The sequence below is a fragment of the Kitasatospora sp. NPDC087271 genome, assembly GCF_044744605.1.
Taxonomy (GTDB): domain Bacteria; phylum Actinomycetota; class Actinomycetes; order Streptomycetales; family Streptomycetaceae; genus Kitasatospora.
Genome location: NZ_JBIUYQ010000024.1, coordinates 1 through 57,671, shown reverse-complemented (window position 1 = coordinate 57,671; position 57,671 = coordinate 1). Strand labels below are relative to the sequence as shown.

Sequence of the window (57,671 nt, the reverse complement as noted above, 5' to 3'; positions counted from 1 at the left end):
AACAGTTCCGCGCTGCCCCTGCTCAACCAGGAGGCGATCGCCGCGCAGAGCGCCGGGATCGACGTGGTCAGCGGCGCGACCTTCACCAGCGACGGCTACGTCCGCTCCCTGCAGAGCGCGCTCGACCGCGCCGGGCGGTGAGGCACGGTGCTCCGCCACGCCGAACCCGTCATGGGCACCGTCTTCTCGATCGCCGTCCGCGATCCCGGCCCGGACACGCCCGCCGCGCTCCGCCGGATCGCCGACCGGCTGCACCGGATCGACGCGGTGTTCTCGCCCTACCGGCCGGACAGCGACATCAGCCGCCTCGACCGGGGCGAACTCGCCCTCGCCGACTGCGATCCGCAGGTCCGCGCCGTCCTGGCCGCCTGCCGCGAGGTCGCCGCGCAGACCGACGGCTTCTTCACCGAGCGGCCCGGCGGCCGGCTCGACCCGAGCGGCTGGGTCAAGGGGTGGGCGGTCGAGGAGGCGGCCGGGCTGCTGCGCGCCGCCGGGGCCCGGCAGTACTGCGTCAGCGGCGGCGGGGACATGCAGACCGCCGGCGGGCCGTGGCGGATCGGGGTCGCCCACCCGCTGCGGCCGGACGCGCTGGCCGCCGTCCTGGGCGGCGACGACCTCGCGGTGGCCACCTCCGGCACCGCCGAGCGCGGCGCGCACATCCTCGATCCGCACACCGGCCGGCCGGCGCTCGGCCTCGCCTCGCTGACCCTGGTCGGCGCCCCCGGCACCGGGATCGCCCGCACCGACGCCTGGGCCACCGCCGCCTTCGCGATGGGCCCCGACCGCGCGCTCGTCTGGGCCGCCCGGCAGCCCGGCGTCGAGGCCCTCGCCGTCCTGCCCGACGGGACCAAGCGCTGGACGCCCGGCCTGCCCCGGCACCTCCCGCCCACCGGCCCCGCCGACTGGCGGCCGGCCGCCCCGGCGGCCCGAGCAGGGCCGTTTGCGCGCCAACTGGCTTTCGAACGCTGATAGTTCACTCCATCAGGTGAAGAACTCGATCATGACTCATCCGCCCCGACCCGGGTGGCCGATAGTGGGGAGACCGATCGGACGCACACCATCCGGTCCCACCGGAACGCGTGGACCCGCGGACACGCGTGAACCCACGGAAAGAGGTAGCGACACATGCCCACCGAGGCCACCCGGCGGATCGACCTCGTCTTCTCCCTGTTCGACGCCAACCGCAACGGCGTCGTCGAGGTCGACGACTTCAACCTGATGACGGCCCGCGTGGTCGCGGCCGCCGCCGATTCGGACGACGCCGCGAAGGCCGCGATCCGCGCCGCCTTCCGGCGCTACTGGACCACCCTGGTCAGCGAGTTGGACACCGACGGCGACGGCGTGATCAGCCGCGAGGAGTTCGGCGGCTTCGTCCTCTCGCCCGAGCGCTTCGGCCCCACCGCCGGCGAGTTCGCCGACGCCCTGGCCGCGCTCGGCGACCCGGACGGCGACGGCCTGATCGAGCGCCCGCTGTTCGTGGCGCTGATGTCCGCGATCGGCTTCGAGCACGCCAACATCCACGCCCTCTTCGACGCCTTCGGCCCCACCCCCGAGGACCGCATCACGGTGGCCGTCTGGGCCGCCGGGATCCGCGACTACTACGCCCCGGACAAGGCCGGCATCCCCGGCGACCTGCTGGTGGGCCAACCGGCCGCCTGATCTCCCCGGGGAGCGCCCGCCCCGGATCGGCTGAGCGACGGCGCCGCCGCCCCGCACCTGCCCGGCGGCGCCGTCCCGCGCTTCGCGCACCGGGCCCACGGCCGCCCGCGCCACCACCCACGACCGGTCCGCCGGGCAGGTCCTGTCCGGCCGCTCCTGCCGGACAGGACCTGGTCGCGGCTTCCCGAAGTCCGAACACCAGGAGGGATCATGGCCACCGCCGCCCGCCCCCGTGCCGGCGTCGACGAGGGCGTCGGACCGACCGCCCTGATGGTCGCCGCCGCCCGCGCGATCGAGACCCACCGCCCCGACGCCCTCGCCCGGGACGCCCACGCCGAGCACTTCGTACGCGCCGCCCGGTCTTCCGCGCACTGGCCGGTGCACCCCCGGGACGTCCCGGGCGGCGAGGCCGATCCGCTCTGGGGGCGGCTCGGCCGCTACCTCGCCCTGCGGACGAGGGCGCTGGACGACCAGCTGCTGTGGTCCGCCCACCTGGGCGTCCGCCAGGTCGTCCTGCTCGGCGCCGGCCTCGACACCCGGGCCTTCCGGCTCGACTGGCCCGCCGACCTCGCCGTCTTCGAGGTCGACCGGCCCGAGGTCCTCGCGTTCAAGCAGCGCGTCCTCGACCGGGTCGACGCCCGGCCGGCGGCGCGCCGCGTACCGGTGGCCGCCGACCTGCGCGGCGACTGGGCCGACGCCCTCACCGCGGCCGGCTTCCAGCCCGCCGAGCCGACCGCCTGGCTCGCCGAGAGCCTGCTGCCCTACCTGCCCGCCGCCGCCGAACAGCGACTCGCGGCCGCCGTCGACCGACTCGGCGCCGCAGGAAGCACCTTGGCGTACGAGGCCAAGCTCGGACCGGAGTCCGCGGCGGTCCGCGACAACCCCGTCTACACGACCGCTCGCGAGCGGCTCGGGGTCGACCTGCTCGCCCTGTTCGACGCCGGGCCCCGCCCCGACACCACCGCCGATCTCACCGCGCGCGGCTGGTCCACCACCGTCCACACCCCGTTCGACTTCACCCGCCACTACGGCCGCGGCCCCCGGCCCGAACCCCACGACGCCTTCGCCGCCAACCGCTGGGTCTTCGCCACCCGGTGACGCCCCCGCTCCGGGCTGCCCCGGCCGGCTCCGGCCCGCCCGGTGTTCGGTTCTGCGCACAGGCCGCCGCCGCACGGGCCCGACGTGATCCAACGGACACGCCCTAGACTTCGGCCATGCTCAAAGCCGACCGTACCGCCCGGATCCTCACCCACATCACCGAGGCGGGCAGCGCCGATGTGCACGAGCTGGCCGGCCTCCTCCAGGTGTCACCGGCCACCGTCCGCCGGGACCTCCAGGAACTGCACGACCAGGGCCTGCTGCACCGCACCCGTGGCGGGGCGGTCACCGGTGCCGTCAACCTCGAACTGCCGCTGCGCCACAAGCACGGGACGCGGCAGGCGGAGAAGCGGCGGATCGCGCTGGCGGCCGACCGGCTGGTACCGGACGGCGCCGTGGTGGGCCTGACGGGCGGCACGACGACGAGCGAGCTGGCCCGGGTGCTGGCCGAACGCGGCGGGATCACCATCGTGACCAACGCGGTCAACATCGCGGCGGACCTCATCGTCCGGCCGGAGGTCCGCCTGGTGGTGGTCGGCGGCCTGGCCCGGACCACGAGTTACGAGCTGGTGGGGCCGGCCGCCGACCGGATGCTCGCCCAGTACCACCTGGACCTCGCGTTCATCGGGGTGGACGGCCTGACCGCGCAGGACGGCTGCACGACGCACGACGAGATGGAGGCCCAGACCGACCGCGCGTTCCTGCACGCCAGCGCGCGGTCGGTGGTCCTGGCGGACAGCACCAAGATCGGCCGGGTGACCTTCGCCAAGATCTGCCCGCTCGCCGAGGTGCACGACCTCGTCACCGACGACGAGGCCACCGCGGCGCAGGAGAAGGCGATCGCCGCCTGCGGGGTGCGGGTCGCGCGCGTCTGACCTGTTCACGCGGGGTGCCCGGCCGGCGAGAACCGGCCGGGCTCTCTGTCGCACCGTCAGTTGTCATGCAACGGTCCGATAACGACATCCGGGCGACACCTCGACCCCGCCGGTCCGCCTCGTGAATACTGCCCGACGCCACGCTCTTTCGAATCTGCTCAGAACCAGCGCTCTTCAAGCAACTAGGATCAAGCGGCGTACGAAGGCGGTAACTGCGGTGAACACACGTGTACGTACCCTCTGGGCGGTCTGTGCCGTCGGCGCGCTCGCCCTCACAGCGTGCGGCGGCAGCAGTGGCGGCGGGTCCTCCCCGAACGGCGCCGTGACGCTCAAACTCGTCGCCGCCGACTACGGCGAGAAGGAGTCCAACAGCTCCAAGGCCTACTGGAACGGCGTCGCCACCGCGTTCACCGCGGCCAATCCCGGCATCAGGGTCGACGTCCAGGTGATGAACTGGAACGACATCGACAAGCAGGTCAAGACGATGATCCAGAGCGGCAACGTCCCCGACGTCCTGCAGACCGGGGGCTACGCCGACAAGGTCGCCGACGACCTCCTCTACAAGGCCGAGGACGTCCTGTCCGCCGACACCCGGGCCGACCTGATCCCGAGCTTCGCCGAGGCCGGCCGGGTCGACGGCGTGCAGTACGGCATCCCGTTCGTCTCCTCCGCCCGCGCCCTCTTCTACAACAAGGCCGTCTTCCAGCAGGCCGGCATCACCCAGCCGCCCGCCACCTGGGACGAGGTGCGCAAGGACGCCGAACTGATCAAGGCCAAGGCGCCCGGGGTCACCCCGTACGCGCTGCCGCTCGGCCCGGAGGAGGCCCAGGGCGAGAGCATGATCTGGGAGCTCGGCAACGGCGGCGGCCCGACCGCCAAGGACGGCACGTACGCCATCGACAGCCAGGCCGACGTCGACACCTTCCGCTGGCTCAAGGCCAACCTCGTCGACCCCGGCCTGACCTACGCCAACCCGGCCACCACCGACCGCAAGACCGCCTTCGCCGACTTCGCCGCGGGCAAGGCCGCCATGGCCAACGGCCACCCCTCGCTGATCCAGATGGCCAAGGACGGCAAGGTCGACTACGGCGTCGCGCCCATCCCCGGCAGGACCGGCCCGCTCGCCTCCACCCTCGGCGTCGCGGACTGGACGATGGCCTTCAAGAAGAACGGCCACCGCGACCAGATCAGGAAGTTCCTCGACTTCGCGTACTCCAAGGACAACACGCTCGCCTTCGACGAGACATACAACCTGATGCCGGTCACCCAGAGCACCCTGCGCGAGATGACCGCCAGCGGCAAGCACAAGGACCTCGAACCGTTCTTCGCCCTCCTGCCGAACGCCGTCTTCTACCCGCTCGGCAACACCACCTGGGACGCGGTCTCGGCCGAGCTCAAGAAGAGCATCGGCACCGCCGTCGCCGGGGACCCGGCCAAGGTGCTCGGCGACCTGCAGAAGAAGGCCCGGGACGCCGTCGCGAACAAGTAGGGCACGCCCGCCCCGGCCCGCGCCCCGTCCGAAAGGCACCGCCGTGTCCCTCGACTCCCCCACCCCCCAAGCCTCCGGGCCCGGGCGGCCCGCCCGGACGGGCTCCGGCCCCGGCCGGCTCGGACCGCTGCCGTGGATCGCCCCGGCCGTCCTGCTGATCCTGGCCGTCGTCCTGTGGCCCGTCTACGAGATGGTCCGCACCTCGTTCCTGCGCATCAGCACCAGCGGATTCGTCCGCGGCTCCGCCGGGCTGGACAAGTACCGCAAGCTCTTCGGCGAGGCCGACCTCGGCCGGGTGCTGCTCTCGACGGTCGTCTGGACGGTGGCCGTCGTCGGCCTGACGATGGCGCTCTCGCTCGGCCTGGCCCAGCTGTTCAACCAGCGCTTCCCCGGGCGCCGGTTCGCGCGCTGGGCCCTGATCGCCCCCTGGGCGGCGTCCGTCCTGATGACCGCCATCGGCTTCCGGTGGATGCTCGACCGGACGGCCGGCGTGCTCAACACCGCGCTGACCGACCTCGGCCTGGTCGACGGTCCCCGGGACTGGCTCGGCGACCCGTCGACCGCCTGGCCCTGGATGGTCCTCGTCGCCGTCTTCGTCTCGCTGCCGTTCACCACCTACACCCTGCTCGCCGGCCTGCAGACCGTCCCCGGCGAGCTGTACGAGGCGGCCCGGGTGGACGGCGCCTCCCCGTGGCAGGCCTACCGGAGGATCACCCTGCCGCTGCTGCGCCCGGCCTTCCTGGTCGGCCTCGTGATCAACCTGATCAACGTCTTCAACTCCTTCCCCGTCATCTGGGGCATGACCCAGGGCGGCCCGGGCAGCGCCACGGCCACCAGCACGGTGTTCATGTACCAGCTGAAGAACACCGACATCGGCGAGTCCGCGGCCATGTCGGTGGTCAACTTCGCCCTGGTGGTGCTGATGGTGCTGGTCTTCCTCAAGGTCGGCCGCTGGAACGGGGAGGAGCGTTGACGGCCCGCCCGCCCGCGCGCCGGCCACGCCCGCCCGCGCGCCGGATCCGCCCGCGCGCCCTGGTCATGGCGGCGGCGGCCTGGCTGCTGGCGGCGGTCTTCCTGCTCCCGTACCTGGAGATGGCCGTCACCGCGCTGCGCCCCGCCGACGAGCTGCGCGACGCGGGCTACCTGCCGCGCCACCCCGCCTGGTCCAACTTCGTCGACGTCTGGCGCGAGTCGACGCTCGGCGCCAACCTCAAGGTCACCCTGCTGGTCGCCGGCGGCTCCACCGTGCTGGCGCTGCTGGTCGCGCTGCCCGCCGCGTACTGCACCGCGCGGTTCAGGTACCGGGGCCGCAAGCTCTTCCTGCTGCTCGTCCTGGTCACCCAGATGTTCCAGCCGACCTCGCTGCTGGTGGGCCTCTACCGCGAGTTCTACCAGTTGGACATGCTCAACTCGGTCTGGACGCTGATCCTCTGCAACGCCGCCTTCAACCTGGCCTTCGCCGTCTGGATCCTCACCGCCTACATCGGCTCGATCCCGGTCGAGTTGGAGGAGGCCGCGCTGCTCGACGGCCTCGGCCGGCTCGGGGCGCTGCGCCGGGTGGTGCTGCCGCTGGCCATGCCCGGCGTGGTCACCGCGGTGATCTTCACCTTCATCTCCGCCTGGAACGAGTTCGTGATGGGCCTGACCCTGTCGACGGCCCCGGAGAGCCAGCCGCTGACCGTCGGCATCAACGGCTTCATCGGCAACTACACCGTGGAGTGGAACTACCTGTTCGCCGGATCGGTGGTCGCGATCGTGCCGGTCGTGGTGCTGTTCGCCGTCATCGAGCGCCACGTGGTCTCCGGGCTGACCGCCGGATCGGTCAAGTAGCCCCGGCCGTCCGGGGTGTCGGGAACGGTGACCCCGCCATTGACATGGACCGGCCACAACTGTGAATGTTGCTTGTATTCCCCCATGTTCAAGCAGCTTCGCGCAGTAAGTGAACATCTCTTGCTCATCCGACGGGAGAACACACCGTGCGCTTGGTACGACCTCGCCTCCGCCGGGCCGCCCTCACCGTGGCCCTCACCAGCATCGCCGCCGTGGCCGGGCCCGCCCTGCCGGCCCGCGCCGCCACCCCCGGCTCCGCCGTCCTCGACGGCAGCCACCAGAGCACCACCTGGCAGAGCCCCACGTACGCCAAGGGCACCCTCGGCGGCGCCGCCTCCTGCCCGTCCGCCGCCCAGGACCCGGACGGTACGGTCTGCGGCCGCTTCGACCTGACCGTCGACGCGCCCGCCGGCTACTGGGACGACAACCCCGAGGGTGGCGTCCCGCTCTCGATCCAGTGGCAGAACCCCACCGACGACTTCGACCTCTACGTCTACGACGCCAACGGCAAGGAGGTCGCCGAGAGCGCGGGCACCGCCAACCCCGAGGCGACCGTCATCCCGAAGGCCTCGGGCACGTACCACGTCCTGGTCGTCCCCTACGACGTGCACGGCGGCTCCTTCACCGGCCGCGCCTACCTGCCGCAGACCGCCGACGCGGGAGACCTCACCTCCTTCTCCGGCGGCCAGGGCAGCTACGACATCGCCGCCGGCACCCTCAAGGCCAAGGTCGACTTCCTCGCCGACGACCAGTTGCGGCTGCGCGCCGCCCCGGACGGCGTGCTCACCGACCCGGCCGGCAGCACGATCATCCGCAAGCAGCCCGAACTCCAGCGCGGCACCTCGTCGTTCGACGCCGGCGACTACTACGGCATCCGCTCCAAGGACCAGGTGCTGCGGGTCTACAAGCACCCCCTGAGGTTCGGCCTGTACAAGGCCGACAACCGCACCGCCATCTGGCAGGAGGACGCCCCGCTGCGCTGGTCCACCAGCGGGCTGCGGCAGAGCCTGGTCCGCGGCGCCGACGAGCAGTTCTTCGGCGGCGGCGAGCAGAACGGCTCCTTCTCCCACCGGGACAAGACCGTCCACGTCGCCAACAGCACCAACTGGAACGAGGGCGGCTACAACAACTCGCAGCCGTTCTACATCTCCACCGCCGGCTACGGCGTCTTCCGCAACACCTTCGCCCCGGGCAGCTACGACTTCGGCTCGCCCGTGCGCACCGGACAGCAGGAACGGCGCCTGGACGCCTACTACTTCACCGGTGACGTCAAGTCGGTGATCGGCAAGTACACCACCCTGGTCGGCAAGCCCTTCATGCCGCCCGTCTACGGCCTGGAGCCCGGCGACTCCGACTGCTACCTGCACAACGCCAACCGCGGCGAACGCCACACCACCGACGCGCTCAAGGTCGCCGACGGCTACGTGCGGAACCAGATGCCGCTCGGCTGGATGCTCGTCAACGACGGCTACGGCTGCAGCTACGAGAACCTCGCCCAGACCGGCGAGGGCCTGCGCAAGGACCACGCCCAGCTCGGGCTCTGGACCCAGAACGGCCTGCCCGACCAGGCCGCCGAGGTCAAGGCCGGCGCCCTGGTGCGCAAGCTCGACGTCGCCTGGGTCGGCAACGGCTACGACTTCGCGCTGAACGCCTGCGACCAGGCCAAGGCCGGCATCGAGGACGGCAGCGACGCCCGCGGCTTCGTCTGGCTGCCCGTCTCCTGGGCCGGCGCCCAGCGCTGCGGCGTCCTGTGGAGCGGCGACCAGAGCCTGTCCTGGGACTACATCCGCTGGCAGATCCCCACCTACGCCGGCGCCACCATGTCCGGCATCGCCTACAACACCGGCGACGTCGGCTCCATCTACCGCCGCGACCCGAAGATGTACACCCGCGACCTCCAGTGGAAGTCCTTCCTCCCGGCCATCATGACCATGGACGGCTGGGCCAGGGACATGGCCGGCAAGGAGCAGCGCGACCAGCAGCCCTGGCTGGACGGCGAGCCCTACACCTCGATCAACCGCAAGTACCTCCAGCTGAAGGAGCGGCTGCTGCCGTACATGTACACGCTGTCGGCGGAGGCCACCAGGACGGGCGTCGGCGCGGTGCGTCCGCTCGCCCTGGAGTACCCGGACGACCCGGCGGCCCTCGGCCCGAACGCCAAGTACGAGTTCCTGGCCGGGCCGGACTTCCTCGTCGCACCGGTCTACTCGGACACCTCGGTGCGCGACGGCATCTACCTGCCCAAGGGCACCTGGACCGACTACTGGACCGGGCGCACCTACCAGGGCCCCACCACGGTCAACGGCTACTCCGCGCCGCTGGACACCCTGCCGCTGTTCGTCAAGGGCGGCTCGATCGTGCCGATGTGGCCCGAGGGCACGCTGTCCTGGGAGAACCGGGACCGCACCCGGCTCGACTACGACCTCTACCCGCAGGGCGACTCCTCCTACACCCTGTACGAGGACGACGGCGTCACCCGCGGCTTCGCCGCCGGCGCCTCGGCCACCCAGCGGGTGGACGTCCGCGCCCACGGGCCGGTCACCGTCGTCAAGGTCGGTGCCAGCATGGGGAGTTACACCGGCAAGCCGGCCGAGCGGGGGTACCGCTTCACCGTGCACGGCAAGCCCGCCCCGCGCCTGGTCGTCACGCAGGGCGGACCGCTGCCCCGGCTGGACTCCGCGGCGGCGCTCGACTCGGCCGCCTCGGGCTGGTACTACGACGCCGCGACCGGGGTCACCCAGGTCAGGACGCCCGCCGTCGCCACCGACCACGGCTTCTCCGTCGAACTGATCCACGGCGGCCACTGACCGGCCGGACGCCGCAGGGCCCCCTCGCGAACCGCCGCGAGGGGGCCCTGCGGCGTTCCGGGGCCGCTGTGTCCGGGGCATTCCCCGGCCCGCCCCCGTCCCGTAGCGTGGCGGGGGTGAACGCGAACCCGTCCACCCCCGCCCGGTACGACGCCGTGATCGTCGGCGGCGGCCACAACGGGCTGGTGGCCGCCGCCTACCTCGCCCGGGCCGGACACCGGGTCCTGCTGCTCGAACGGCTGCCCCGGGTCGGCGGGGCCGCCGTCTCCACCCGGGCGTTCCCCGGCGTGGACGCCCGGCTGTCGCGCTACTCCTACCTGGTCAGCCTGCTGCCGCGCAAGATCGTCCAGGAGCTGGGCCTGCGGCTCGACCTGCGGCGCCGCCGGATCGCCTCGTACACGCCCACCGTCCGGGACGGGAAGCCCACCGGCCTGCTGGTGGACGCCGCCGACCCCGGCCGGACCGGGGAGGCGTTCCGGGCGCTCACCGGAACCGACCGGGAGTGGGAGGCCTGGCAGCGCTTCTACGGCATGACCGGACAGGTCGCCCGACGGGTCTTCCCGACCCTCACCGAGCCGCTGCCCGCACGCGCCGAACTGCGCCGGCGGATCGCCGACGACGCCGCCTGGACCGCCCTGTTCGAACGGCCGCTGGGCGAGACGATCGAACGGACCTTCAGCGACGACCTGGTCCGCGGGATCGCCCTGACGGACGCACTGATCGGTACCTTCACCCACGCCCACGACCCCTCGCTCCGGCAGAACCGCTGCTTCCTCTACCACGTGATCGGCAACGGGACGGGCGACTGGGACGTCCCGGTCGGCGGCATGGGCGCGGTGACGGACGCGCTGGCCGAGGCGGCCCTGGCCGCCGGCGCGGAGATCCGCACCGGGTGCGAGGTCACCGCCATCGCCACCGACGGCCACGGCGACGCCGAGGTGACGTACCGCCACCGGGGCGGCGAGGCCACGGCGGCGGGCCGCCGGGTGCTGGTCAACGCCGCCCCGGCCACCCTGGCCCGCCTCCTCGGCGAGGAGCCCGGGCCCGCGCCCGAGGGCGCCCAGCTGAAGGTCAACCTGGTGCTGCGCCGGCTGCCGCGGCTCCGGGACACCGGCGCGGACCCCCGGGAGGCCTTCGCGGGCACCTTCCACATCGCCGAGGGCTACCGGCAGTTGGAGACCGCCTACGCCGAGGCGGCGGCCGGCCGGATGCCCTCCGCGCCCCCGTCGGAGATCTACTGCCACACCCTCACCGACCCCACCATCCTGGGCCCCGAAGCCGTCCGCCAGGGCCTCCAGACGCTGACCCTGTTCGGCCTGCACATGCCCGCCCGGCTGTTCACCGACCCGGCCGCCAAGGAGCGCGCCCTGGCGGCCAGTCTGGCCCAACTGGACGAGGTGCTGGCCGAACCGATCGCCGACTGCCTCGCGCCGGACGCCACCGGCCGGCCCTGCGTGGAGGCCAGGACCCCGCCCGACCTGGAACGGGAGATCGGCCTGCCCGGCGGCCACATCTTCCACCGGGACCTCTCCTTCCCGTTCGCGACCGGGCCCGTGGACGGCCCCGCCGCCCGCTGGGGCGTGGCGACGGCCCACCCGAACGTCCTGCTGTGCGGCGCGGGCGCCGTCCGCGGCGGCGGAGTCAGCGGCATCCCCGGCCACAACGCCGCCCGGGCCGCCCTCGAAGCCCTCTCCGGTTAGCCCCGGTCGGCGTCGGTCAGCCTCGGTCGGCGTCGGCCCCGGTCAGCTCCGGTCGGCGTCGGCCCCGGCGATGGCCTCGGCGATGGCCTCGGCGGTGGTCTTCAGGTCGTGCAGCCACCCGTCGAGGCCCTGGCGCAGGATCGCGGTCGCGGTGGGAACGTCCGCGTCGACCTGGGGCCCGGTGTGGGTCTCCTCGGTGCTCACCCGGACGCCGCCCTCGACCTCGGTGAAGTTCCACACGTGGACGCCGTCGATGTGCAGCCCTTCGGCGACGGCGGGGCCCGTCCAGCGGATGCAGGACTCCCGCTTGAGCTGCTGGACGGTCGAGGTGATGTCCAGGCTGGTGGCGGTGGTCGCGGGGTTGGGCGGGAGCGGGGTCGTCCACCGGAACGCCGAACCCGGGCGCAGGCGGCCGTGGTCGAGGCGCTCCGCGCTCGCGACGGGGCCCTGCCAGGACGGCCAGCGCTCCACGTCGGTCTGCAGCTTCCAGATGGTGTGCAGCGGCGCGTGGACCACCGTCTCGGCCCGGTAGCGGACCTGGGCCCGGGGATCGACGCCCTGGCCGCGGCAGGTCAGGGACGGACCGGGGCGCGAGGTGGCGGCCCCGGCGGGCGCGGCCGCGGTGCCGAGGAGGCTGACGACGAGCGGGACGGCGAACAGGGCGGCGCGGACGCCGGTGCTGCGGGTGCCGGACATGGGATTCCCCTTGATCGAGTGTCAGTTGGTGGGCGGGCGTTGCCTGTCGGGCCGCGGGCGAGGCTGCGGCAGCCCCACACGCGGTAGACGCTTGCGCGTTCGTTAGAAGTTATAACGCGAATTCCCGTAAGAGGTCAACAGCTTTCGTGACACCCTCTAACCAGAGGTCGGGTGGCGGGCGGCCGAGCGCCCCAAACTCTCCTTATGGGACGGAACGTGTCGAACCCGGGACCCTACGTGACCTTCGCCCCTGCCCCAGGTCGACGCACCACCGCGCCCCCGGGCCATAAGTCCTGCTTGGCGAGGGGCCTATGAACCGTCGTTGGACGCGGCGGCGCGATCGGCTCGATGTTGGCCGCATGACGTCTCCCGCTGCGTCCGACGCGGCCGCCGTGAACCACAGCAGGCCCCCGCACGAGATCGCCGTGGTGGGCGCAGGCGCCGCCGGCACCCTCACGGCGCTGCGCCTGCTCCACCACGCGGCCGCCGGGAGACCCGCACCGGCCCGGATCTGGCTCATCGACCCCGGGCCCGCAGGCCCGGGGCTGGCGTTCGGCACCGACGCGCCGCACCACCTGCTGAACGTCCCGGCCGGCCGGATGAGCGCCCACCGGGACGACCCCGGCCACTTCGTGCGCTGGCTCGGCGACCGCGGCGGCGAGCACGACTTCGTCCCCCGGCGCCTCTTCGGCCGCTACCTCGCCGAGAGCCTGGCAGCGGCTGCCTCCGGCCCTGGCACCCCCGACCTGGTCCGAGTGCCCGACCGCGTCGTCGCCCTCACCCACCGGCCCCGAGCGACCACCCCGCCGCTGCGCCTGTGGCTGCACGACGGGCCACCGCTCGACGTCGACGCGGCGGTGCTGGCCCTGGGCAACTTCGCACCCGGCCAGGCCTGGGCACCGCCGGCGCTGCGCGACTCCGGGCGGTTCCTGGCCGACCCCTGGGCACCCGGCGCCCTGGCGGCCGTCCCCGAGGACCGCGACGTCCTGCTCGTCGGCACCGGCCTGACCATGGTCGACATGGCGCTCAGCCTGCAACGCCCCGGACGCGTCGTCCACGCCCTGTCCCGGAACGGACTGGTCCCCCGACCGCACGCCGCCACCCCGCTCACCACCCCGGCCGCACCGGCCGTCCCGCAGCTCGACGCCCGTGCGGGGCTGCCCGCGCTGCGCCGGGCCGTGCTGTGCCAGATCGCCCGCTGCCGCCGCGTCCACGGCGACTGGCGGGCCGGGGTCGACAGCCTCCGCCCCCTCACCAGCGCCCTGTGGCTGCAGCTCTCACCCGCCGACCAGGCCCGGCTGCTGGCCCGGGACCTCCGGCTCTGGGAGACCCACCGCCACCGGATCCCGCCGGTCAGCGCCAGGGCCCTGCGCACCGCCGTCGACGCGGGCCTGGTCAGCATCGGCCGGGGCACCGTGGCCGACGCCAAGACCACCGCGGACGGCCCCGGCGAGGTCGGCGAGGTCATCGACGTCCGGCTGGACGACGGCCGCGCGCTGCGGGTGGGGGCGGTGCTGAACTGCACCGGCTCCGAGGCCGAACTCACCCGGGTCGACGACCCGCTGATCACCGACCTGCTCACCACCGGCCTCGGCTCCCCCGCCCCCGTCGGCGGCGGCTTCGACACCGCCGCCGACGGCCGGCTCCTCCCCGCGGCCGGCCGGGCTCCGGCGCCGCTGTGGACGCTGGGCTCGCTGCGGCGCGGCAACCTGCTGGAGACGACCGCCATCCCGGAGATCCGCTGCCAGGCCGACGACCTCGCCCTGCTGCTGGGCCGCAGCGCGGCGGGAACGCCGAACGGGCCGGGAGCGCCGAACGGAGCGGTACCGGCCCGCTGAGCGGGCGTGCACGTCAGCGGCCCGCGGCGCGACCGGACGCGCCGCGGGCCGGGTCGCACCCGGCCGGGCCCGGTCAGGCCTGGCCGGTCGTCGAGAGCGCCACCACCTTCGTCACCGAGCCGTCGTCCCCGAGGACGTCGCGCAGGTGCCGGAAGCCCAGCCGTCGACACATCGCCAGGCTCGGGGCGTTCTCCGCACCCACCATGCCGTAGACCTCCTTGAGCCCCAACTCGTCGGCGGCGTACCGGATCAGTCCGCGGACCACCTCGGTGCCCAGGCCCCGGCCCCAGAACTCCGGGGCGAGGGCGGCGACCAGCTCGTGGCCGTCGACGTTCCCGGTCTTCTTCACCTCGGCGTGGCCCGCGTACCTCCCGTCCAGCCACAGGCCCCACACGTCGAAGATCCGCTGCGGGTACACGTCGGTCAGGATCGCGCGGAACAGCGCGCGGATCTGCGGCTCGGGCACCAGGTCCTGGCCCATCCAGCTGCACACGTCAGCGTTGCGGAGGAGGGAGACGAAGGCGTCCTCGTCCTCGGCCCGGTAGGGGATGAACTCCAGGTGTTCGGTGCGCAGCGAAGGGGTCACGGTCAGCTCCTCGGGGTTGTCGTGGGACGGGCGTGCTGCGGCCGGTCAGGATCCGGCGCTCTCCATGCGCTCGCGCAGGCTCCGCGGCCGCATGTCGGTCCACACCTCGTCGACGTAGGCGGTGCACTCCGCCTCGGTGCCCTCCTGGCCGACGGGCTGCCAGCCGGCGGGCACGTCGAGGTCGACCGGCCAGAGGGAGTACTGCTCCTCGTCGTTGCGCAGCACCTGGTAGCGGGTGTTCTCGTCCATGTCGTGCTCCTTCGTCGTTGTCGGGTTTCCAGCGGTGGTCTTGCGGCGGTGGTCTGACAGCAGGGGGTTCAGCGGCGGGTGGTCGTCGGTGGGTGGGCGGCCGTCACCGTCCTCCCCTGGCGTGCCGGGCGATGTGCCGCAGCGCCACGGCGAACTCCTCGGCCGCCCGGCGCACGGTCGCCGTGTCGTGGAGGGCGGGGCGGTGGTGCCAGGTGAAGGCGAGGCGCCCGTGCTGCGCCGCGCCCACCACCTCCACCGGGTGCGAGCCGCCGTCGCGGGGGTCGTGGTCCTGCCCGAAGGAGCCGTGCTCGGCGCGGACCAGGCCGTCGCCGGCGGTCTCGGGCCGTGCGTCCCACTGGCCGAGGTAGTTGAAGACCACCTGGCCGTGCGCGCCGGCGGCGAGGCGCTCGCGGACCTCGGGCGGGCCGAAGGTGCGCAGGGCGCCGAAGCCCAGCCCGTTGCCCGGCACGGCGCGCAGCTGGCGGCGGACCGACTTCACCAGGGCGCGCCAGTCGCGGTCCGGACCGAGGTCATCGGGGTCGGGGACGTGGAAGGTGACCGGGTACATGGTGGTGAACCAGCCGACCGTACGGGACAGGTCCACGCCCTCCACGACGTCCTCCCGGCCGTGCCCCTCCAGGTCCAGCCGGATCCGCTCGTGGCCGGTCCAGCGGGCCAGTGCCAGGGCGAGGGCGGTCAGCAGCACGTCGTTGACGCGGGTGCGGTAGGCCGCCGGGGCCGCGCGCAGCAGTGCCTCGGTGTCCTCCTCGTCCAGTTCGACGGTGACCGTCGCGGTCTCGGCGGCACCGGGTTCGACGGTCCCGGGCTCGGCCGCACCGGGGTCAGCGGCACCCGGGTCAGCGGCACCGGGGTCAGCGGGACCGGGCACGGCGGGTCGGCCGGGCAGGGCCTCGGCGGCGCTCACCGCCTCGTCCCAGTAGGGCAGTTCGTGGTCCAGGCCGCCGTCGGCGACATGGGCCGCGAGCCGGAGCGCCCAGTCCCGGTAGGAGGTGCCGCGCTCCCCCAGCGTGATCGCCGTGCCCAGGGCGGCCTGCCGGTAGGCGCTCTCCAGGTCGTCGCGCAGCAGGCGCCAGGAGACGGCGTCGACGACCAGGTGGTGGGCGACCAGCAGCAGGAGCGCCGGGCGGTCCGGGGCGCCGGTGAACAGGGCCGCCCGCAGCAGCGGGCCCCGGGCCAGGTCGAAGCCGACGTGCAGTTCGTCGGCCGCCTTGGCCATGGCCGCGTCGGCGACCTCGGCGCTCTGCCCGGTCAGGTCGTACCGGACGAGGACGTCCTCGGCGGGGGCCGGCGGCGGGTTGAACTGGTGCCAGCCCGTCTCGTCGTGGGTGAAACGCAGCCGCAGGGCGTCGTGGTGTTCGAGCAGGGCGTCCAGCGCGGCCCGCAGTGCCCGCGGGTCGGGGTCGGCGCCGAGTTCGAGCAGGGTCGACTGGTTGAAGTGGTGGTGGGCGGCGCGCGGGGTGGCCAGGAACCACTCCTGGATGGGGGTGAGCGGTACGTCCCCGGTGACCGGACCGTCGTCCTCGCGGTCGGGGGCGGTGCGCACCACGGTGGCCAGTTCGGCCACCGTCTGGTGGGTGAAGAGCTCCCGGGTGGCGAGGTACAGGCCGTCCCGGCGCAGCCTGGACACCACCTGCATGCTGAGGATGGAGTCGCCGCCGAGCAGGAAGAAGTTGTCGTCGGCGCCGACCTCCTCGATGCCCAGGACGTCGGCCCAGATCCGGGCGATCCGGCGTTCGGTGTCGGTGCCCGGCTCCCGGCGCGGACCGGCCGCGGCCTGCGCGGGCCCGGGTTCGGGCAGGGCCCGCCGGTCGAGCTTGCCGTTCGGGGTGAGCGGCAGCCGTTCCAGCGGGACGAACACCGACGGGACGAGGTGCGGCGGCAGCAACCCGGCCAGGTGGGCGCGCAGTTCGGCGGCGGGCAGGCCCGCAGTGGCCCCATCGTCGTCGCCCTCCGGTGCGGCACCGCCCGCTCCGGCCCCGAGCGCCGGGACGACGTAGGCGACCAGCCGGCCGGCCCCGGAGCCCGCACCGCTCCCGGGGGCGTCGGCGCGCACGGTGACGACGGCGTCGCGCACCAGGGGGCTGCGGCGCAGCGCGCTCTCGATCTCGCCCGGTTCGATCCGGAAGCCGCGCAGCTTGATCTGGTCGTCGACGCGGCCGGCGAAGCGCAGTTCGCCGTCGGCGTCCCGGTGGGCGAGGTCGCCGGTGCGGTACATCCGCTCGCCCGGTGCGCCGAAGGGGTCGGCGAGGAACCGCCCGGCCGTCAGTCCCGGGCGGCCGAGGTAGCCGCGGGCGAGGCCGGGGCCGGCCAGCCAGAGCTCTCCGGTCACGCCGGGCGGCACCGGCCGCAGGGCGGCGTCCAGGACGTAGCTGCGGGCGGCGCCGCCGGGGCGGCCGATCGCCGGTGCGCCGGTGCCCGGCGACAGCGGGCCGGTCCAGGTGGCGACCACGGTGGCCTCGGTGGGGCCGTAGGAGTTGATCATCCGACGGCCGGGGGCCCAGGTGTCGACCAGATCGGCCGGGCAGGCCTCCGCCCCGACGACCAGGGTGCGCAGGGCGGGCAGGGTCGCGGCCGTCGCCGGGTCCACGGTGGCCAGGGCCGCCGGGGGGATCAGGGCGTGGGTGATGCGCCGTTCGGCCAGGACCTCGGCCAGCCGCTCGCCGACGAGCGGCCCTTCCTCCCCCGTGACCAGGGTGGCCCCGCTGAGCAGGGAGACGCACAGTTCCAGGACGGAGGCGTCGAAGCTGGGCGAGGCGAACTGGAGCACCCTGGCCCCGGGGCCGGCGGTGTACTGCTCGGCGGCGGCCGCCGCGAAGGCGGCGAGTCCGGCGTGAGTCACCAGGACGCCCTTGGGCGTGCCGGTCGATCCGGAGGTGTAGATGACGTAGGCCGGGTGTCCGGGGGTGAGCGGGGTGGCGCGGTCGGCGTCGGTGGGCGCGGTCTCGCGGTCGGTGGCGCGGTCGGCGTCGGTGGGCGGGGTCTGTGGCCCGTCGGCGGACCACACCTCGGCCGGGTCGTCGAGCACCAGGTGGGCACCCGCGTCGCGCACCATGAACTCCCGCCTGGGCGCCGGGTAGTCCGGGTCCACCGGGAGGAAGGCGCCGCCGGCCTTGGCGACGGCGAGCTGGGCCACCACCGCCGCCGCCGAGCGGGGCAGGGCGAGGGCGACCAGCCGCTCCGGCCCCACGCCGCGCCGGATGAGCCGGTGGGCCAGCCGGTTGGCCGCCCGCTCCACCTCGGCGTAGCTCAGCTCGCGGCCGCCGTCGAGCAGCGCCACCGCGTCGGGGGTGCGGGCGGCCCGGCGCTCGAAGAGTTCGGCCAGGGTCGCCTCGGGGACGGGGCGGAAGGTGCCGCGCGCCCGGTCCAGTTCGGCGGCCAGCTGGTCGCCACCGGCGAGCGGCAGCGCGCCGATGGCGCGATCCGGGTCCTCGGCGACGGCGGTGAGCAGGGTGGCGAGCTGCCCGGCCATCCGCTCGGCCGTGGCCGGGTCGAACAGGTCGGTGTTGTAGGTGATCAGGCCGTGCAGCGCGCCGGAGTCGGCCTCCGCGAACTCCAGCGCGAGGTCGAAGGCCGCCTGCGTGGTGTCGGTCTCGACGTCGGTCACGTGCAGGCCCGGGAGGTCGAGGTCGGCGGCCGGGGTGTTCTGGAGGACGACCAGGGCCTGGAAGAGCGGGCTGCGGCTGGTGTCGCGCACCGGCTGCACCTCGTCGACCACGCGCTCGAACGGCACGTCCTGGTGGGCGAAGGCGTCCCGGACGGTCTGCCGGACCGCACCGAGGAAGTCGCCGAAGGGCTGCGCGGGTTCCACCCGCGAGCGCAGCACCAGGGTGTTGACGAAGAAGCCGACGAGACCCTGGGTCTCCGCCTGCTCGCGGCCTGAGGTGACGGTGCCGACGGCGATGTCCTGGTCGCCGCCGAGCCGGGCGAGGTAGGCCTGCGCGGCGGCGACCAGGGTGGTGAACAGGGTGGCGCCGCGCTCCCGGCCGACCCGGGCCAGTCGGCGGGCCGTGTCGGCGGGCAGCTCCAGGCGGGCGGTGGCCCCGTTGGTGGTGCGCACGGCGGGCCGGGGCCGGTCGGTGGGCAGGCGCAGCGTCGAGACGTCGGCCAACTGCTCCTTCCAGTAGGCGAGTTGGTCGGGCCCGGCGGCGCCGACCGTGCGCTGCCAGTGCGCGTAGTCGGCGTACTGCACCGGCAGCGGCGCCAACCGGCTCTCCCCGGAGCCGAGTTCGGCGCGGTAGAGGTGGGCCAGATCGGTGAGCAGGACGGCGGTCGACCAGCCGTCGGTGACGATGTGGTGCAGGGTCAGGGCCAGCACGTGGTCGCCCTCGGCCAGCCGCACCAGGGCGGTGCGCAGCAGCGGTCCGCGGCGCAGGTCGAAGGGGCGGGCCCGCTCGGCGGCGAGCAGGCCGCGCAGGGCCTCCGCCCGCGGCTGCGCCGGCCGGCCGGACAGGTCGTGCAGCGGCAGCGGCACGTCCTGCGGCGGGTGGACGAGCTGGACGCCGTGGCCGTCGACGCTGTCGAAGGTGGTGCGCAGCGACTCGTGCCGGGCCGCGAGGGCGCGCAGGGCCGCGCCGAGGGCGTCGGTGTCCAGGGCGCCGCGCAGGCGCAGCGCGAGCGCGGTGACGTACTCGGCGCCGCCGGGCGCGAACTCCTCCAGGAACCACAGGCGTTGCTGGGCGTAGGACATCGGCGCGGCGCCGTCGCGGGCGACCGGGAGGACGGGCGGGCGCCCCGGGCCGCCCGGGCGGCCCTGCTCCTCGGTGAGCAGGCGGGCCAGGCCGGCCGGTGTGGGGTGGTCGAAGACGGCGCGGGGGGTGAGGTCGGCGCCGAAGGCCTCGGCGAGGCGGGCGGCGAGCCGGATGCTGAGGATGGAGTCGCCGCCCAGCTCGAAGAAGCCGTCCTCCACGCCGGGCGGCCGGATGCCCAGGACGTCCCCGAAGACCTCGGCGGTGCGGCGTTCGGCCTCGGTGCGCGGCTCGATCCGCGCGCGGCGTCCGCTCCCGTGCTCCTCGTCCGGCGCCGGGAGGGCCGCCCGGTCGACCTTGCCGTTGCGGCTCAGCGGGAGGGCGGCGAGCGGGACGAAGGCGGCGGGGACGAGGTAGTCGGGCAGCGCGCGGGCGGCGAAGGCCCGCAGTTCCCCGGGTTCGGCGCCCGCCGGGCCGACCACGTAGGCCACCAGGCACCGGGCGCCGGGCCGGTCCTCGCGGGTGACCACGGCGACGTCGGTGACCTGGGGGTGGCGGGCGAGTGCGGCCTCCACCTCGCCGGGTTCGACCCGGAAGCCCCGGATCTTCACCTGGTCGTCCGCGCGGCCCAGGAACTCGACGGTGCCGTCCGGGCGTCGCCTCGCCAGGTCGCCGGTGCGGTACATCCGGGCGCCGGGCGGGCCGGAGGGGTCGGCGAGGAAGCGGGCCGCGGTCTCGCCGGGCCGGCCCAGGTAGCCGCGGGCCACGCCGTCGCCGGCGACGTACAGTTCGCCCGCGCAGCCCGGCGGGACGGGCCGCAGGCGCCGGTCGAGGACGTGGACGCGGCGGTCGTCCAGGGGGTGGCCGATCGGCAGGGTGTCGGGCACCGCCGCCGCCTCCGCGACGGCGAAGGCGGTGGCGAAGGTCGTGGTCTCGGTGGGCCCGTAGCCGTCCACCACGGTCAGCCCGGGGCAGGCCGCCAGGACGCGGCGCACCGCGGCGGCGGGCACCACGTCCCCGCCGGTCCACAGCGTGCGCAGGCCCGCGAAGCAGTCCGGCGCGTCCTGGGCGAGCAGCCGGAAGAGCCCGGCGGTGAGCCACAGCGCCGTCGGCCCGTCCGGTCCGGCGAGCCGCCGCAGCAGGGCGGCGTCCACCGGCCCGTCGGGGGCGACGAGCACGCAGCCGCCGCCCAGCAGCGGCGCCCAGACCTCGAAGGTGGCGGCGTCGAAGGCGACCGGCGAGTGCAGCAGCACCCGTGCGCAGCGGCCGTCGGCGAAGCGGCTGTCGGTGGCGAGCGAGGCCACGTCGCGGTGCCGTACCGCCACCGCCTTGGGCACCCCGGTGGAGCCCGAGGTGAACATCACGTACGCCAGCCGGTCGGGGTCGGCGGGCGGCAGGGCCCCCGCCACCGGCCCGGCCGCGCCGGTGCGCGCGGCGGCGACCTGCTCGGCGGTGAGCCGCAGGGCGGCGCCGACCTGGTCGAGCAGGGCGCGGCGGCGCTCCTCGGGGGCCCGGAGGTCGACGGGCAGGTAGGCACCGCCCGCCTTGAGGACGGCCAGCTGGGCGGCGACGAGTTCGGCGGAGCGGTCCATCAGCAGCGCCACCCGGTCTTCGGGGGCCAGGCCGTCGGCCAGCAGCCGGGCCGCCAGGCGGTCGGACCAGTCGTCGAGTTGGCGGTAGGTCAGCTCGCGGTCGCCGTCGCGCACGGCGGGCGCGCCGGGGGTGCGCCGGACCTGCTCGGCGAAGACCTGGAGCGGGCTGCGCGGCGCCACCGGGCGGGCGGTTCCGTGCCAGGAGGCCAGCTGCTCCCGGTCGGCGGGGGTGAGCCGGTCCAGCTCGGCGAGGTCGCCGTCGAGGCCGTCGGCGAGGGCGGTGAGCAGCAGGACCAGGCGGTCGGCCGCGCCGTGGGCAGTCCGGTGGTCGAAGAGCGCGGGGTCGTAGGCCAGGTCGAAGCCGAGCCGCTCGGCCAGGTGGGCGCGCAGGCACCAGGGGAAGGTGGTGGCGTCGTCGGCGCGCACCTCGACCACCCGCACCCCGGTCCGGTCGGCGGCCGACTCGTCGACGGGGTAGTTCTCGAAGACCGCCATGCTGTCGAACAGCGGCTCCCCGGCGGGCAGGTCGCTCAGGGCCTGGACGCGTGGTAGTGCCAGGTGGTCGAAGCGGCGGCCGTCGCTCTGGCGTTCCTGGAGCTCCCGCAGCCAGGGCAGTACGCCGCCCGAGGGAATCGGGACCCTGGTCGGCACGGTGTTGATGAACAGGCCGATCATCGACTCGACGCCGGGCAGTTCGGCCGGGCGCCCGGACACGGTGGTGCCGAAGACCACGTCGTCGCCGCCGCTGTAGCGGGCCAGCAGCAGCGCCCAGGCGCCCTCCACCACGGTGTTGACGGTCAGTCCGGCGGCCGCGGCGTTCTCGCGCAGCCGCCGGGAGAGCGTCTCGTCCAGTTCGCGGTGGGCCGCGGCGCTGGAGCGGGCGCGGTGGGCCCGGGTCGGCGGGCGGTCGTACGGCAGCGGGGTCCGGCCGGTGAACCCGGCCAGCAGGCCGCGCCAGTGGGCCTCGGCCGCTTCCTCGTCCCGCTCGTGCAGCCAGCCCAGGAAGTCCGCGAACGGCCGCCGGACCGGCCGGGGCGCCTGCGGGCCGCCGGTCAGCGCGGCGTACTCCTCGCACACCTCGGTGAGCAGTTGTCCGGTGCTCCAGCCGTCCAGGATCAGGTGGTGGGTGGACCACAGCAGCAGGACCTCGTCACCGGGCAGCGCGGCCAGGGTCAGCCGGGTGAGCGGCGCGGTGGCGAGGTCCATCCCGGCGGCGCGCTCCTCGGCGAGCAGCCGCTCCGTCCGGTCGGCGCGCTGCCCGGCCGTCAGGTCGCGCCAGTCGAGCCGGCGGACGGGCAGCGCGGCATGCCGCGCGACCACCTGGACGGGGTGCGGCAGGCCCCGCCAGTGAACGCTGGAACGCAGTGCCGGGGTGCGGTCGGCGACCTGCTGCCAGGCCTCGGCGAAGGCCCGCGGGTCGGCCACGCCGGCCAGGCGCACCGCGATCCGGTCCACGTAGGCGCCGTCGGCGTCGACGAGCCCGTGGAAGAGCATGCCGGACTGCAGCGGCGTCAGCGGCAGCACGTCGTCGGTCTCGCGCCCGTCGCCGACGAGCCGGTCCAGCCGGTCCTGGTCGAGGCCGGCGAGCGGGAAGTCCGACGGGGTGCGGCCGCCGGCGTCCGGGCGGGCGCAGTGCGCGGCCAGCTCGTGCAGCGCGGCGCCCATCTCCTCGGCGAGCCCGCGGACGGTGGCCTCGTCGTAGACGGCGGCGGGGTAGGTCCACGCCAGTTCGAGGCGGCCGTCCTGGACCGCGCCGATGATGTCCAGCAGGTAGGGGCGGGGCTCGTCGGGGTCGGTGTCGCGACCGGCCGGGGGCAGCGCGCCGCGGACCAGGCCGTCGGCGCCGCCGCGGGTGTCCCACTGACCGTGGTAGTTGAAGCCGATCTGCGGCGCCGCCGAGCCGGTCAGCGGGCCGTCCGGCCGCAGGTGGCGCAGCGCGCCGTGGCTGAGTCCGCGCAGCGGGACGGCGCGCAGCTGCTCCTTGACCGAGCGCAGGGTGTCGTGCCATCCGGCGTCGGGGTCGACGCGCAGGGCGAGCGGGAACTCGGCGGTGAACCAGCCCACCGTCCGGGAGAGGTCCAGGTCCTCGAACAGGTCCTCGCGGCCGTGCCCCTCCACTCCGACCAGCACGGTGTCCCGGCCGCACCAACGGGCCAGGGTGCGGCCCAGGGCGCTGAGCAGGACGTCGTTGACCTGGGTGCGGTAGACCTCGGGGACGCGGCGCAGCAGCGCCTCGGTGGTCCGCTCGTCCAGCGTCACCTGCACGGTGGCGGCGGTGGCGTGGGTGTTGGAGGCGCCGGTGTCAGGGGCGGGGCGGCCGGCGGGCAGGTCGGCCGGGGCCGCGCCGGTGCGCGTCCAGTGGCCGAGGTCGCCGTCCAGGGCGCCGGCGCGGGTGTGCCGCTCCAGCCGGGTGGCCCAGCGGCCGTAGGACGTGCCGGTCGGCGGCAGGGCGACGGGGGCTCCGGCGCGGGCCGTGCGGTACGCCGCTTCGAGGTCGGCCAGCAGGATGCGCCAGGAGACGCCGTCCACGGCCAGGTGGTGCACGGTGAGGACGAGTTGGCCCGGCTGCCGGGGGCCGGGGTCGAAGAACAGGGCCCGCAGCAACCGGCCGTCGACGGGGTCGAGGGAGCGCTGGGCCTCGTCGGTGGCGCGCTGGACCTGCGCCTCCGCGTCATGGCCGGTGAGGTCCGGGTGGCTGACGTCGTGCCGGGTGAAGAGGCCGTCCGCCCCCTGGGGAAGCACCTCCTGGCGCCAGCCGGCCTCGGTGCGGTGGAAGCGGGTGCGCAGGGCCGGGTGGTGCTCCACCAGGGCCAGCACCGCCCGGCGCAGGGCCGCCGGATCGGTGCCGGGGGCCAGTTCCAGGCGCTGGGTCATGGTGAAGCGCAGGGCGTCGCCGGGGCGGCGGCCGTCGAGGTACCAGTGCTGGATCGGGGTGAGCGGCGCCTCGCCGGGCTCGGCTTCGCCGCCTTCCTGGCGATCGGTCAGATCTCCTGCGCACAGGGCGAGTTCGGCGATGTTCTGGTGCCGGAAGACGTCCTTGGTGGTGAGGGAGAGCCCGGCGGCGCGGGCGCGGGAGACGATCTGGATGCTGAGGATGGAGTCGCCGCCGAGCGCGAAGAAGTTGTCCCGGGTGCCGACGCGCTCCACGCCCAGCACCTCGGCCCAGATCGCGGCGAGCCGTTCCTCGGCACCGGGCCGCGGTGCGACGTACGGGGTAGTGCGGTCGGGCTGGGCGGGCGGCGCGGGCAGCGCGCGCCGGTCGGTCTTGCCGCCGGTGGTCCGCGGTATTCGGGCCAGCGGGACGAACGCGGCGGGCACCAGGTGGTCGGGCAGCGTCCGCCGCAGCCAGGTCCGCAGTTCCTCGGCGGTCGGCACGCGGCGGCCGGCGGGCACCGGGTAGCCGACGAGCACCGTACGGCCGGCGTGCTCGCGCGCGGCGACCGCGCAGTCGGCGACGTCCGGGTGGGCGAGCAGGGCGGCCTCCACCTCCCCGGGCTCGATCCGGAACCCGCGGACCTTGACCTGTTCGTCGGCCCGGCCCCGGAACTCCAGTTGCCCGTTCGCGTCCCAGCGGGCCAGGTCGCCGGTGCGGTACATCCGGGCCCCGGGCGGGCCGTAGGGGTCGGCGAGGAAGCGGGCGGCCGTCAGCCCGGGCCGGTTCAGGTAGCCGCGGGCCACCTGCTCCCCCGCCAGGTACAGCTCCCCCGGCATGCCGGGCGGCACCGGCCGCAGGGCGCCGTCGAGCAGGTAGGCGCCCAGGTTGCGGCCGGGGCGGCCGATGACGGGGCGCTCGGGGTGGTCCGCGCACCGGGCGTAGGCGGCGTCGACGGTGCACTCGGTGGGCCCGTACATGTTGTAGGCGGTGACGCCGAGGTCCGCGTGCGCCGCGCACAGCTCCCGCCAGACGGCGGCGGGGACGGCCTCGCCGCCGACCAGCAGCAGGCGCGGGTGGTGCGGGCCGGGGGCGAGCAGTCCGGCGGCGGTGAGTTCGCGCAGGAAGGAGGGGGTGACGTTGACCAGGTCCAGGCGGCGGTCGACGACCTGGGCGCAGAACGCCTGCGGGTCCAGCCGGACGTCCTCGTCGATCAGGTGGAGCTCCTGGCCCAGTGCGAGCAGCAGCGGGCCCTCCCAGCTGGTGTCGAAGGAGAAGGAGGCGCTGAGCGCGGCCCGCAGCCGCCCTCCGTCGGCGGTGTGCGGCGCGACCAGGCCCTCCTGGTGGTCCCGGCAGAGGTTGACCAGCTGGCGGTGTTCGACGACGACGCCCTTGGGGCGGCCGGTCGAGCCGGAGGTGTGGACGAGGTAGGCGGCGTGCTGCGGCAGCAGGGGGGCGGTCCGCTCGGCGTCGGTCAGGTCGTGGGCGGGCAGCGCGTCCCACGGCACCTCGCGCAGGGCCTGCCCGGTCAGCACCACCCGGGGCCGGGTGTCGTCGAGGAGGAGGGCGGCCCGGTCCTCGGGCAGGTCCGGGTCGACGAAGAGCAGGGCGGCGCCCGCCTTGAGCACCGCGAACAGCGCCACCAGCAGGTCCGAGGTGCGCGGCAGCCGGACCGCGACCACCTGCTCCGGGCCGGCGCCGCGGGCGGCGAGGTGGCGGGCGAGCCGGTTGGCCCGCGCGTTGAGGGCGGCGAAGTCGAGGGTGGCGTCCCGGGCGACCAGGGCGGTGGCGTCCGGGGTGCGGGCGGCCTGCGCCTCGAACAGGGCGGGGAAGGTGGTGTCCGGCGCGGGCAGCGGCGTGCCCCGCCCCTGCCGCAGCACCCGGCGCCGCTCGTCGGCCGTCATCAGCGGCAGCGCCCCGACGGCCGTCTCCGGCGCCTCGGCCACGGCCTCCAGCAGGGTGCCCAGCCAGCCGGCCAGGTGCTCGGCGGTCCGCGCGTCGAACAGCCCGGTGTTGTACTCCAGATAGCCGGTCAGGCCGCCGTCGCGCTCGACGAAGTCGAAGGAGAGGTCGAAGGTGGCGCCGTGGACGGGCGGGGTGACCGGCTCCACCGTCAGGCCCGGCAGGTTCGGCACCTCGGCGCCGAGGTTGTGCAGGGCCACCATGACCTGGAAGAGCGGCGTGCGGCTGGTGTCGCGCTCCGGCTGGAGGGCGTCCACCAGCCGCTCGAAGGGCACCTCCTGGTGGGCGAGCGCTTCCAGGACGGTGCCGTGGGCGGCGGCCAGCAGTTCGCCGAACGGCAGCTCCGGCCGGACGGCGCCGCGCAGCACCAGGGTGTTGACGAACATGCCGACCACGTCGTGGAGTTCGCCCTGCTCGCGGCCCGAGGTGACGGTGCCGACCGCGATGTCCTGCTGCCCGGACCAGCGGGCGAGCAGGACCTGGCAGGCCGCCAGGAGGGTGGTGTAGAGGGTGCCGTCGACCTCCCGGCCCCGTTCGCGCAACCGCGCGGTCAGCCCGGCGGGCAGGGTGAAGGCGACCAGCGCGCCGTCCCGGGTGCGTACGGCCGGGCGCGGCCGGTCGGTGGGCAGCTCCAGCGGGGTCAGGCCGTCCAGGGCCCGGCGCCAGTGGGCGAGGTCCGCCTCGGCGAGGTCGGTGCGCGCGCGCTGCCAGGACGCGTAGTCGGTGTAGCGCACGGGCAGCGCGGGCAGCCGTGGCGGGCGCCCCTCGCGGGCCGCCGCGTACAGCTCGCCCAGGTCGCGGCCCAGGACGCCCATCGACCAGCCGTCGGTGGCGATGTGGTGCACGGCCAGCGCGAGCACGTGCTCGTCCGCGGCCGTCCGGACCAGCCGGGCCCGCAGCAGGGGCCCGGCGGCCAGGTCGAACGGGGTGGCGGCGATCCGCTCCAGCAGCGCGTCCAGGGCCGCCGGGGGCGACCCGGCGAGGTCCTCGCACGGCAGCTCGACCGGCTGCGGCGGGCGCACCACCTGCCGGGCGCGGCCGTCCCGCTCGGCGAAGGTGGTCCGCAGCGCCTCGTGCCGGGCGACCAGGGCGTCCAGGGCGGTGCCCAGCGCGACCGGGTCGAGCGCTCCGCGCAGGCGCAGCACGGACAGCGAGGTGTACTCGGTGCTGCCCGGCTCGAACCGGTCGAGGAACCAGAGCCGCTGCTGGGCGTACGACAGCGGTGGCTCGGCCGCCGGGTCCGCGGCCGGGATGACCCGGGCCGACGGGCCGTCCGCCGCGCCCGGCTCGCCCGGCTCGCCGAGCGAGCCGAGGGCTTCGGCCAGGTCCGCCAGCACCGGGTGGCTGAACAGCAGCCGGGGCGAGAGGTCCGCCGCCCCGAAGGCCGCGCGCAGCCGGGCGGTGACCCGGACGGCGAGGATGGAGTCGCCGCCCAGGGCGAAGAAGTCGTCCTCGGCGCCGATCTCCCCGGTGTCCAGGACCTCCGTCCAGGCCGCGGCGACCAGCCGCTCGGCGCGGGTGCGGGGTGCGGTGCGCTGCCGGCCGGCGGCGAAGCCCTCCGGGCCGGGCGCGGGCAGCGCGCGCCGGTCGAGCTTGCCGTTGGGGGTGAGCGGCAGGACAGCCAGGGGGACGTACGCGGCGGGCACCAGGTAGGCGGGCAGCAGCCGTTCGAGGTGGGCGCGCAGGTCGGCGGCGGCCGGGGGGTGGGCCGCGCCGGGGCCGGCGACGACGTGGGCGACCAGCCGGCGGGTGCCGGAGGCGTCCTGGTACACGCCCACGGTGGCGGCGCCCACACCCGGGTGGGTCTGGAGGGCGGCCTCGATCTCGCCGGGTTCGATCCGGTAGCCGCGGATCTTGACCTGCTGGTCGGCGCGGCCCAGGTAGCGAAGGGTGCCGTCGGCCTGTCGGCGCGCCCGGTCGCCGGTGCGGTACATCCGGGTGCCCGGGGCCCCGAACGGGTCGGCGAGGAAGCGGGTGGCGGTCAGGCCGGGCCGGTCGAGGTAGCCGCGGGCCAGACCCTCCCCCGCCACGTACAGCTCGCCCACGGCGCCCGGGGGCACCGGGGCCAGGTCGGTGTCGAGGACGTACAGCCGCAGGTCCGGGAGGCCGGTGCCGATCGGTGCGGGGCCGCCGGCCGCCGCGGTCGTGCGGTCCAGCGGGGCGTGGGTGACGTGCACGGTCGTCTCGGTGATGCCGTACATGTTCACCAGGCGCGGCGCGTCCTGCGGGTGGCGGTCGTACCAGTCGGCGAGGCGGCCGGCGTCCAGCGCCTCGCCGCCGAAGACCACCGTGCGCAGCGCCAGCCGGCGGGAGAGCTCGGGGTGTTCGGCGTCGGCGCGGGCCAGCGGGTGGAAGGCGGACGGGGTCTGGTTGAGGACGGTGACGCCTTCGTCGGCGAGCAGCCGCAGGAAGTCCTCCGGGGAGCGGGCGGTGTCCTCGGGCACGACGACGAGCCGGCCGCCGTGCAGCAGCGGGCCCCACAGCTCCCAGACCGAGAAGTCGAAGGTGTAGGAGTGGAACAGCGTCCAGACGTCCTCGGCGCCGAAGCCGAACACGTCCTCGGTCTGCTCGAACAGCCGCACCACGTTGGCGTGCGGCACCACGACACCCTTGGGGCGGCCGGTGGAGCCGGAGGTGAAGATGGCGTAGGCGGGGCTGTCGGGCAGCGGGCGGTGCCCGGCGGCGAGCGGGGCGGCCGGGCCCCGGGCCAGGTCGGCGCGCAGCTGCGGGTCCGCCAGGGAGAGGACGGGCACCCCGTGCTCGAAGCTCTCGGGCGGCGCGCCGGGCACGTGGGTCACCAGGGCCACCGGGGCGGCGTCGCCCAGCAGTTGGGCGCGGCGTTCGGCCGGCAGGCCCGGGTCGAGCGGCAGGTAGGCCGCGCCGGTCTTGAGGACGGCGAGGACGGCCACGACCAGGTCGGCCGTGCGGGGCAGCGCGAGGGCCACGAACCGCTCGGGCCCGGCGCCGAGCCCGGCCAGCCGGTGGGCGAGCCGGTCGGCCCGCGCGTCCAGGGCGGCGTAGTCGAGGTGCTCGTCGCCGCAGGTGACGGCCTCGGCGTGCGGGGTGCGGGCGGCCTGCGCCTCGAAGAGGTCGACCAGGGTCCGGTCGGGGCGGCCCCGCACGGTGCCGTCCCACTCGGTCAGCAGCCGCCGCTCCTGCGCGGTCGTCCACTCCAGGGCGCGCAGCGGCCGGTCCAGTCCGGCGGCCAGTCCGGTGAGCAGCAGGCAGAGCCGCTCGGCGAGGGCGCGGACCGTCGCGGCGTCGAACAGCTCCGGGTCGTAGGCGAGGTCGAAGCCGAAGTGCCCGCCCTGGTAGGCGCGCAGGACGAGCGGGTAGTTGGTGGCGTCCCGGGAGGTGACCTCCACCAGGCGCACCCCGCTGCCGGCCGTGCGGGCGTCGTCGAAGGGGTAGTTCTCGAAGGCGACGATGCTGTCGAACAGCGTGCCGCCGGACGGCACGCCGCTGAAGGCGGTGAGTTCGGCGAGGGAGACCGCGGCGTGGCGCCGGGCCTCGGCCTGGGCCTCCTGGAGGTCGCGCAGCCAGTCGGCGGCGGTGCGGTCGCCGTCGACCAGGACCCTGGTGGGCAGGGTGTTGATGAACATGCCGATCATCGACTCGACGCCGGGCAGTTCGTCGGGGCGTCCGGAGACGGTCGTCCCGAACAGCACGTCCGGCTCGCCGCTGTACCGGGAGAGCAGCAGGGCCCAGGCGCCCTGCACCACGGTGCCGAGGGTGAGCCCGGCCTGCCGGGCGGTGCGGGCCAGCCGCTCGGAGGCCTCCGGCGACAGGCCGGCGGTGTGCGCGAGCGCCGAGCGGGCCCGGTGGGCCTCGCGCCGGACGCGGTCGGCGGGCAGCGGGGTGGCGGTGGCGAAGCCGTCCAGGACGCCCCGCCAGTGCGCGCGGGCGGCCGCGGTGTCCTGCCCGGCCAGCCAGTGCACGTAGTCGGCGAAGGGCCGGCGCACCGCCGGTGTCGGCACGCCCCCGGTGGTGAGGGCCGCGTACTCCTCGAACACGTCGGTGAGCACCTGGGCCAGGCTCCAGCCGTCCAGGATCAGGTGGTGGGAGGTCCACAGCAGGTGCAGGCGGGCCTCGGGCAGCCGGACCAGGGTGAGCCGGGTGAGCGGCGCCGTGGCGAGGTCCAGCCCGTGGGCGAGGTCGTCCGCGCGCAGCCGGGCCAGCCGGTCGGCGCGCTCGCCCGGGTCGACCGCCCGCAGGTCCAGGTGGGTCACCGGCAGCCGGACGCCGCGGCGCACGACCTGGAGGGGGGCGGGGACGCCCTCCCACACCACCGAGGTGCGCAGCGCGGGCGTGCGGTCGGCGACCCGCTGCCAGGCCAGGGCGAAGGCGTACGGGTCGCCCACGCCCTCCAGCAGCAGGCCGGCCTGGTCCACGTAGACGTCGTCGGGGCCGCCGACCAGGCGGTGGAAGAGCATGCCCTCCTGGAGCGGGGTGAGCGGCAGCAGGTCCTCGACGTCCCGCCCGTCGCCGGCGATCCGGTCCACCCCGGCCTGGTCCAGTCCGGCCAGCGGGTAGTCGGAGGGGGTGCGGCCGCCGGCGTCGGGGCGGGCGCAGTGCTCGACGATGCCGGTCAGCGCCGAGGCCGTGGCCTGCGCCAGCGCGCGGACGGTGGCCGCCTCGTGCGCCTGGTCGCTGTAGTGCCAGGTGAGTTCCAGTTCGCCGTCGGCGACGACGGCGGAGACGTCGAGCAGGTGGTCCAGGGGTTCGTCGGGGGCGAGCTCCCGGCCCGGCGCCTGGCCGGCGGGCGCGAAGTCGCCGGTCCCGGGGGCGGTCCACTGCCCGTGGTAGGTGAAGCAGACCTGCGGCAGCGGACGGCCCCTCAGGGCGTCGGCGGCGGGCGGGCCGAGCCGGGCCAGGGCCTCGTAGCTCAGGCCCCGGCGGGGTACGGCGCGCAGCCGCTCCTTGACCTGCTTGAGGGTGGCGGCCCAGTCGGGGGCGCCGGCCGGGCCGGCCGGGGCGAGGGTGACGGGGTACCGGGTGGTGAACCAGCCGACCGTCCGGGAGAGGTCGACGCCGTCGAAGAGTTCCTCGCGGCCGTGGCCCTCCAGGGCGATGGTCACCCGTTCGGTGCCCGTCCAGTCGGCGAGGGCCCGGCCCAGCGCGCTGAGCAGCACGTCGTTGACCTGGGTCCGGTAGGCCTCGGGGACTCTGCGCAGCAGGGCCTCGGTGGTGGCGCGGTCGAGCCGGGTGCGCAGGGTGCGCACGGAGGCGGCCGTGGGCGTGCCGGGGTGGTCGACGGGCAGCGGGGCCGCCGGGGCCCTGGTCTCGGCGCTCCAGTAGGGCAGGTCGTCGTCGAGGCCTCCGGCCCGGACCCGTTCGGCGAGGTGGTGGGCCCAGTCGGTGAACGGGGTGGGCTCGGGCTCCAGGTGCGGGGCGTCCCCGGCCGCCGCCTGCCGGTAGGCCTGTTCCAGGTCGGCGAGCAGCACCCGCCAGGAGACGCCGTCGACGGCCAGGTGGTGGGCGGTCAGGACGAGTTGGGGCCGGGCGTCGCCGCGGGCCCGGAACAGGACGGCGCGCAGCAGGGTGCCGGTGGCCGGGTCCAGGGCGGCGCGGGCGGCCTCGGCGGCCTCGACCCGGGCGGCTTCAGGGCCGGGGCCGGCGCCGGGGGCGGGCGGGTCGAGTCTGGTCAGCAGCCCGGTGCCCGGGTCCGCGACCGGCTCCTGGCGCCAGGTGCCCCCGGCGCGGGTGAAGCGGGTGCGCAGCGCCGGGTGGGCCGCCAGGACCGCCCGCAGCGCCTGGTCCAGGGCCGGCTCGTCGAGGTCGCGCGGCAGGTCGAGCAGCATCGACATGGTGAAGTGGCGCAGCGGGCCGTGGGCGGCGAAGAACCACTCCTGGACGGGGGTGAGCGGGGCCGGTCCGTCCGCGCGGCGCGGCCGGGGGGCCGGGGCGGCTGCCGGGCGGGCGGCGGCGACCAGGTCGGCGACGGTCTGGTGGCGGAAGACGTCCTGGGAGCCGATCCGCAGGCCGGCGGCGCGGGCCCGGGAGACGGCCTGGATGCTCAGGATCGAGTCGCCGCCGAGCTCGAAGAAGTTGTCGGTGACGCCGACCCGCGCCACGCCCAGCACCTCGGCCCAGATCCCGGCGAGGGTCTCCTCCTCGGGGGTGCGCGGGGCGACGAACTCCCCTTCCCTTCCTTCGCCTTCGAGGTCGGGGGCGGGCAGCGCTCGGCGGTCCAGCTTCCCGCTGGTGGTGAGCGGCAGGGTGTCGAGCGCGGTGAACGAGGACGGCACCAGGTGGTCGGGCAGCACCCGCCGCAGGGCGGCGCGCAGGTCGGCGGACGGGCGGGCCGCGCCGTCGGCGAAGACCAGGTAGGCCGCCAGCCGGGTGTGGCCGCGCGCGTCGGGCACGGCGGCGACGGCGGCCGCGGCGACCTGCGGCAGGTCGAGCAGCGCCGCCTCGATCTCGCCGGGTTCGATCCGGTGGCCGCGCACCTTGACCTGGTCGTCGGCGCGCCCGAGGTACTCCAGGCTCCCGTCGGCCGTCCAGCGGGCCAGGTCGCCGGTGCGGTACATCCGGGCGCCGGGCGGCCCGTACGGGTCGGCGGTGAAGCGGGCGGCGGTCAGCCCCGGCCGGCCGGCGTAGCCGCGGGCGACCTGCTCGCCGGCGAGGTGGAGTTCGCCGCTCACCCCGGGCGGCACCGGCTGGAGCCGGTCGTCGAGGACGTAGGCGCGCAGGTTGGGCAGCGGGCGGCCCACCAGCGGCCGGTCACCGCCCGCGATGCGGCAGGCGAGCGCGTCGACCGTGCACTCGGTGGGGCCGTAGTAGTTGTAGGCGGCGACGTCCGGGTGTCCGGCGAGTTCGCGCCAGAGCCGGGGCCCGACGGCCTCGCCGCCGAGCATCAGCACCCGGGGGTGGTGGCGCGGGTCGTCGAGCAGCCCGGCGGGCAGCAGCTGGCGCAGGTAGGAGGGGGTCAGGTCGAGGAAGTCGACGCGGTGGCGCACGACGTACTCGACCAGGGCGGCCGGGTCCATCCGGGTCGTCTCGTCGACCAGGTGCAGCGGGTGGCCGTCGGCCATCAGCAGCACGCCCTCCAGGGAGGTGTCGAAGGAGAACGAGGCGGTCAGCGCCACGCGCAGCGGCCCGCCGCCCGCGTCGGCGACGAAGCCCGCCCGGTGGGCGGCGAGCAGGTTCACCACCGCGCGGTGCGGGACGGCGACGCCCTTGGGGCGGCCGGTGGAGCCGGAGGTGTAGAGCACGTACGCGGTGTTGGAGGGGTGCAGCGGGGCGGTCCGGTCGGCGTCGCCGGGGTCGGTGTCCGGGCCGGTGTCGGGCAGCGCCCGGAGCGCCTGCTCGTCCAGGACCAGGGCGGGGCGGGCGTCGTCGAGCAGGTAGCGCAGGCGCTCGGCCGGCAGGGCCGGGTCCAGGGGCAGGTAGCCGGCGCCGGCCTTCCAGACGGCGAGGATCGCCACGATCATGTCGGCGGTGCGCGGCAGCCGCAGCGCGACCAGCCGTTCGGGGCCGGCGCCGCGGGCGATGAGCTGGTGGGCGAGCCGGTTGGCGCGGGTGTCGAGCGTCGCGTAGTCGAGCCGCTCGGCTCCGGCGACCAGGGCCGGGGCGTGCGGGGTCAGGGCGGCCCTGCGCCGGAACAGCTCGGGGTAGCTGGTGTCCTCGACGGGCAGCGCGGTGGCGTTCCAGTCCCGGGTGACCTGCCGGGTCTCCCGGGGCGAGAGCAGCGGCAGGGTGCCGAGCGGGCGGTCGGGTTCGGCGGCGGCGCCGTCCAGCAGCAGCAGGAGCTGGTCGGCCATCCGGCGGGCGGTGGGCGCGTCGAAGAGGTCGGCGCGGTACTCCAGCAGGCCGGTGAGCGCCTCGCCGTCCGGGACGAACTCGACGCTGAGGTCGAAGGTGGCGGCCTGCCGGGGCACGGCGACCGGGGTGAGCGCCGACCCCAGCGGGGTGGTGGCCTCGGGCGGCGCGGGGTGCAGCAGGACCAGCACGTCGAACAGCGGGTTGCGGCCCGCCTGGCGGGGTGCGCCGACCGCCTCGACGAGCCGTTCGAAGGGCGTGTCGCCGTGCGCGAGCGCGTCGTTGCCGGTCTCGGTGGCGGCCGCGAGCAGGTCGCGGAAGGATCCGGCGGGCTCCACCCGGGTGCGCAGGACGACGGTGTTGACGAAGCAGCCGACGGCCCGTTCCAGCTCGGTGCGGGAGCGCCCGGGCGTCAGGGAGCCGACGGTGACGTCCTGCTGGCCGGACCAGCGGGCCAGCAGCGCCTGGGTGGCGGCGACCAGGGCGGTGTGCAGGGTGCCGTGCCGCTCGGCCGCGAGCTCGCGCAGCCGGGCGGTGAGCGGCGCGGGGACGGTGAAGGCGTGGACGGCGCCGGGGCCGGCCTCCTCGCCGCGCCGCGGGTGGTCCAGCGGCAGTTCCGGCGGCACCGCACCGGTCAGTTTCGCCTTCCAGTGGGCCAGTTGGCCCTCCAGCCGGGCGCCGGAGAGCTGTTCGCGCTGCCACACCGCGAAGTCCGGGTACTGGACCGCCACCGGGGGCAGGTCCGGGGCGGCGCCGCGGGCCAGGGCCTCGTAGCCGGTGCACAGTTCGTCCAGGACGACGCCCATCGACCAGCCGTCGGTGACGATGTGGTGCGCCGTCACCTGCAGGACGTGCGAGCGGTCCGACTCGCGCACCAGCAGGGCGCGCAGCAGCGGCCCCTGCCGGAGGTCGAAGGGGCGGGAGTACTCCTGGAGCAGGATCGCGTCGAGGGTCTCCCCGTCGGCCGGCTCCCGGACGGGCAGCGGCACCGGCCCGGCCGGCCGCACGGTCTGCACCGGGCGGCCGTCGGCCTCGTCGAAGGTGGTCCGCAGCCCCTCGTGACGGGCCACGACGGCGGCCAGCGCCCCGGCGAGCGCCGTGCGGTCCAGCGGGCCGGTGAACCGTACGGCGACCGCGCTGTTGTAGCGGGGGTCGCCGGGGCGCAGCCGGTCCAGGAACCACAGGCGCTGCTGGACGAAGGAGGGCGGCAGCGGTCGGCTGCGGTCGGCTTGCGGGATGGACCGGTCGGCGGCGGCCCGGGCGCCGCCGGAGCGCCCGGCCAGCCGCAGGCGCAGCGCTTCGCGCAGGTCGGCGGGCAGGGCCTCGGCGCGGTCTCGCTTCGAAGGCGTCATGGTCGTCGGATCCTCACCGTTCGTCATCGTTCGTCATCGTCGGGGCCGCCGGACGCGGCGTCTTCGAGTTCGCTCAGCACCTGGTCCTCCACCAGTTCCGCCAGGGCGGCCACGGTGCGGGAGACCAGGACGTCGCGGGGGGTGAGCGTGACGCCGAAGGCATCGTTGGCGCGGGAGGCGATCAGCAGGGCCCGCATGGAGTCGCCGCCCAGCTGGAAGAAGTCGTCCGTCACGCCCACGGCCGTCCGCAGGGTCTCGGCCCAGATCTCGGCCACGGCCTCCTCGGTGGGCGTGCGGGGCGCCAGCCGGCCGGGCCGCTGCTCCTCCTCGGGTGCGGGGGCGGGCAGGGCGGCGCGGTCGGTCTTGCCGCTCGCGGTGAGCGGGAAGCGGTCGAGGACCGCGAAGGCCGAGGGGACGAGGTGGCCGGGCAGGGAGCGGGCGGCCAGGGCGCGCAGTTCGGCGCCGGGCGGCGGTTCGGCGCCGGGGGCCGCGAGCAGGTGCGCGACCAGGCGGGGCAGCCCGGGATCGTCCTCCCGCACCGTCACCACGGCGTCCAGCACGGCCGGGTGGCGCGCCAGGACGGCCTCGACCTCGCCCGCCTCGATGCGGTGGCCGCGCAGCTTGAGCTGGTGGTCGGTGCGGCCCAGGTAGTGCAGTTCGCCCCGGTGGTCGCGGCGCACCAGGTCCCCGGTGCGGTACATCCGGGTGCCGGGCGGCCCGTACGGGTCGGCGGTGAAGCGGGCGGCGGTCAGGCCCGGCCGGCCGAGGTAGCCGCGGGCCAGGGCCGGTCCGCTCAGCCACAGTTCGCCGGTGACGCCGTCGGGCACCGGCCGGAGCCGGGCGTCGAGGACGTAGGCGCCGGTGCCGGGCAGCGGGCGGCCGATCGGCGGCGCGGCGCCGTCCGGGGCCAGCGGCGCGGACCAGGCGGCGACCACGGTGGCCTCGGTGGGGCCGTAGGAGTTGACCATGCGGTGGTGCGGGGCCCAGCGGGCCACCAGGTCGGCGCCGCACGCCTCGGCGCCGACCACCAGGGTCCTGAGCGCGGGCAGCGTGCCGGGGGTGTCGGCGGGCAGGGTGGCGAGGGCGGCCGGCGGCAGCAGGGTGTGGGTGATCGCCTCCGCCCGGAGCACCTCGGCCAGTCGGGCGCCGAGCAGCGGTCCGGGCGCGGGCACCACCAGCCGGGCGCCGTGCGGCAGGGACATGCACAGTTCGAGCACGGAGGCGTCGAAGCTGGGGGTGGCGAAGGCCAGCACCCGGTCACCCGGCACCACTTGGTAGTGCTCGGCCTCGGCGGCGGCGAAGGCGGCCAGCCCGCGGTGGGTGAGGACGACGCCCTTCGGGGTGCCGGTGGAGCCGGAGGTGTAGATGACGTAGGCGGGGTCGTCCAGGTCGAGCGGGCGGATCCGGTCGGGGTCGGCGGGGCGGTGGTCGGGGGCGCCGTCCGGCGGGGCGGCCAGCAGCGCCGCGACCTCCTTGGCGTCCAGGGTGAGTGCGGGCGCCGCGTCGCGCAGCATGAACTCGACGCGCTCGTCGGGGTAGTGGGGGTCGACCGGCAGGAACGCGGCGCCGGTCTTCGCCACCGCCAGCTGGGCGAGCACCATGTCCGCCGAGCGCGGCAGCAGGAGGGCGACCACCTCGCCGGGGCCGGCGCCGCGCGCGATGAGCCGGTGCGCGAGGCGGTTGGCGTGCGCCTCGGCCTCGGCGAAGGTCAGTTCCAGCCCGGGGGCGCTCAGCGCCGGGGCGTGCGGCCGGCGGTCCACGGCGGCCTCGACCAGGGCGGGCAGGGCCGCCGGGGGCACCGGGCCGCCCGCCGGGCGGGCCGGGCCGCGCAGCAGCCGCTCGCGTTCCCCGGGCGGCAGCAGGTCGAGGTCGTCCAAGCGGGCGGTGCCGTCCGAGCCGGCCAGCGCGGCGAGGGTGTGCAGCAGCTGGGCGGCCAGTTTCTCGGCGGTGGCCCGGTCGATGTACCGGGGGTCGTGGCCGAGTTCGACGGCGAGCCGGTCGCCGGGCGAGACGACCACGGTGAGCGGGTAGTTGGTGGCCTCCCTGGCGTCCAGTTCGCGGATCAGCAGGCCGTGGGCGCCGGCCGTCGCGTCGCCGACCGGGTAGTTCTCGAAGACCACCAGGCTGTCGAACAGCGCCGTCCCGGGCGCCAGCCCGCTCAGGCCGTGCATCGCGGCCAGCGGCAGGTGGTCGAAGCGGCGGTCCTCGGCCTGCTCCTCCTGGAGCGCGCGCAGCCAGGCGGCACAGGGCTGTGAGCCGTCGACGGTGACGCGGGCGGGCAGGGTGGTGATGAACAGGCCGACGATGGCGTCGGATCCGGCCAGGTCGGCCGGGCGCCCGGAGACGGTGGTGCCGAAGCACACCCGCCGCTCCCCGCTCCACCGCGACAGCAGCAGCGCCCAGGCGCCCTGCACCAGGGTGTTGAGGGTGAGGCGGTGCCGGCGGGCGAACTCCTGGAGCCGCTCCGTCTCGGCCTCGGCCAGGCGGTGCGAGAGCCAGGCCCCGGAGCGGGCCGTGTCGCCCTGGGCGGGCTTGCGGTCGTAGGGCAGCGCCGTGGTGGTGAGGTCCGCCAGGACGCCGCGCCAGTGCTCCGTGGCGGCGGCGGTGTCGCGGGCGGCGAGCCAGCCGACGTAGTCCGCGAAGGGCCGGCGCTCGGGCAGGCCCGGCCGGTCGCCGCGGGCGAGCGCGGCGTGGGCGGCCAGGACGTCGGACAGGACGTGGAAGACGCTCCACCCGTCGAGCAGCACGTGGTGGAAGGTCCACACCACGCGCGCCGCGTCCGGCCCGAGCCGGATCAGGTCGAGCCGCAGCAGCGGGGCCCGGTCCAGGGCCAGCGGGCGGGCCCGCTGGTCGGCGAGCAGCCGCTCCAGGCGGGCTTCGCGCTCGGCTTGCGGCAGTGCGCTCCAGTCGTGTTCGGTGACCGGCAGCGTCACGTCCCGGTGGACCACCTGGAGGGGTACGGGCACGTCGCGCAGGACGACGGCGGTGCGCAGCACGGGGGTGCGGTCGACGACGTGCTGCCAGGCGGCGGCCAGCGGCCGCAGGTCGCGGGCGCCGTCCAGCACGAAGGTGATCTGCTCGACGTACAGGCCGTGTTCGGCCTCGTCCAGGCCGTGCAGCACCATGCCGGTCTGGGTGGGGGTGAGCGGCTGGATCTCCGTCACGTCCCGTCCGGTGCCGGCCAGTCGGTCGACGGCGGCCTGGTCCAGGGGGGCCAGCGGGAAGTCGGCGGGGGTGCGGCCGCCCGCGCCGGGTTCGGCGCAGTGGCGGACGATCTCCCGCAGCTCGTCCAGCAGTTCGGCGGCGAGCCGGGCGACGGTCGCGCGGTGGTGCACCGCGCGGGAGTACGACCAGGTGAACGCCAGCCTCCCGTCGCTCACCCGGCCGAGCACGTCCAGCAGGTGCGGCCGGTCCGCCGCCCGGTCCATGCCGCCGGTGAGCGGGCCGGACGGGGCGTGCAGCAGGCCGCCGGGGGCGGGGGTCCAGTCCTGCCGGCCCAGGTAGTTGAAGCCGATCTGCGGCAGGTCGGGCAGCCGGGGCTCGACAGTGGCGGCGGGCCGCAGGTGGCGCAGGGCACCGTAGCCGAGCCCGCCGCGCGGTACGGCGCGCAGGTTCTCCTTGACGGTCTTCAGGGCGGTGCCGGTGTCGGCGTCCCGGGGCATGTCCAGGGCCACGGGGTACAGCGTGGTGAACCAGCCGACGGTCCGGGAGAGGTCGACCCCGTCGAACAGCTCCTCGCGGCCGTGGCCCTCCAGGGCGACCGTCACCCGGTCCCGGCCGGTCCAGCGGGCCAGCACCCGGCCCAGGGCGCAGAGCAGGACGTCGTTGACCCGGGTGCGGTAGACCTCCGGGACGTCCTGGAGCAGCCGGCGGGTGTCCTCGGCGTCCAGGGCGAGGTCCAGCGACTCCTCGGTGGCGGCCGTGTTGGCGCCGTCCAGGTCGGTCGGCAGGGCGGTCGCGGCGCCGTGCTCCGGCCCGTACCAGTGGGCGTGCTCGTCGTCGAAGCCGCCGGCCGCGGTGTGCTCGGCGAGCCGTTCGGCCCAGGCCCGGAAGGAGGTGCTCTTGGGGCCGAGGTCGGGGTGTTCGCCCGCCCGCAGCGCACGGTGGGCGGTGTCCAGGTCCTCCAGGAGCACGCGCCAGGACACCGCGTCGACCACCAGGTGGTGCGCGGCCAGCAGCAGGACGGGGTGCCGTTCGCCGTCGAAGCGGCACAGCGCGGCCCGCAGCAGCGGCCCTTCGGCCAGGTCGAAGCCCGCGGCCAGGCGCTCGGCCAGCTCGCGCAGCGTCGCCTCGCGCTCCTGCGCCGGTGCGGCGGGCAGCTCGTGGGTGCGCAGCTCCGGCAGGTCGCCGGGCGCGGTGCCGTGCTGGCGCCACCGCCCGTCGCCGAGCGGCTCGAACCGCAGGCGCAGCGCGTCGTGGTGGTCCAGGACGGCGGCGAGCGCGGCCCGCAGCAGGGGCTCCTCGGTTCCGGGGGCGAGGGCGAAGGAGACCGACTGGGTGAACTGGGCGGTGTCCCCGCCGAGGGTGTCCAGCAGCCAGTGCTGGACGGGGGTGAGCGGGGCGTCGCCGACCACGGCGCCCTGCTCGGCGGCGACCGCCGGGCTCGGCGACTCCTCGGCGGCGAGGGCGAGTTCGGCCAGGGTCTGGTGGGCGAACAGGTGCCGGGGGGTGAGCGCGAGGCCGGCCCGGCGGGCCGCCGAGACGATCTGGATGCCCAGGATCGAGTCGCCGCCGAGCGCGAAGTAGTTGTCGTCCGCGCCCACGTCGGGCACGCCGAGCACCTCGCGCCAGATCGCGGCGAGGGTGCGTTCGGCCTCGGTGCGCGGAGGCCGGGCACCGATTGCGGCCGGGGCGGCCCACACCGGGGCGGGCAGCGCGCGGCGGTCGAGTTTGCCGGTGGCGCCGAGCGGCAGCCGGTCCAGCGGCACCACCAGTGCGGGCACCAGGTGGTCGGGGAGGGTGCGCCCGAGGAAGGCGCGCCACTCGGCGGGGTCGGGCAGTGCGCCGTCGCGGGCCACCGCGTAGCCCACCAGGCGCCGGTGGCCGTCGTGGTCGACGACCCGGGCGGCGGCGGCCGACACCTGCGGGTGGCGGGCCATCGCGGCCTCGACCTCGCCGAGTTCGATCCGGAAACCGCGCACCTTGACCTGGTCGTCCGCGCGGCCGAGGTAGCGGAGGTCGCCGTCGGCCGTCCAGCGCACCAGGTCCCCGGTGCGGTACATCCGGCGCCCGGGCGGGCCGAAGGGGTCGGGCAGGAACCGGGCGGCGGTCAGGCCCGGGCGGCGCAGGTAGCCGCGGGCGACGCCGGTGCCGGCCAGGTACAGCTCCCCCGGCGCGCCGACGGGCACCGGGCGCAGCCGGTCGTCCAGGACGTAGGCCCGGGCGCCGCCGACCGGGCGGCCGATCGGCGGGTCGCGGTCGGGGTCGGCGGGGTCGCAGGCGAAGGCGGTGGCGTAGACGGTGGCCTCGGTGGGGCCGTAGATGTTCAGCACCCGGCAGCCGGGGACGGCCTCGCGCAGCCGGCGCACGGTGCGGGCGGGCAGGGCCTCGCCGGCCAGGACGACGGTGTCCGCGCCGAGGTGCACGGCGTCCTCCGCGAGGAGGCCGCCCAGGGCGGAGGGCACCGCGCTGAGCAGGCCGGCCCGCCACGGCCCGGGGCGCTCGGCCAGGGCCAGCAGGTCCCGGACGAGTTCCACGCAGCCGCCGGCGAGCAGGGGCGAGAAGATCTCGAACACCGACACGTCGAAGTTGAACGAGGTGGCGGCCACCACGTGGGCCAGGCCGTGGTCGGCGAACTCGGCGGCGGCCCAGTCGGTCAGGGCCAGGACCGAGGCGTGGGCGACCACGACGCCCTTGGGGCGGCCGGTCGAGCCGGAGGTGTGGATGACGTACGCGGGGTGCTGCGGCAGCAGGGCGCCGAGCCGTTCGTCGTCGCGCACGGCGCCGGGGCGGGCGGCGGCGAGCCGTTCGGCGCACCCCGGGTCGTCGAGCACGATCCGGGTGAACGGGCCGGCCGGCAGCCGCCCTCCGGTCTCCGTGTCGGTGACCACGGCGTCGGGCCGGACGTCCGCGAAGAGGAACGCGATCCGCTCGGCCGGGTACCCGGGGTCGACCGGCAGGTAGGCGGCGCCGCTCTTGAGCACCGCCAGCAGCGCCACGGCCAGGTCGGCGGTGCGGGGCAGCGCGAGCGCGACGAACCGCTCGGGCCCGGCGCCGGCCGCGATCAGCAGCCGGGCCAGCCGGTTGGCCCGTTCGTCGAGCTCCCGGTAGGTCAGCTGCACGTCGCCGCAGCGGACGGCCGGGGCGTCGGGGGTGCGGGCGGCCTGCCGGGCGAAGGCCTCGGGCACGGTGTCCTGCGGTGCCTCGACCGCCGCCCCGCCGAAGCGGTCGACGAGTTCGCGCCCCCGCGGCGGGTCGAGCAGCGGCAGGTGCGCCGCCGGCCGGTCGAGGCCGTCCGCCATCGCCGTCAGCAGGGTGCACAGGCCCGCCCCGAGCGCCTCGACGGTGGCGGTGTCGAAGACGGCCGGGTCGTGGTCGAGGCTGACCGCGATGGCGTCGCCGGGGGCGACCACCACGCCGAGCGGGTAGTTGGTCGGCTCCAGGACGTGCTCGGTCTCGACGCCCAGGCCGTGCCGGGTCAGCGCCTGCGCGTCGAACGGGTAGTTCTCGAAGACCACGATGCTGTCGAACAGGGCCGTGCCGCCCGGCAGTTCGCTCCAGTTCTGGAGCTGCGCCAGGGAGACGGCGTCGTAGCGGCGGGCCTCCGACTGGGCGTCCTGGAGCTCCCGCAGCCACTCCAGCAGCGAGCGGCCGGCGTCGATCCGCACCCGGGTGGGCAGCGCGTTGATGAACAGCCCGACCATCGAGGTGACGCCCGGGAGTTCGGCGGGCCGGCCGGAGACGATCGTGCCGAAGACCACGTCGTCCCCACCGCCGTAGCGGGAGAGCAGCAGCGCCCAGGCGCCCTGGAGCACGGTGTTGACGGTCAGCCCGGCCTGCCGGGCGGTGGTCCGCAGCCGCTCCGACAGGTCGTTGTCGAGGGTCACCCGCACCGATGCCGAGGAGGAGGCGCGGTGCGCCTCGGCCGGGCGCCGGTCGCGGGGCAGTTCGGTGGGGGCGGGGAACCCGGCCAGCGTGTCGCGCCAGTACCGCTCGACCCGCGCCGGGTCCTGCCCGGACAGCCAGCGCAGGTAGTCGGCGAAGGGGGCGCGCGCGGCCGGGTTCGGCCGCCGCCCGGCGGCCAGGGCGGCGTACCGCTCGCACACCTCGTCGAAGACCTGGGCCGCGCTCCACCCGTCGAGCAGGACGTGGTGGAAGGTCCACACCACCCGCACCCGGGTCGGCGACAGCCGGACCAGGGTCAGCCGCATCAGCGGTGCGGCGGCCAGGTCGAGGCCGGCCGCCCGGTCCTCGGCGAGCAGCCGGGCGGTGTCCCGCTCGATCCGGTCGGCCGGCCGGCCGGTCCAGTCGTGGTGGGTCACCGGGACGGCGGCCCGGTGCTGGACGACCTGGAGCGGTTCGGCGGTGTCCTGCCAGGCGAGCCGGGTGCGCAGCACCGCGTTGGCGTCCACGGTCTGCTGCCAGGCGGCGGCCAGGGCGTGCGGGTCGGTGACCCCGGAGAGGACGAGCTGGACCTGGTTGACGTAGGTGTGGGCGTCCGGGTCCAGCAGGCTGTGGAAGAGCATGCCCGCCTGCATCGCCGTCAGCGGGTACACGTCCGCGACGCGGCGGCCGTCCCCGGCGATCCGGTCCACCGCCGCCTGGTCCAGCCGGGCCAGCGGGAAGTCGGCGGGGGTGCGGCCGCCGGCGCCGGGCTCGGCGCAGTGGGCGACGAGGTCCTCCAGGGCGCGCAGCATGGCGTCCGCGAGCGCGGTGACGGTCCGTTCGTGGTGCCGACCCGCGCTGTAGTACCAGCCGATCTCCAACCGGTCGTCCTCGACCCGGGCGACGACGTCCAGCAGGTGCGGGCGCTCGGTGCCGGGCGCCTCCGCGCCGCCGAGGCCGCCGGGGACGGCGCGGACCAGGGCGGCGCCGTCGGCGGACCAGTCGAAGCGGCCCAGGTAGTTGAAGCTGATCCCGGGGGCCGGGGCGTCGGCGAGCTGCTCGTCCCGGGCGAGGTGGCGCAGCGCACCGTAGCCGAGGCCGCGCTCCGGCACCGCCCGCAGCTGCTCCTTGACGGCCTTCAGCGCGGTGCCCCAGTCCCCGTCCGGGACGTCGAGGGCGACGGGGAAGAGCGAGGTGAACCAGCCGACCGTGCGGGACAGGTCGATGTCCTCGAACAGCTGGTCCTCGCGACCGTGCCCCTCCAGGCCGATCGCGACGGTGCGCCGTCCGGTCCACTCGGCGAGCACCCGGCCCAGGGCGGTGAGCAGGACGTCGTCGATCCGGGTGCGGTAGACCCCGGGGACCTTGCGCAGCAGGTCCCCGGTGCGCTCGCGGTCCAGCCGGACGGTGACGGCGCGCAGGTCGGCGGCGGTGTTGCCGCCGTCGCCGTCCACCGGCAGCGCGTCCGCGCAGTGCCGGGCGGCCGCCGCCCAGTGGGCGCGCCTGGACGCGAAGCCGCCGGCCGCGGTGTGCTCGCGCAGGCGGCGGGTCCACTCCCGGACGGAGGTGGTGCGGGCGGGCAGGCGCAGCGGCCGGCCCTCCACGGCCTGCCGGTAGGCGGTCTCCAGGTCCTCCAGCAGGATCCGCCAGGAGACGCCGTCGACGACCAGGTGGTGGACGGCCAGCAGCAGCCGGGCGGGCCGGGTGCCGTCGGTGGTGAACAGGCGGGCGGTGAGCAGCGGGAGGGTGTCCAGCCGGAACGCGGCGTGCGCGGCCCCGGTGGCCCGGGCCTCGGCGGCCTCGGCCTCCGCCACGTCCAGGGCGCCGAGGTCGACGACCTCCAGCAGTTCGGGGGCGGCGGCGTCCGCGGGGGCGCAGTGCTGCTGCCAGACGCCGTCCTCCCCGGTGGTGAAGCGGGAGCGCAGGGCGTCGTGGTGGGCCCACAGGGCGGTCAGGGCGCGGCGCAGGGCCTGCGGGTCGACCTCGCCGGGAGCCTCCACCACGACGGACTGGTCGAAGGACGCGGCGTACGGCGGGTGCGGGTCGAGGAACCAGTGCTGGATGGGCGTCAGGCCCACCTCTCCGCTGACCGGTTCGGTCCCGGCGACGGTGACGGCGGTACCGGCGGCGGCGGCCAGCGCGGCGACGGTGGGGTGCCGGAACAGGTCGCGGGGGGACAGCGCGAGACCGGCGGCGCGGGCGCGGGAGACGACCTGGATGCTCAGGATCGAGTCGCCGCCGAGCAGGAAGAAGTCGTCGTCGACCCCGACCCGCTCCACGCCGAGCAGTTCCGCCCAGATCGCGGTGAGGACGCGTTCGGTGTCGGTGGTCGGGGCGCGGTGGGCGCGGTCGCCCGTCGCCGACCAGTCGGGGACGGGCAGCCGCCGGCGGTCCACCTTGCCGTTGGCGGTCAGCGGCAGTTCGGAGACCGTGACGAAGGCTGCGGGCAGCATGTAGTCGGGCAGGTCGGCGGCCAGGTGGGCGCGCAGCGCCGTGGCGGAGGGCGGCTCGGCGCCGCCGGCCGGCACCAGGTGGGCGGCCAGCCGCTTGCGCCCCGCGTCCTCGTGGAGCGAGACGACGGCCTCCGCGACGGCCGGGTGGGCGGTGAGCCGTGCCTCGATCTCGGCGGGTTCGATGCGGAAGCCGCGGATCTTGATCTGGTCGTCCGCGCGGCCCACGAAGTGCAGTTCGCCGTCCTCGCTCCACCGGGCGGTGTCGCCGGTGCGGTACATCCGGCCGCCGGGCGGCCCAAAGGGGTCGGCGAGGTAGCGGGCGGCGGTCTCGCCGGGCCGGCCCGCGTAGCCGCGCGCGACTCCGGCGCCGGCGATGTACAACTCGCCGGTGATGCCGGGTGGTTGCGGCTGGAGGGCGCCGTCCAGCACGTACACCCGGGTGTCGTCCAGCGGGCGTCCGATCGGCAGCACGGCGGGCAGCCGGTCCCCCGAGCGGAAGGCCCGGCGGGTGGCGAAGGTGGTGGTCTCGGTCGGGCCGTAGCCGTCGACCACGGTGAGGTCGGGGCAGGCCTCCAGGACGCGGCGCACGACCGCGCCGGGCACCGCCTCGCCGCCGGTCCACACCTCCCGGGCGCCGCGCAGGCAGCCCGGGTCCTCCTGGGCGAGGAGCCGGAACAGGCCGGCGGTCAGCCACAGGCATTGCACGCCCTGCTCGGTGACGGCGCGGCGGACGGCGGCGGCGTCCAGGTCGTCCGGCGGGGCCAGTACGGCGGTGCCGCCGCGCAGCAGCGGCACCCACAGCTCGTAGGTGGCGGCGTCGAAGGCGTGCGGGGAGTGCACGAGCACCCGGTCGTGGCCGGTGAAGGCGCGGTCCAGGGCGAGCGCGGCGACGTCGCGCCGGCGCACCGCGACGCCCTTGGGGGTGCCGGTGGAACCCGAGGTGAACATCAGGTACTGGACGTTGTCGGGGTGGGGCACCGGGGCCGCGGCCGGGGCGGCCGGGCCCGGCCGGTCGGCGGCGTGCGGCCGGTCGGCGGCGTGCGGCCGGTCGGCGGCGTGCGGCCGGTCCGGCCGGTCGACGCGCAGCACCCGCTCGGCGGGGAGCAGTTCCTCGGCGGCGCTCGCCCGGTGCGCGTCGGTGAGCAGCAGGTCCGCGCCGGCCTCGGCCAGCATCAGGTGCAGCCGCTCGCGCGGCGCCCTGCCGTCCAGCGGCACGTAGACCCCGCCGGTCCGGACCAGCGCCAGCTGGGCGACGACCAGGTCGACGGAGCGGTCCATGAGCACGCCGACCGGGTGTTCGACGCCGACGCCGAGCGCGGCCAGCCGGCCGGCCAGGGCGGCGGCGCGGGCGTCGAGGTCGCGGTAGCTGAGGCGCTCGTGGCCCGCCTCCAGGGCGGCGGCGTCCGGGCTGCGGCGCACCTGCTCGGCGAACAGGTCCGCGATGTCGCGCTCGGTCCGTTCGACGGCGGTGGCGTTCCAGTCCACGAGGATCCGCCGGCGCTCCCCGGCGGTCAGCAGCGGCACGCGCGCGGGCGGGTTCCCGGCGCCCCGGGGCAGTCCCGTCAGGACGGCCGTGAGCTGCCCGGCCATCCGCCGGACGGTGGCCTCGTCGAACAGCCGAGGGTCGTAGCACAGCCGCAGGGCCAGCTCCGGCCCCGGGTAGGCCAGCAGGGCGAGCGGGTAGTTGGTGGTCTCGATCCCGTCCAGGTCGCGCAGGCGCAGGCCGTGCGCGGCGGCCGCGTCGTCCTCGACCGGGTAGTTCTCGAAGACGACGATGCTGTCGAACAGGGCGGTCTGCTCGGGGAGGACGGTGGCGGCCCGCAGGCGGGTGAGCGGGACGAAGCCGTGGCGCCGGTCCTCGCCCTGCTCCCGTTGCAGCGTGCGGAGCCAGTCGAGCAGGGTGCCGTCAGCGGGCACGGCCGTCCGGGTGGGCAGGGTGGTGATGAACAGGCCGGTCATCGACTCGACGCCGGGCAGCTCGGGCGGCCGCCCGGACGAGGTGGTGCCGAACACCACCTCGTCCCGGTTTGCCTGACGGCCCAGCAGGATCGCCCAGGCGCCCTGGACCAGGGTGTTCAGGGTCAGGCCGGAGCTGCGCGCGAGGCCTTCCAGCGCCCGGGTCGCGGCGGCGGGGAGGGTGAACGGCACGGCCCGGGTGGATTCCGCGCGGTGGCTCTGGCGCGGCTCGCGGTCGTACGGCAGCGGCGTCGGCTCGGCCAGCCCGGCCAGGCGCCCGCGCCAGTGCCGCTCGGCCTCCGCCGGGTCGCGCTCGCGCAGCCAGGCCACGAAGTCGCGGTAGGGCCGGCGCTCCGGCACCGTGCCGTACGGGACGGTGCCGAAGGGCTCGGTGCCGAAGGGGTCGGTGCCGGACGGCACGGTACCGGACGGGACTTCTCCCGTCTCCGGCCCGGAGCGGGCCAGCGCGGCGTGCACGGCGAACACGTCCGACAGCACCTGGAAGAGGCTCCAGCCGTCCAGGACGAGGTGGTGGAAGGACCACAGCACGCGCACCCGGGTGTCGGAGAGGCGGATGAGCAGCAGGCGCTGGAGCGGGGCCCGGGCCAGGTCCAGGCCGCGGGCCCGGTCGCGGTCCAGGAGCTCGGCCAGCCGGCCCCGGCGCTCGGACTCGGGCAGCTCGCGCCAGTCCAGGTGGGTGACCGGCACGGCCGCCCGCCGCCGCACCACCAGCAGCGGCTCGGGCACCTCCTGCCAGCGGACGTGGGCGCGCAGCACCGGGGTGCGGTCGGTGACCCACTGCCAGGCGGCGGCGAGCCGCCCCGGGTCGGGCACGCCGTCCAGGACGAAGTCCAGCTGCTGGAAGTAGGCGCCGCTGTCCTCCTCGGCCAGGCCGTGGAAGAGCATCCCGGACTGGGTCGGCGTCAGCGGGAGGACGTCCTCCACCGCGCCCGGGTCGTCGCCGGTGATCAGGTCCACGGCCGCCTGGTCGAGCCGGGCCAGCGGGAAGTCGGACGGGGTGCGCCCGGCGGCGCCCGGGCGGGCCGCGTACCGCGCGAGGTCGGCCAGCTCGGCGGCGAAGCGCCGGGCCAGGGCCTCGACGGTGTCGCGCCGGTGCACGGCGCCGGAGTAGAACCAGCTGAACTCCAGCGCGTCGCCGTCGAGCCGGCCGACCACCTCCAGGGCGTGCGGGCGCTCGACGCGCGGGTCGGCGTCCAGTTCCAGGGGCCGGAAGGTGCCGTGGTAGAGCCCGGCCGCGTCCTGCGGGAAGGACATCCGGCCGAGGTAGTTGAAGCTGATCCGCGCGGCCGGGACGTCGGGGGCCGTGCCGGGGCGCCCCAGGTGGCGCAGGGCGTCGAATCCGAGGCCCCGTCGGGGGACGGCGCGCAGCTGCTCCTTGACCCGCTTGAGGACGCCGTCCCAGTCGGCCCCGGCGGGCACGGCCAGCGCCACGGGGTGCCGGGTGGTGAACCAGCCGACCGTGCGGCTCAGGTCGAGATCGGCGAACAGCTCCTCGCGCCCGTGCCCCTCGACGTCCACCACGACCCGCTCCAGGCCGCTCGCCCCGCACAGGGCCCGGCCGAGGGCGCTCAGCAGCACGTCGTTGGCCTGGGTGCGATAGGTGTCGGGCAGGGTGCGCAGGAGGGCGGCGGTGTCGGCGGGGTCGAGGCGCACGGTGACGGAGCGGGCCGAGGCGTGGGTGTCGGCCCCCGCGAGGTCGGCCGGGAACGGGTCTGCCGGGGCGTCACCGTCCTGCGCGGGGACGGCCCGCGCCCAGTACTCCGTCTCGTCCTCGAAGCCGCCGGCCGCGGCGTGGGCGCCGAGCCGCTGGCCCCACTGCCGCAGCGGGGAGGACTTCGCCGGCAGGGCCGCCGCCCCGTCCCGGCCGTCGCGGCGGGCGCGGTAGGCCGTGTCGAGGTCCTCCGCCAGCACGCGCCAGGAGACCCCGTCGACGACCAGGTGGTGGACGGCCAGGTGCAGGACCGGCGGCTGCCCCGCACCGCGCTCGTGCAGCACGGCGCGCAGCAGCGGGCCTTCGCCGCCCAGGTCGAAGGGGCCGAAGTGCGGGGTGTCGCCGTCCGGGCCGGTGTGCCGGCCCAGGCGGATCCGGGGCGCCCGGTCGTCGATCCGCCAGCGCACGCCGGCACCGGTACCGACCTCGCCGTCGCGGGGCTCTGCGGGGTCGGGCTCTCCGGCGTCGGACTCTCCGGCGTCGGCCGTGAAGGCCGAGCGCAGCGCGTCGTGGTGGGCGACCACGTCGTTCAGGGCGTCCTCCAGCGCCGCCCGGTCCACGTCGGCGCCCAGCAGGAGGGAGAGCGCCTGGTTGAAGTGCCCGGCGCGCCCGGCGGCCCGGTCGAGCCACCAGCGCTGGATCGGGGTCAGGACGCCCGCCCCGGTGGCGGCCACCCGGGCGGTCACGGCCGGCCGTTCGGCGTCGTCCGCGCACCGGGCCAGCGCGGCGACCGTCTGGTGCCGGTAGAGGTCCCCGGAGGTCACCGCCAACCCCACCTGCCGGGAGCGGGCCACCACCTGGATGCCGAGGATGGAGTCGCCGCCGAGGTCGAAGAAGTTGTCGTCCGCGCCGACCCGTTCCAGCCGCAGCACCTCCGCCCAGATGGTGGCGAGCGCCTGTTCGGCGGGGGTCCGGGGGGCGACGTGGCGTACGGCGGGCACGGCCGGCCCCGGGTCGGGCAGCCGGCTCCGGTCGAGCTTGCCGTTGGGGTTGAGCGGCAGCGCGGGCAGCGGCACGACGACCGAGGGCACCAGGTAGTCGGGCAGGGCCAGGCCGAGCGCCCGGCGCACGGCCTCGGGCTCCACCCGCCCGCCCGGGACGGGGACCACGTAGCCGACCAGGCGCCGGTTGCCCCCGCCGTCGGCGACGGTGGCGGCCGCCTCCGCCACGCCCTCGCAGCGCCGCAGCGCCTCCTCCACCTCTCCCAGTTCGATCCGGAAGCCGCGCACCTTGACCTGCTGGTCGATCCGGCCGAGGTACTCCAGGTCACCGTCGGCGTTCCACCGCACCCGGTCTCCGGTGCGGTACATCCGCTCCCCCGGCGCGCCGTACGGGTCGGCGACGAACCGGGCGGCGGTCAACCCGGGGCGGCCCAGGTAGCCGCGCGCCAGGCCGCCGCCCCCGAGGTACAACTCGCCGACCACGCCCGGCGGTTGCGGGCGCAGCCCGGGGTCCAGGACGTACGTCCGGGTCAGTGCGAGCGGCCTGCCGATCGGCGGCGCCTGCTCCGGCAGCCGGTCACCGGCGAACCAGGCGGTGGCGTAGACGGTGGCCTCGGTGGGGCCGTAGATGTTGGCGATCGCGCTGCCGGGCAGGGCGCGCCGCAGGTCGCCCACCGCCTGGGCGGAGAGGGCCTCGCCGGCCAGCACGACGGTGGCCGCGTCGACCGGGGCGGCGCCCCCGGCGAGCAGCCGGGAGATCACCGAGGGCACGCCGCTGACCAGGCCGACGCGGCGCGGGGCCGGCTCCTCGGCGAGGGCGGCGAGGTCGGCGACCACCTCGACGCTCCCGCCCGCCAGCAGCGGGCAGAGCAGTTCGAAGACCGACACGTCGAAGTTGAGCGAGGTGGCGGCGACCACGTGGTCCAGCCCGCCGGGCCCGAACCGCTCGGCCGCCCAGCGGGCGAGGGCGACGACGCTGCGGTGGGTGATCACGACGCCCTTGGGCCGGCCGGTCGACCCCGAGGTGTAGATGACGTAGGCGGGGTGCTCCGGCAGCAGCGGCCGGAGGCGGTCGGCGTCCGTGAGGTCGGCGTCCCCGGTGTCGCCGGTGTCCGCCTGGCCGCCGGCGTCGGCGGCCAGGCCGGCGCCGTCCTCCAGCAGCAGGACGGGCCAGCCCTCGGGCAGCGCGGCCGCCGTCTCCCGGGTGGCGAGGACCAGCGCGGGCCCGGCGTCCGCCAGCATGAAGCGGATCCGCTCGGCCGGGTAGCCCGGGTCCACCGGCAGGTACGCCGCACCCGACTTGAGCACCGCCCACAGCACCGACGGCAGGTCGGCGGAGCGCGGCAGGCACAGCGCGACCAGCCGCTCGGGGCCCGCGCCCCGGGCGACCAGCAGCCGGGCGAGGCGGTTGGCCCGCCGGTTGACCTCCGCGTAGTCCCGCCGCACCGGGCCGCAGCCGACGGCGGTCCGCCCGGGCGTACGGGCCGCCTGCGCCTCGAACAGCCCGGGCAGCACGGGCGGCACGGTGTCCGGGAGGTCGCCGGCGGCGTGCGCGGGCGGGTTCCAGGAGTCGAGCAGCGTGCGCTGCTCCTCCTCGGAGAGCATGGGCAGTTCGGCGAGGATGCGCTGCGGGCCGTCCGCCATGCCCGCCAGCAGGCGGTGCAGGTGGCGCGCCATCCGGGCCACCGTCCGGGCGTCGAACAGGTCCGTGTTGTACTCCACCGTCAGCGCGCAGCCGTCGGTGTCCTCCGGGGTGAACTCCAGCACCAGGTCGAACCGGGCGGCCGGGCGGGGCAGCGGGTGGTCCTCGAAGCGCAGGCCTCCGGCGGGCGGCGGGGTGGTGGGGCTCTGCTGGACGACCATGACCTGGACCAGCGGGGTGCGGCTCGGGTCCCGGGGCGGGGCCAGTTCCTCGACCACCCGGTCGAAGGGCACCGCGGCGTGGGCGAAGGCGTCCAGCAGGGTGGTGCGCACGCTCTCCACGAACCGGTCGACGGTGGCCCGCTCGTCCACGTCGCCGCGCAGCACCACGGTGTTGACGAAGAAGCCGGTCACCTCCTCCAGCTCCCGCCGGTCGCGCCCGGTGGTGACGGTGCCGAACGCCACGTCCCGCTGGCCGGAGTAGCGCGAGAACAGCAGCGCGGACGCCCCCGCGAACAGGGTGAACAGCGTCGTACCGCGGCCCGCGGCGAGGTGCCGCAGCCGGGCCACCAGTTCGGCCGGGAGGCGGTGGCGGTGCGCCGCGCCGTTCGTCGTGCGCTGGGCGGGCCGGGGCCGGTCGGTGGGCAGTTGCAGGGGTTGCAGCTCCGCCAGGTTCCGCTTCCAGTAGGCGAGGTCCGGCGCGTCCGCTGCCCCGGCTTGGGTCCGCCGGTGCTGCTCCCAGCGCGCGAAGTCGGGGTACTGGAGGGCGGGGGCGGCGAGCGCGTCCGGTTCGCCGGAGACCTCCGCCCGGTAGAGCGCGGCCAGTTCGCGGGTGAGGACGCCCACCGACCAGCCGTCGGTGATGATGTGGTGCTGCGCCAGCAGCAGCAGGTGCTCGTCGGCGGCGAGGCGGACCAGCAGGGCCCGGGCGAGCGGGCCGTCCGTCAGGTCGTAGGGCCGGTTCAGCTCCTCGGTCAGCAGCCGTTCGGCCGCCTCGGCGCGCTCCCCGGCCGGCCGGTCGCCGACGTCAGCGGTGCGCAGCGGCAGGGTGCCCTCCGCCGCGACGCGCTGCACGAGCTGCCCGTCGACGGTGGCGAAGGTGGTGCGCAGCGAGTCGTGGCGGGCGGCGAGTCGGCCCAGGGCCCGGCGCAGGGCCTCCGGGTCCGTCGTTCCGCGCAGCCGCAGGGCCACGCCGGTGTTGTACTCCGTCCCCCCGACGGTGAGGTCGTCGAGGAACCACAGGCGGCGCTGGGCGCTGGACAGCGGCAGCGGCTCCTCGCGCGGGGCGGGCGGGATCGGCTCCGGCGGCGCGGCGGTGTGCCGCTCGTCCACCAGCGGGGCCAGGGCGGCGACGGTCCGCGCGGTGAAGACGTCCCGGAGCGTGAGCCGGACGCCCAGCCGCTCGGTGACCCGGGCCAGGGTCCGGGCGGCGAGGATCGAGTCGCCGCCCAGGTCGAAGAAGTCGTCCGTCGCGCCCACCGCGTCGACGCCGAGGACCTCGGCCCAGATGGTGGCCAGGGCGCGTTCGCGCTCGGTGCGCGGGGCGACGGGCCCGGCCGCGCCGGAGCGGGCGGGGGCGGGCAGCGCCTGCTGGTCGATCTTGTGCTGCGGGGTGAGCGGCAGCGCGGCCAGGACGACCACGGCGGACGGCACCAGGTGGGCCGGCAGGGCGGCGGCCAGCGCCGCGCGCAGCTCCGCCGGGTCCGGGGCGTGCTCCGGGTCGGCGGGCGTGGCGTAGCCGACCAGGCGTTCGCGGCCCGGTTCGTCCTCCCGGACCACGACGACGGCCTGGTCGACGGCGGGGTGCGCCCGCAGGGCGGCCTCGATCTCCCCCGGCTCGATCCGGAAGCCGCGGATCTTCACCTGCCGGTCGAGCCGGCCGAGGAACTCCAGCTCCCCGTCGGCGGTCCACCGGGCGCGGTCTCCGGTACGGTAGAGCCGGGCGCCGGGCGGGCCGAAGGGGTCGGCGACGAAGCGCCCGGCGGTCAGGCCGGGGCGGCCCAGGTAGCCGCGGGCCACGCCCTCCCCGCCGACGTACAACTCGCCGTCGGCACCTGGCGGTTGGGGCCGCATGGCCGCGTCGAGCACGTACGCCCGGGTGTGCGGCAGCGCGCCGCCGATGGGGGGTGCGCCGCTGCCGGCGGTCAGCGGGCCGGTCCAGGTGGCGACGATGGTCGCCTCGGTCGGGCCGTAGGAGTTGACCATGCGCCGGCCGGGCGCCCAGCGGTCGACCAGTTCGGCGGGGCAGGCCTCGGCTCCGACGATCAGCGTGCGCAGGTGGCGGCCCGCGCCGCCGGGCACGGTGGCCAGGGCGGCCGGCGGGATGAGGGCGTGGGTGATGCGGTGCTCGTCGAGCACGGCGGCGAGTTCCTCGCCCAGCCAGGGGCCGTGCGGGGGGATCACCAGCGTGGCCCCGGCCAGGACGGAGATGAACAGTTCGAGGACGGAGGCGTCGAAGCTGGGCGAGGAGAACTGCAGCACCCGGTCTCCGGGGCGCACGGCGTAGTGCGCGCGGGCCGCCTCGGCGAAGCCGCCGATCCCCCGGTGGGTGACGACCACGCCCTTGGGCGTCCCGGTGGAGCCCGAGGTGTAGATCACGTACGCCGCGTGGTCGGTGCCGGTCGGGCCGGGCAGCGCGGTACCGGTCGGGCCCGCCAGGCCGGCGTCGGGCGCGGCGGCGGTACCGGGCGTGTCCGTGCTGCCGGGCGCGTCCGCGGTGTCGGCCCGGTCCGCGGCGCTGGCCGGGTCGGCCTCCAGCAGCGCGCGGACCCGGGCCGGATCGTCCAGGACGACGGCGGGGGCGGCGTCGGCGAGCATCAGCGCCCGTCTCCCGGCGGGGTAGGCCGGATCCACGGGCAGGAAGGCGGCGCCCGTCCGGGCGACGGCCAGCTCCGCCGCGACCAGTTCCATCGAGCGCGGCAGGACCAGCGCCACCGTCCGGTCCGTCCCGGCGCCGCGCCGCGCGAGGTCGCGGGCCAGGCGCTCGACCCGGTCGGCCAGTTCCCGGTACGTCCAGCTGCGCCGGCCGTCGGTCACCGCGGGCACGTGCGGCGCGCGGGCCACCTGGGCGGCGAACAACGCGTCGAGCGTCCGGTGCGCCGGCGGCGGGGCGGCATCGGTCCCCGGGGCGCCAGGGGTGTCGCCGGCCTGCGGCGGAGCGGACGAACGCACGGGCTGGGCAGGCCGGTCGGTCATGGCGGAAGGTCCTTCCGGACGGGGAGGAGGCGATGCGGGCGCCGGGGCAGGCGGGGGCAGGCCCTCGGACCCGGGAACGGGGGCCGGGGGAACGGAACGAGCGGGGGGTGAGCCCGGTGGAGCGGCGTCGGCGCGGCGGACGCCTCAGGCGACGGGCAGCGGCGGCGGCAGGCGGGCGAAAGGCGCCTCAGGCGGGGTCGGCGCGACGCGCCGTGCGCCCGGACACCTGCACCCGGTCGATCACGCCGGTGGCGGGGTCGCGGTGGAAGCGCCCGCCCGGCTCGGGGCGGCCGGTGTCGGGGGCGAGCAGATCGTAGGAGAGGTCGGCGAAACAGCGCAGGGGTATCGGCAGGTCTCCGTCCACGGAGAGCGTGGACGATCCGTCGCCCGCGGGCTCGACGAGGTACCGGATCGAACCGTTGCGGTAGGTGCCCGCGCACTCGGGCAGGGGGACGGGCTCGCCCGCGCCCACGGGCGCGATCGCGGCGGGCACCCGGACGCCCGCCAGTCCGGCCAGGTCGGCCGCGAGCTCGCGCCAGAGCGCGGTGGCGGCGGCGGCGTTGCCCGCGAAGGCGACCACCACGCCGCTGTCGGGGTCGGCCCGCAGGTGGCAGGAGGTCCCCATGGCGTTGCCGTCGTGGCCGCACCACAGCCGGCCGTCCTGCTGGTAGAGGGCGAGCCCCGGGCCCCAGCCGTCCGCGAGCGCACCCGGCCGGGCGCCGGGCTGCGGGCGGCGCATCTCCTCGGCGACGGCGGGGGGCAGGGCCTTGGCCCGGCCGACCAGGGCGCCGCCGAGCGCGGCGAGGTCCGCGGCGCTCGCCAGCAGGGCGCCGGCCGGAGCCTCCAGCGGGGCCAGGTTCTGCCGGACCGGCCGGGCCCGGCCGGTCGCGGCGTTGAGCGCGTGCCCGGCGGCGACCGGGCGAGCGGGTGCGCTCGCGTCGACGAACACGGGCACGGTGCCGAGCGGTTCGAGCAGCAGGGCGGCCACGGCCTCGTGCCAGGGCATCCCGGTCACCGCCTCCACCAGGCGCCCGGCGGCGACGTAGCCGGCGTTGGAGTAGGAGAAGTCCGTCCCGGGCGGGAAGAGCGCGTCCCCGGCCGTGCACACGGACGACAGGTAGTGCGCCGCGGTGGTCCGGGCGGCGGCGTCGGAGTCCGGCCCGGTGGGCAGTCCGCCGGTGTGGCTGAGGAGTTGGCGAATCGTTACTGCGGGCATCCGGCGGAGCTCGGGCAGGTGATCGGCGACCCGGTCGTCGAGGTCGAGGTCGCCGTCGTCGGCGAGGAGCATCACCAGAGCGGCCGTGTAGGGCTTGGTGAGCGACCCCACCGGCACGACGGTGTCCCCGGTGAAGGGCGCACCGGTGGCGGCGTCGGCCACACCGGTGTGCAGGGCCACGACCTCCGAGCCGGTGTCCAGCACCACCTGGGCGCCGGGCACCCGGTGGGTGCGCGCGAGCGTGTCGAGCCGGTGCTGCAGTTCGCGGCGTAAGAGGAACGGCGCGCGCTCGCGGACCGGCGCGGAACTGGGGTACGGCATGGGCGGACGCTCCCGTTGACTGGTTCTCAGATGCGGGCGCGGCGAGCGTCCGCGGATGAATTCCGGATTACTGTGGAGCACGCCGTGAAATTTCCTGCCACCTGCGCTCCTCGACTCAAGACTCGCGGGAACAACGGGAATCGACGGAAGCCCTGCCGATGACGGCCGACGGGTGCGAACGGGAATCCCCGACGGTTCCCGGCAGGGCGCCGCACGCGCCCCGGGGGAACCGTTCCGGGCCGCTTCGGCGCTCCCCGACCGGACGGTGCGAATGCGACCCGAATTCCACGCCGCCCAGGAACGGCGAACGGGGGAACGGTGAGCGGGAACGGTGGGCGGCGAACGGCCGACCGCCGAATGACCTCACCCCGCAGGCGGGGCCGGACAGGAATCCCGAACGCTCCAGTCGGCCGCTCCGACGGCCCTGACCTGTGCGATCGTTGCGCCCGGCATGCCTATCCCCCCTGCGATCCCTCCCCGCAACCACCGTGCGGAACCTGCCACGACCGTCGCGAGGACCGGGCAATACCTTGACGGCCCGAACGCTCGGAACGACGAACGCGGAACAGTCTTCACGGCGGGTCACCCGCTCGCAACCCCTGGCGATTGAACGGAAAGCGACTCTCCCCGGAATCGGAACCGCAAAATCGCTGGTGTGACTCCCGGCCACGCCCGGAACGCCTGATGACGGGTGTGAATTCTTTGGCCGAAACTGTGGCACCCGGATCCCCCCGGCCGCCCGGCCGGGTTTCCGCGGGGAATAGCCGAGTGATTCCCCTGACGCCTGGGGCGGTTGTGCAGGAATGCGACGGAACAGATCAGGTGCGTCGCGAGTGAATCAATGAGGGCTCTGATACGCGTGTGCCCCGATGCGCTTGTGCCGTGGTGCGCGCGTGCTCTGACGCGCTTCTGCCGTGGTGCGCGCGCGCCCCGTCTTGCGCGTGCCCTGGTTCGCGCCTGCCGCCCCCGGGCCACGGAAGGACCGCCGCGCTCGGCCACCCCGGGGCGCGGGGCGACCGAGCGGATCCGCCGCGCGCCGGAACGCGGGCGGGCTCGGGGCTCAGAACACCCGTCAGCCCTGCCAGGAGCTGCCGGTCGAGGGCCGGGTCGCCGTGCCACCGGTGGACGTCACCGCGCGCGACGGAGCGGACGGGGCCGGCCCGGCCCCCGAACCGCTGGTCCGCACGGTCGGCGCCGACGAGGTGGTCGACGTCCCGCGCACCGGCGCGGCCGAAGTCCGCGGGGCCGACGCCCCGGACGCCGCCGCCGGCCCGCCCGTCGAGGTGCGCGGCGCGGTCGCACGGCCCTGCGCGGCCACGTCCACGGGCGCGCCGCCGCCCGATTCGACCCGCTCGATCCGCAGCACCAGGTTCCGGTCGCTGCGGTCACCGCCCCCGTCCCGGTTGCGACTGTGCACCACCTGCGTCAGCACCCCCCGGACCTCCTGCCAGCGCCCCTGCACCGCGCGGATGTTGGGACACCACTCGCCCTCCCGCCGGTGCTCCAGGTCGAGCTCCCAGCGCTCGGCGTCCACGAGGTGGCTCGCCCCGACCGTCCCGGGAATCTCGACCGGACGGCCGCCGCGCACCGTCACCACCGCCCGCTGCGGCCACTGCCCCTCCACCGCCGTCACCGTGATCCGGCTCTGCCCCTGGTACCAGGCCATCGCTGTCCTCCCACATCCGTCCTCACGCCGACCGCCGACCGCCGACCGGCCTCGGCCGATATCACGGCCGGCGCCCCCTCCCGGGTTCGAACGGCGGCTGCGGAGGTGCACGTCAAGGGGGTGCGGGAGCCCGGGGGCGACGCGACCGTCGAACGGTCCTGTCGACAGATTCAGGTCAGGGCGATGGCTCGATCACCCCCCTTGTCCATAGTCATGCGCACACCTGGCATGACCGACGACCGCCGCCTCTCTGAGAGGCTCGGCTTCGTCCCGTCGCACCCCGGATTCAAACTCCAGCTCTGAGGCCCTAACGCCCTTCAGCCATTAAGCCATTAAGCCCCGGAAACGCAGAGAACCCCCATCCGGTTTCCCGGATGGGGGTTCTCTGTGAATGATTGTTCGGCGGCGTCCTACTCTCCCACAGGGTCCCCCCT

General features: G+C 76.0%; 18 protein-coding genes (1 of these 18 running past the window's edge). 11 read left to right on the top strand and 7 right to left on the bottom strand.

What is annotated here, in order from left to right:
• From ACIO9K_RS30710 to ACIO9K_RS30665, 10 genes are all read left to right on the top strand, one after another.
• Window positions 1-141: the final stretch of an FMN-binding protein gene (locus tag ACIO9K_RS30710; protein ID WP_400334802.1), read on the top strand. Its footprint begins 390 nt before the window's first position; the window shows 141 of its 531 coding nt (coding positions 391-531); its start codon lies beyond the left edge, outside the window; the stop codon is at window positions 139-141.
• Window positions 142-171: 30 nt separating this feature from the next.
• On the top strand, window positions 172-969 hold the full coding sequence (locus ACIO9K_RS30705; RefSeq protein ID WP_400334857.1) for an FAD:protein FMN transferase: 798 nt from the start codon (window positions 172-174) through the stop codon (window positions 967-969).
• 156 nt (window positions 970-1,125) lie between these two features.
• On the top strand, window positions 1,126-1,659 hold the full coding sequence (locus tag ACIO9K_RS30700; protein ID WP_400334800.1) for an EF-hand domain-containing protein: 534 nt from the start codon (window positions 1,126-1,128) through the stop codon (window positions 1,657-1,659).
• Between the two features lie 210 nt (window positions 1,660-1,869).
• A complete protein-coding gene (locus ACIO9K_RS30695) occupies window positions 1,870-2,757 on the top strand; it encodes an SAM-dependent methyltransferase (RefSeq protein WP_400334798.1) in 888 nt (295 codons plus the stop codon).
• Window positions 2,758-2,873: 116 nt separating this feature from the next.
• Window positions 2,874-3,632, top strand: a complete 759-nt coding sequence (locus ACIO9K_RS30690) for a DeoR/GlpR family DNA-binding transcription regulator (RefSeq protein ID WP_363586604.1) — start codon at window positions 2,874-2,876, stop codon at window positions 3,630-3,632.
• A 217-nt stretch (window positions 3,633-3,849) separates the two neighbouring features.
• Window positions 3,850-5,121, top strand: coding sequence for an extracellular solute-binding protein (locus ACIO9K_RS30685; RefSeq protein WP_363586605.1), 1,272 nt, complete (start codon window positions 3,850-3,852; stop codon window positions 5,119-5,121).
• Between the two features lie 43 nt (window positions 5,122-5,164).
• The gene (locus ACIO9K_RS30680; RefSeq protein WP_363374460.1) at window positions 5,165-6,094 is read left to right on the top strand and encodes a sugar ABC transporter permease; all 930 of its coding nucleotides are present in this window, start codon (window positions 5,165-5,167) and stop codon (window positions 6,092-6,094) included.
• A complete protein-coding gene (locus ACIO9K_RS30675) occupies window positions 6,091-6,951 on the top strand; it encodes a carbohydrate ABC transporter permease (protein WP_400334795.1) in 861 nt (286 codons plus the stop codon). Before ACIO9K_RS30680 ends, ACIO9K_RS30675 begins: the two co-directional genes overlap by 4 nt.
• Before the next feature lie 146 nt (window positions 6,952-7,097).
• Window positions 7,098-9,758 (top strand): TIM-barrel domain-containing protein, encoded by a 2,661-nt coding sequence (locus tag ACIO9K_RS30670; RefSeq protein WP_400334793.1) that lies wholly within the window; start codon window positions 7,098-7,100, stop codon window positions 9,756-9,758.
• A 116-nt stretch (window positions 9,759-9,874) separates the two neighbouring features.
• Window positions 9,875-11,458 carry an NAD(P)/FAD-dependent oxidoreductase gene (locus tag ACIO9K_RS30665; protein WP_363617595.1) on the top strand — a complete coding sequence of 528 codons (1,584 nt, stop codon included), beginning with the start codon at window positions 9,875-9,877 and terminating at the stop codon, window positions 11,456-11,458.
• Between the two features lie 42 nt (window positions 11,459-11,500).
• On the opposite strand, the gene ACIO9K_RS30660 is transcribed toward ACIO9K_RS30665, so the two are convergent.
• The gene (locus tag ACIO9K_RS30660) at window positions 11,501-12,154 is read right to left on the bottom strand and encodes an SRPBCC family protein (protein ID WP_400334791.1); all 654 of its coding nucleotides are present in this window, start codon (window positions 12,152-12,154) and stop codon (window positions 11,501-11,503) included.
• Between the two features lie 359 nt (window positions 12,155-12,513).
• On the opposite strand from ACIO9K_RS30660, the gene ACIO9K_RS30655 reads away from it, so the two are divergent.
• Entirely contained in the window at window positions 12,514-13,992 is a 1,479-nt protein-coding gene (locus ACIO9K_RS30655) for an FAD/NAD(P)-binding protein (RefSeq protein ID WP_400334789.1), read from the top strand.
• Window positions 13,993-14,065: 73 nt separating this feature from the next.
• Here ACIO9K_RS30655 and ACIO9K_RS30650 read toward each other — a convergent pair whose 3' ends face one another.
• The 6 genes from ACIO9K_RS30650 to ACIO9K_RS30625 form a co-directional block, all read right to left on the bottom strand.
• On the bottom strand, window positions 14,066-14,578 hold the full coding sequence (locus ACIO9K_RS30650; RefSeq protein ID WP_363625346.1) for a GNAT family N-acetyltransferase: 513 nt from the start codon (window positions 14,576-14,578) through the stop codon (window positions 14,066-14,068).
• Between the two features lie 45 nt (window positions 14,579-14,623).
• Window positions 14,624-14,827 (bottom strand): MbtH family NRPS accessory protein, encoded by a 204-nt coding sequence (locus ACIO9K_RS30645; RefSeq protein WP_363586612.1) that lies wholly within the window; start codon window positions 14,825-14,827, stop codon window positions 14,624-14,626.
• A gap of 103 nt (window positions 14,828-14,930) precedes the next feature.
• Window positions 14,931-35,072 (bottom strand): non-ribosomal peptide synthase/polyketide synthase, encoded by a 20,142-nt coding sequence (locus ACIO9K_RS30640; RefSeq protein ID WP_400334786.1) that lies wholly within the window; start codon window positions 35,070-35,072, stop codon window positions 14,931-14,933.
• A gap of 23 nt (window positions 35,073-35,095) precedes the next feature.
• Complete coding sequence (locus tag ACIO9K_RS30635; protein WP_400334784.1) at window positions 35,096-54,034, bottom strand: non-ribosomal peptide synthase/polyketide synthase; 18,939 nt, start codon at window positions 54,032-54,034, stop codon at window positions 35,096-35,098.
• Window positions 54,035-54,221: 187 nt separating this feature from the next.
• On the bottom strand, window positions 54,222-55,571 hold the full coding sequence (locus ACIO9K_RS30630) for a serine hydrolase domain-containing protein (protein WP_400334782.1): 1,350 nt from the start codon (window positions 55,569-55,571) through the stop codon (window positions 54,222-54,224).
• A gap of 1,072 nt (window positions 55,572-56,643) precedes the next feature.
• Window positions 56,644-57,237: a hypothetical protein gene (locus ACIO9K_RS30625; RefSeq protein ID WP_400334780.1), complete on the bottom strand. Its 594-nt coding sequence runs from the start codon at window positions 57,235-57,237 to the stop codon at window positions 56,644-56,646.
• Between the last annotated feature and the right edge of the window lie 434 nt (window positions 57,238-57,671).

Bases quoted from the DNA above. Each gene is read 5' to 3' on its own strand.
- ACIO9K_RS30645 (WP_363586612.1), bottom strand. From the start codon at position 14,827: ATGGACGAGAACACCCGCTACCAGGTGCTGCGCAACGACGAGGAGCAG.
- ACIO9K_RS30660 (WP_400334791.1), bottom strand. From the start codon at position 12,154: ATGTCCGGCACCCGCAGCACCGGCGTCCGCGCCGCCCTGTTCGCCGTC.
- ACIO9K_RS30655 (WP_400334789.1), top strand. From the start codon at position 12,514: ATGACGTCTCCCGCTGCGTCCGACGCGGCCGCCGTGAACCACAGCAGG.
- ACIO9K_RS30640 (WP_400334786.1), bottom strand. From the start codon at position 35,072: ATGACGCCTTCGAAGCGAGACCGCGCCGAGGCCCTGCCCGCCGACCTG.
- ACIO9K_RS30700 (WP_400334800.1), top strand. From the start codon at position 1,126: ATGCCCACCGAGGCCACCCGGCGGATCGACCTCGTCTTCTCCCTGTTC.
- ACIO9K_RS30625 (WP_400334780.1), bottom strand. From the start codon at position 57,237: ATGGCCTGGTACCAGGGGCAGAGCCGGATCACGGTGACGGCGGTGGAG.
- ACIO9K_RS30690 (WP_363586604.1), top strand. From the start codon at position 2,874: ATGCTCAAAGCCGACCGTACCGCCCGGATCCTCACCCACATCACCGAG.
- ACIO9K_RS30630 (WP_400334782.1), bottom strand. From the start codon at position 55,571: ATGCCGTACCCCAGTTCCGCGCCGGTCCGCGAGCGCGCGCCGTTCCTC.
- ACIO9K_RS30695 (WP_400334798.1), top strand. From the start codon at position 1,870: ATGGCCACCGCCGCCCGCCCCCGTGCCGGCGTCGACGAGGGCGTCGGA.
- ACIO9K_RS30705 (WP_400334857.1), top strand. From the start codon at position 172: ATGGGCACCGTCTTCTCGATCGCCGTCCGCGATCCCGGCCCGGACACG.
- ACIO9K_RS30635 (WP_400334784.1), bottom strand. From the start codon at position 54,034: ATGACCGACCGGCCTGCCCAGCCCGTGCGTTCGTCCGCTCCGCCGCAG.